The following is a 57,671-nucleotide window of genomic DNA, read 5'->3' as shown; positions in this document are numbered from 1 at the left end:
GTAGCAAGGATAAGAGCGATACCGTCGTGCTTCATAAGAGCGTTAGAAAGCTCTACAGATGGTTGGTCGATCCAACCGATGATGTCTTTTGGAGCACCTGCTGCTACTGCTGCATCTAGAACAAGTTTAGCTGCGTCGTTAGTAGAGTTTTTCGCACGTGGGTGTGGCGAGAAGATGATGCCGTTACGAGTCTTCAGAGAGATAAGAGATTTGAAGATCGCTGTAGAAGTTGGGTTAGTTGTTGGAACGATACCACAGATAATACCTACAGGTTCTGCGATAGTCATCGTGCCTAGGTTCTCGTCTTCTTCAAGAACACCACAAGTTTTCTCATCTTTGTATTTGTTGTAAATGAACTCAGATGCGAAGTGGTTTTTGATTACCTTATCTTCAACAATACCCATTCCAGACTCAGCAACCGCTTGTTGTGCTAGCGGGATACGAGCGTGGTTAGCTGCTAGAGATGCTGCGCGGAAGATTGCGTCTACTTTCTCTTGAGAGAACGTAGCGAATTCTTCTTGAGCCGCTTTAACGCGAGCTACTAGAGCATCTAGTTCAGCTAAATTAGTTACAGGCATAGGGATTCTCCTAAAATTAACAATATTAAAAACTTTTTATTAAGTTCATTGCTTGTGTACTTATCACGTTCTTTAGTGATTTAACTAACAACACGCTTAGTAAATTGCTTTCAGGGCTGAGTATAATATTTCAGAGTATGAAAAAAGTTGACCCAGATCAGTTCTCAAAAATTAATTACCACCTTAGAGGTAAACACTAGCTAAAAACAACAGTAACTAGCTGATTTTCAAAAATATAACCCTGAAAAAACCAGTGTTCAAAAAAAGAGCATACAAACAAAAAAAACTAAAAAACTTTCAACAGACTGTAAAAAAGTTTCATTTTTCAACAAAAACCACTCTTGTTCGCATGATTTTACGTGCTACTGAGAGTATATCTGAATCGCATTTTCTCTCTATAACCACTCATATTATTTGTTTAAAATGTGCGATTGTTAACATTTGTGAAAATCAACTTGGTGTAGCCCCCCTGTGGTTAGTAACAATTTGCTTCCACCATGATTACAATTTCATCAATAATAAGATTTTCTCACCAATAACGGCCTTTATACGTTAGTTTTTTTCATTCGTTCAGCTCGAAGTTTTGCCTTACATTAGGCGCGAATTCATACCTACAATTACTTTTCACCCTGTAAATATGTGAGTCGTCATTATGCAAACTTTTGAGCTTGCTATTTTCCTGCAGTTTTTCCTAGGTTTAGTGGCTGCAGTAAACCCAATCGGCATCATGCCGGTGTTTGTTTCTCTAACGGGTCATATGACCTTAGAAGAAAAACACAAGACTGCGGTAACCGCCAATGTTGCTGTTGCCATCATTTTGGTTGTCTCGTTATTAGCAGGTCAGTTACTGCTTGATATGTTCAGCATCTCGCTTGATTCGTTTCGAGTTGCAGGCGGTCTATTGCTATTGAGCATCGCGTTTTCGATGATGAGCGGTAAATTAGGTGAAGATAAGCAGAACAAACAAGAGAAGTCTGAATACGTTAGCCGTGAACAAATCGGTGTAGTGCCGCTTGCGATGCCGCTAATGGCAGGCCCTGGTGCAATCAGTTCGACCATCGTTTACGGTTCTCGCTACCCAACTATGTTCGATACTGCGGGTATCATGGTAACGATTATCGTATTTTGTTTGTGTACTTGGTTGTTGTTCCGATCAGCGCCTTTGATCGTGCGCTTTCTCGGCCAAACAGGCATTAACGTGATCACTCGTATCATGGGCCTGATTCTTGGTGCACTTGGTATCGAATTTATTGCCAACGGCTTACGCGCCCTATTCCCTGGTTTGGCGTAATCTCTGATAATATAGGGCTAATGTTGATCAACTTAGCCCTAACATGTCTAGACAACCTTTAAAACATCACCTCTACGTCATTATTTTTGGTACTCACACCTCTGGCGGTCGTGCGTTCGATATTAGCCTTATCGTTGCGATACTCGCTTCACTGGTCGTCTTGGTTTTGGAGTCGTTGCCTTCGGTCAGTCAAGTATGGGCACAGCAACTTCGCTATTTCGAATATGGCTTTACCGCTATTTTCACCTTAGAGTACCTATTACGTCTGTATTGCTCGCCCAAACCAAAATCTTATGCCACCAGCTTTTATGGCGTGATTGATCTATTGGCCATTTTGCCAACCTACTTGGCGTTTTTCTTCCCTTCAGTCGCCTTTATGGGTGTGATTCGACTGCTGCGCGTAATGCGGATCTTCCGTGTATTGAAGCTCGTGCGTTATTTGCAAGATTCCAACATTTTGCTGCGCTCACTTTTGATGGCAAAACGTAAGATCTTCATCTTCTTTAATACCGTTGCCATTTTAGTGACTATCTTTGGTGCGCTAATCTATGTGATTGAAGGGCCAGAAAATGGCTTCACCAGCATTCCTCAGAGTATCTACTGGGCAATTGTGACCATTACTACCGTTGGGTATGGCGACCTTGTTCCACAAACAGTATTAGGTAAAGCGGTCGCTTCATTAACGATGCTGCTGGGTTATTCTATTTTGGCTGTTCCTACCGGTATCATCACGGCTGAGCTCAACCAAGAGATGAAATCACACCGTGAGTTAGTGAAATGCCCGAACTGTTCAAAAGCCGGTCACGAGTCGGATGCGATGCACTGTAAATATTGCGGCAGTGAATTAGCAGAGCCCGATCAACGAATAGTAAGAGCGGATGAAAAGGATGAATAGCCAAACTCGCTATCCGTACTGAAAAGAAACAAATAGAAAACAAGGGTGCCAATTGGCACCCTTGTTTGTCATCACGCTGAGACGCAAATTACTTACAGCCATCAATGATGGTAACAAGCTTGTAATCATCGTCCGCCTGCATTGGCGCAACGTATTGTACGTAGCATTCCGTAGCCATAATCTTGCTATTAAAGTCACTGCCTGTGTAATCTTTTAGGTAACTTGAATGGGTAGCGATCCAGTAATCAGGGTCATTAACATTCCCGTTATTGTGTGCAGCCCACACCCACTCTTTGGTCAAATCATGGTAGCCGCCATCGAAGTTCATAAACTCCACCAGACCTTGCTTGTTTACTGCTGGATAACCATATTGAAGCGAACCATAACCATCAATGGTATAAGAAGGCTCATCTTGCTTACCTTCAATAACCGCTTTGTCATGAGCCAATTCAATTGCATCATGCACAGCCCCTGATAGCCCCTCTAATGTCGCGACGTTAGCCTCTTTGCTCATACTGATGAATCTTGGCATGGCAACCACAGCCAAGATCCCTAAGATCACAATCACGACGATTAGCTCGATTAAGGTAAAGCCACTACTTTTTGCTTTCATTGTTTTTCCCCGAGTTACAAACGGGGTCACGGTAAAGGGGAAAAGTCAGTTATCTGTCAGCGGTTTATAAAAAAAGCGCCAAAAAGGCGCTTTGTATTGATGTACTGAATTGATTCGTTTAAGACTGTTTTTCCGCCAGAATAATACGCAATGTACGACGAAGCGGTTCAGCAGCGCCCCATAGCAATTGGTCACCGACAGTGAATGCGTTAAGGAAGTCATCCCCCATCGCCATCTTACGTAGGCGACCTACTGGAATTGAAAGAGTGCCCGTTACTTTTGCAGGTGTCAGTTCTTGCGCAGTGATATCGCGATCGTTCGGAATCACTTTTACCCAATCGTTATGAGTCGCGATAATTTCTTCGATCTCATCCATAGGTACATTCTGTTTTAACTTAATGGTTAGCGCTTGAGAGTGGCTACGCATCGCACCGATACGGACACAAGTGCCATCAATTGGTACTGGCGCATCTTGGAAACCAAGAATCTTGTTTGCTTCAACGCCCGCTTTCCATTCTTCTTTGCTCTGACCATTTTCACGTTTCACATCAATCCAAGGGATAAGTGAACCCGCTAGAGGCACACCAAACTTATCGGTAGGGAAAGACGAAGCGCGCATGGTATCTGCCACTTTTTTATCGATATCTAGAATAGAGCTTGCTGGGTTAGCCAGCTCAGAGCTGACTGAATCGTTAATCACACCCATCTGTGAGATAAGCTCACGCATGTTTTGAGCGCCCGCACCCGATGCCGCTTGATACGTCATTGCACTAGTCCACTCAACTAGGCCTTTTTCAAACAGACCACCTAGCCCCATCAGCATTAGGCTCACGGTACAGTTACCACCAACAAAGGTGTTTGTGCCTGCGTGAATACCCTGTTGAATTTGGCTTAGGTTGACTGGATCTAGCGTGATGATCGAATCTTTTTCCATACGTAGAGTAGAAGCGGCATCAATCCAGTAACCTTTCCAACCTGCTTGACGCAGCGCAGGGTACACCTTCTCTGTGTAACCGCCGCCTTGACACGTTACAACTGCATCTAGTTGCTTCAAGCTTTCGATATCAAACGCATCTTGAAGAAGACCAGACTCTTTATTACCAAATACAGGTGCAGGAATACCAATTTGTGACGTGCTGTAAAATACCGGTTCGATTAGGTCGAAATCTTTCTCTTCAACCATGCGCTGCATTAGGACAGAACCCACCATACCGCGCCAACCAACTAAACCTACTCTCATCTCTCATACTCTCCGTGTAAAAATTAAAACTCGTTTTCTCAATATTTCAATTTTCACAGCAAAATCTCAAGCGAAAAATCATGCTTTGCTACATCTTTTCATCGCTTTTATCCAAAATCGGCGAAAAAAATCCATTTTGAACAGAAAAAAGCCAGTTGTTATTTTAAAAACCAAAACAACCAATTTTAGAAAAGATAACAAAACATCAGTAACACATAAAAATCACGTTACAAAACATAAAAAACACATCACATTAACCAGTTGCGATATTTTTAACCACAAAACGAGCAATAAACTCGAATAAATCACAACAAAATGACATTTTCTCGAAATAAAAGACTAGCTAAGGTAAAGTGCGCTGCATACTCAAGAAGAGTTAATTCTCGTATCATTCGCTGTTAAGCAATTCTTTGCGCATAGTTATTGAAACTATTACCCATGCCGACTTCACTCCTAATGTCGTCAATCTTTATATGGGTCAAAGAGTTAGTACAAGCTCACTAACAGAGTTAGGTGGATGGTCGGTTTAAAGCAGATAAGAGGCTCGCTATGACGCAACTTACCCCACGTTTACCGAACATGATTCAAGTAGTCGTGTCCCTTGGTATCTTCCTACTGTTGGCTTTCTCGTTTACAGCCCAGCTGGATTTACCTATTCAACTTGCCCTGTACATTGGCTGGTTCATTATTATTGTGCTCGGCTTACGTTTAGGTCACCAATACAAAGCACTTGAAAAAGCAGCACTGAATGGCATTTCTAATGGCCTAGGTGCAGTACTTATCCTTCTAGCTGTCGGCGCACTCGTCGGTACTTGGATCTCTGGCGGTATTGTTCCAACCATCATTTACTATGGTCTAAAAGCAATTCATCCTTCTATCTTCCTTCTTGCTACCATGATCATTTGTTCTCTAACCGCACTAGCGACAGGTACATCTTGGGGTGCGGCAGGTACAGCAGGTATTGCAATGATGGGTATTGGTCAGGGCCTTGGCGTTCCTGCTCCTATTACCGCTGGTGCAATTCTTTCTGGTTGTTACTTTGGCGATAAAATGTCTCCATTGTCTGACTCAGTGATCCTTGCTTCTTCTATGTCTAACGTAGAAGTAATGGAACACATCAAAGGCATGCTGCCAATCGCACTGATCAGCTACATCATCACTGGTATTCTGTTTACCCTATTTGGCTTCCACTACGCGGGTAACGTTGATATGTCTCAGGTGCAAGGCGTTATCGAAGCGATGGATAACCAGTTCTACATCACACCGCTATCCTTTATTCCAGTAGTTATCGTACTAGCGCTGCTTGCGATGCGTATGCCTTCTTTCCCAGTAATCAGCTTTGGTTCTCTACTGGGTATCGTTTGGGCTGTGATGGTTCAAGATGTGGACTTCCTAACCGCGTTTAACACCGCGTGGGCACCATTTGCGATTTCTTCAGGCGTAGACTTTATTGACTCGATTCTTAACCGTGGCGGTATGTCTTCGATGCTGGGTTCGGTTGCAGTAATTGTGTTTGGTCTTGGTTTTGGTGGTCTACTAGACAAAGTGGGCGTACTTGAGACTATCGCTAAACTGTTTGAACGCCGCGTTAAAAGCGCAGGTTCTCTAGCGACTTCTACCATTGGTACTGCGTTTATGGGTAACGTATTCGGCTCTGCGATGTACGTTTCACTGATTCTAACGCCAAAAATCTGTGCTAAGAACTACGACCGTTTAGGTTACCAACGTAAAAACCTATCTCGTAACGCAGAGTTTGGTGGCACGCTAACATCAGGTATGGTGCCGTGGAGTGATAACGGTATCTACATGGCGAGCATTTTAGGCGTGGCAACCCTGTCTTACGCACCGTTCATGTGGTTGAGCTTTGTTTGTATCATCGTAACGATTATTAGCTCATACATGGGTTGGTTTGTTGATAAATGCGAGCCGACAGCAACCGCAAGTGAAGAGAGCGTTGAGCTAGAAAAGCAAACGGCTTAACTTCCTGAACTCGATAAGCAAAGAGCGCCTAGTTGGCGCTCTTTTTGTTTGTATGACAAGAGTCACTAAGCCGCTTGTTCTTCATCTAAGAACTGCTGCGCTTCTTGTAACGCTTTAGATAAAAGTACGTCTAAGTCATTTAATAATGCAGGTACTTGAGTAACATCTTGATTGATAGCGGTTTCTATTTTGCCTGCCGCTTCACGTAAGTTCATTGCACCAAGGTTACCCCCAACACCTTTTAAGCTATGCGCTTTTCGCATTGCCTCATCAGGTGAATCACTCAGCAGTCGACTGATGTCTGCAACATCATTGGCATGATCTTCAATAAACACTTCCAGTAGCATACACATTGATTCTCGATCGTCACCCAGTGAATCCAGCATCGAGTCGAAGTCAATTTCACTGCCGGAGCTGGCAACATTATCGTTAACTTCCGGTGGCTCAGCAGTCACGGGCTCTTCTACAGGTTCAGGCTGGGGTTCTTCAATAATAGAGACCATTGCACTTTGTCTTTGCTCTGAATCTTCTACAACATTCACTGACGACGCTATCTGAGGCTCAGCGGCATCATGGCTATCGCTTCGTCGCTGAGACGATTGCCACAATAGCACCATCGCTATCATCAAGCCGCCGCTAAACAAAGCACCGATCATTAGATGGGTTTGTAATAATTGATGGTACTGACGTTCGACACCGACCACTTCATCGTGCACGGTATGGTCAATCAGTTTACCTACTAAAAATGCGCCTTGCGCATAGCCACCCATCACTAAAGACGTTTTGGCTAACGCCGATTGAAGTCGTTGTTTATCCGTCTCCGGCAGTTTCACCGACTCCGCATAAAGGGCATCAAGATGACGATAGGCGGTTGAAGTCGAGCTTTGCGAAGAGAACATGGCCTCAAACACGTTGGCACTGAGTTGGTAATACAACAACGCCATTTGTGGCTGTTCAATGTAATAATCTCGGCTCGTTTGGATCTGGCCAATTAAATCAATCAGCGCCAACTCGTTAGCAACAAAAGCTTGGCTATGTTCGACGAATCGGTCTGTGGTAAACAATAACTGTTGGACATCTGGCTCAAACCAACTTTTGCCTTGCTGCTGCTCTAACTCGCCTTTTAGTTGGATGATTTTTTCCAACTCTGCTTTTTGCTCGGTCGCAAAGTGGATTCGATATGGCGCATCAAAAAAGAGCCGGCTACGCAGCGCATCAATCTTGCTATCTAACTGCTCGACCTTATCCATCATCACAGAAGTAGAACGATAGTTAGTGACGATAACCGTAATGCCGATCATCCATACCAGCACCAATACCCAGCCAAGTTTTAGTTGTAGTTTATCCATCATGTACTCGCGAATGCTTAAATTCCCTTAAATACAAGCATATATGCAAAAGCGAAACTGTACAGTTTATGATACTCAAATTGTTGCAAATCTAACTTTGCTTACCTCTAGATAAACGAAACCCCGCACTAGGCGGGGTTTCACTTATTTACTCATAACAAGGCGTCTTTAGCGATTACGGCTAAGTTGGTCTCGCAAGTTTGGTGGCGTGCCTTTAATGGTTAACGTATCGGTTTCTGGATCGTAGAAAATACGCTCGCCCAACAACATGCTATCAAAGCTCACATTCAAGCCACCACCAGCGCCTACGTATTTAGTCAGCTTACGCACTGTCGCTCGATCAGCAGGGAAGCTTTCTTCCAATTCGTAGCCGTGATCTTGGGTGTAATCTAAAAAGCTCGTACCGTCTTGAGAAGCTGGCAGCTCACCAGATAGCTCTTTCACGTACACTTCGTCGCCCGATTTGATTTGCTCGTTGCAGTAATCGGCAACTTGCTTCTTGTAGCTCAGTGCTTCTTCTTTCTCTAATTTAGAGTCAGAGCAAAAATCTTCTACCGCTTGCATCAACACTTGGTTTTGCTGCTTAGTATCAAGGCCGACTTCCGCTTGTAAGAAATCCAAGAAGAAATCAGCAACCTTACGACCTACGCGGCCTTTAATGTAAGTAAGATAGCGGTTTGATTCTTTGTCATTTTCGTAACTCGACAAGTCGATACGTGCGGCAATATCCATTTTAGACAGGTCAAGATAATCAGTTGCACTAATATCTAAGCCTTCTGTCACTTTAAGACTCTGATTTGATGGAATAATTGCGACAAACAGGTAATCTGTAGCTAGAGATTGATACTCAGCAAACACTAAAATGCCTTCATCGGCAAATGGGTATTTTGCTAGCTCGTCTTTCAGACGATTCGCGCTAATTTGAGAGAAATCGTAAAAATCTCTCTTTTGCTGGCGAAGTTCTTGCAACCAGACTTGAAAATCGCTGTCTGATTTAAATGAACCAAAGCCTTTACCGGCTTTAGAATTGAATACACGATGCAGTTCAGCGACTAAGCTTTCACTAGAACTGTCGTTTGCTAAAGACTCTGAACGGAAATTAACCGTAAGCTCTTCAGAATCATTTTTTTGCAGTTGGTGTAGGATAACGTTAGAAAGGTGCAAACTCATGATGAAATTTATCGTCGTTCTCTGTTTCAGTTGCACCGCATTGTAGGTTATCATAAGCCGCTTTACTATTGTTCATTAGAGTCTTTATGCCGATTACATCTAAATACAGCGACGAAAAATTTGAAAACATTCTAACTGAAGTCGCAGCTGTGCTCGAAAAACATGGCGCAGGTCCAGACCTAAGCCTAATGATTGCTGGCAACATCGCTACCAATGTTATTAATAAGAATGTTGGTACAGGCCAAAGAAAAGCAATTGCAGAGAAATTTGCACAAGCGCTTATGTCTTCAATTGAAGACAAAGCTCACTAATATATAAAGCGGAAACAAGAACAGTACATGGTAGATAACGGAAATTCATACGGAGAGCGTGTTTCACGCCTAGTGGGTTGGGGCCACTGGTTTGCCTTTTTCAATATCATTGCAGCCATGCTTATTGGTACTCGCTATATTACCCAGTCTCCATGGCCAGAAACCCTACTCGGCCAAGTTTACTTAGCCGCCTCATGGGTGGGTCACTTTGGCTTTCTCGTCTTTGCCTTATATCTACTGGTCCTGTTTCCGTTAACCTTTGTGGTGCCATCACGTAAGCTGTTTCGCTTACTTTCTGTCTGTTTGGTGACCATAGGTCTTACCCTACTCCTTATCGATACCCAAGCGTATCAAAGCATTAACCTTCACCTCACGCCTGTGGTATGGGAAGTGCTCTTTGCTGAAAAAAGCAGTGCCATCAGCGCTGATTTACAGCACTTATTTGTTGTTCTGCCACTCATCTTTTTGATCGAGCTTGCGCTCTCAGAGTGGGTTTGGCGTAAACAACGTAAACTATCGCATAAACACATTGGCCGCCCTATCGCTGCTGTGTTCTTCGTCTGCTTTATTTCAAGCCATATGATTTACGTTTGGGCGGATGCGTACTTTTACAATCCGATTACCTCTCAGCGTGCTAACTTCCCGCTCTCTTACCCTATGACCGCGAAGTCATTCATGGAGAAACATGGCCTGTTAGACAGAGAAGAGTACCTAAAACGTCAAGCCGCCAACTTAGGCGAGGCAGAATTAGTTCGCTACCCACTTGAAACCATCGAGTTTAGCCGTCGCGCTAATCCTCTGAATGTGTTGGTAGTGAGCGTTAATAACTTACGTTCTGATGCACTTAACGCATCATCAATGCCTAACGCTTTCCAATTCTCAATTGATAACCTGAGCTTTAACAACCACTTCAGCTCAAGTAACGATAGCACGGGTGTATTTGGTCTGTTTTATGGCTTGCCAAGCAGCTATGCAAGCAGCATCAAAGAGCAAGAATCTCTACCAATTATGGTAGAAACACTACTAGACCAAAATTACAGCTTTGGCTTGTTCAGTGGCGACAATTTCAGTGACTCGGTGTTTAGTGACATCGTGTTCAATGGCTTAAGCATTAATAATGTGGAGCTTACTGATACTCAGTCTGCTGACAATGCAGCGATCAATGCGTGGTCCAATTGGGTCGCCGCGAACGCTAGCCAACCTTGGTTTAGCTTTATCGAACTCACCACACTCGATAATTTTTCAGATTACGCTCACAGCTCTGGTAACAGTACAGAAGCATTAATCAGCAGCTACCAACAATCGGTTTCTAACGCCGATACTGAGCTTGCGCACCTATTCGACAAAATTGAACAACTCGGCATCAGCGATTCCACTGTAATTGTGATTACATCGAATCACGGTACTGAGTTTAACGAGACCAAAACCAACAGCTGGGGTGCAAACAGCAACTACAGCCGTTACCAACTGCAAGTCCCAATGGTTATGCATTGGCCGGGTAAAGTGGCTGCACAATACAACCACCGCACGAGCCATCTCGATTTCTCTGTGACATTGATGCAAGACCTCTTGGGCGTTTCATCAAACCCGACCGACTTCAGTAGTGGCCGAAACTTGTTTGATGAAAAATCTCGCAAATGGGTACTGGCCGGTGATTATCATGAGCTAGCACTGATCACCAACAAAAACACCACAGTGATCGATAAGTTCGGTAACTACAAGCTGTATGACAGCAATTATCAACGTCTACGTGATGAAAACCCTGCACTACCTGTATTGATGCAAGGCTTAACTGAATTACAACGCTTTTACACTAAAAGTAACTAAATCATCACCTTAACAGAGACCATTAATTGACCTGTAAGGGCGAACTAGTAAAATTACTTTGTTCGGACTGTAGCGCAGCTTGGTAGCGCACCGTCATGGGGTGTCGGGGGTCGCAAGTTCAAATCTTGTCAGTCCGACCATACACCTTACTAAAGAGAGCTTCGGCTCTCTCTTTTATTACCTCGGTAAAACGAGTCCGAACAATAAACTTGATAAATATCAGGCCAATAGTTCAAAAAACACGCCATCAAACTAAAAAACACCATTAAGCGCTCACAAATAAAGCAAACAGTAAAAATAGGGGTTTACAAGGTTCGCTAACCCCTTTAATATTCGCCTCAACAACGGAGAGATGGCTGAGTGGTTGAAAGCACCGGTCTTGAAAACCGGCATACGTTAATAGCGTATCTAGGGTTCAAATCCCTATCTCTCCGCCACATTTAGAAAGCCCGCACTTGTGCGGGCTTTCGTCGTTTTAGAGGGTTGAAAGGGGCTTGTACCAATCCCTCCTTGAATCCAAGCTCAATCATATTTCTTCAACAACCATTCCCTGCACAGCGACATTAGATGACGCAAAAAAACACAATTGCCATGTTTTAGCCCTACCTCTCATTAATATGCATGTAGCTTGTTATCATCTTGAGTGAGTTTTATAAACTAAGCGAGATGGCTATGAAGTATTGTCATACATGTCAAAAAGATACAGTACATAAAGAGATCGTAAAGCAGAAACCTTCCAAGTTTGGTAAAAGTAAAAAAGAACAGTTCAAAGCGTTTCTATCCGGATTTTTCGGTGGCACGGCTAGCCCGTTTGGCGCATCTTTGGATTTGATTGACCGCTACGTAGTTTGCTCAGAGTGCGGCACAGAGACATTGGAAAATCACGGCGACGAGTTTCAATAACCTAAGCGTATGGTCCTTCCTTTAGGAGCACAAATATGAAGGCAACCACCCTGCTAGTAATGGTAATAGCCAGCTTGAGTATGTATTTCGTCTACAACCATTATGTTGTGCAACCTAAACAGCTAAATGCCGCTTCAGAAAACATGCTAACGCAGATGGCAATCAAAGAACGATGGTTTGACCCATTTGGACTGTTGAGTGCGACTTCAAGGGACAGTATCAATTTGAGTACCGAAGTTGACTCTGCGTTTAGAGACGGAGAAAACGTTTATGCCAATGGTAAAATCACCTACATCAGTGAAACCGCTCAAATTTGTAAGATAGTCGATTTTCGTCTCCAAGCAGGTTCGTTAAATGACTATGAAATTTTCACTCAATCTGACTGCGCGCTTTAAGCCACTCCAGCAACAGAGTTAACCCATACACAATAGACAAAGCCCGCCACACACAAGTGAAGCGGGCTTTGTACCTTTCAGGATTCAATTTATGCGCGTTTCTTTTTTTCTGAACCAACGTAGATGGCCACTAAAATAATGATGCCTTTAATCACGTTTTGTACATAAGGTGAAACGCCAGCGAGGTTGAGACCATTATTAAGTACTCCGAGCAACATAGCCCCAACAAGAGTCCCGAGTATCGCCCCTTTACCACCAGCCATTGAAGCACCACCCAGAACAACGGCTGCAATCGCATCTAGCTCAAAAGCAACGCCCGCATTTGGTTGGCCAGACATCAAACGCGACGTCAGTATTAGCCCTGCCAACGCCGCCGTTGTGCCACTAATTATATACACCAACATCACGGTTTTCGGTACTTTGATACCACTTAATCTTGAAGCTTCTTCATTACCACCAATAGCGTAGACATGACGCCCAAATGAGGTGTGGTTTAACGCAATATAAGCGATGATGTAGACAAAAATCATAATGAATATCGGAGTCTGAATCCCTAGCACTTCCCCACGGCCAAAAATCGAGAACCATTTAGGTAAGCCAGCGATTGGATAACCACCGGTATAAATCAGTGCTAGCCCCCTCGCGATACCTAAGGTCGCTAAAGTTACGATAAAGGCTGGCATTTTGGCATAAGCAATCAAAAAGCCATTAATACCACCAAAACTAGCACCAAGTAGAATACCCAAGAATATGGCAAACTCTGGCGGTATCCCCGCCACCATTAACCCTGCGGTTACCGTGCCAGAAAGTGCCATTACTGACCCCACAGAAAGATCGATGCCGCCGAGCAAAATTGCGCAAGTCATCCCTATCGCGATGATCGCATTTATCGACACTTGGCGCGCAATGTTAGTTAAGTTGTTGGCGGTAAGAAAATTATCATTGGAAAACATCATGATGATGAAAACGGTAATAAAACCAACCAACGGATAAAACACTGGATGCTTAGTCCAATTTTTGATCGTATCTAACCCTGTAGGTGCGCTCTGAGCGACTGAATGAGTGTCTACTTTAGTGTTCATTATGTTTATTCCCGGTTGCATGTAACATGATGGTATTCGGTTCTATATCATTTCCTTCTAATTGGGCGACTATCTCACCTTCTCGGAACACAGCGACTCGATCACACATCCCTATAATTTCTGGTAACTCTGATGAAATCACGATGATCGAAACCCCTTGTCGGGTTAACTCTCTCATCAACTCATAGATCTCTGACTTCGCGCCCACATCGATACCACGGGTTGGCTCATCAAAAATCAGCACTTTACAATCATTGTTAAGCCAACGCGCAATCACCACTTTTTGCTGATTACCTCCTGACAAATTGCCCACCTCGACACTTGAGGAAGGCGTTTTGATTCCTACGGTTTTAATTAGCTTATCTGCCTTGGCAATTTCGCCATTGCGACTGATTAATCCTTTTAAATAAATCTCGTCTTTGTGGTTATTGAGGGTGATGTTATCGGCAACAGAGAAAGATAAAATTAATCCCTCATGCTTGCGATCTTCTGGCAATATACCGATACCTTTGCTCAGAGACTCAGCCGGATTAGGAAGCTTTTCTTCTCGCCCCATAAATCTGATGACTTTTTTATAGGCTCGGTCTGCGCCAATAATCGCTCTCGCTGTCTCGGTACGCCCAGAGCCAACTAACCCCGCAAAACCAAAAATCTCCCCTGGATACAACGCAAAGCTATTCGATGGACCATGCTTGCCAAGTTGTAACTCTTGCACTTCTAACACTGGGCTATGTTGCTCGACTGGTGAGGGTTTAGAAGGGAAAGTCGATTCGACCTTTCGTCCAACCATCATTTCGACCAACTCATCGACTGTCGTCCCCTGCACTGATCGCGTACCAATATATTGACCATCTCGCAGCACTGAGATGGTGTCACAAATTTCATTTATCTCTTCTAGGTGATGAGAGATAAAAAACATCCCTACGCCTTGCGCTTTAAGATCCCGCATGACGGAAAATAGATGACTGGCTTCTTTCGGGGTTAAGGTTGCAGTTGGTTCGTCAAAAATTAGAATTTTCGCATTTAAAGAGAGTGCTTTACCGATTTCGACAAACTGCTGCTGTGCGATACTCAACTGCTCAACAGGAACATCCAAGTCAATATCAACCATCAATCGCGCTAGGATTTGCTGCGCTTTTTCACGCATCAACGATTTGTTTAGTAAACCAAATCGATTCTTTAGTTCGCGATTAAGGAAGATGTTTTCCACTGCATTAAGATAAGGAATCAAAGAAAACTCTTGGAATATAATGCCCACACCTTTTTCAATCGCATCTTTATAGCCATTGAAAGTTTGCGTAGCACCTTCGATACGAATGTCACCTTGGTCATGTTTGTAAATACCGCAAAGCACTTTCATTAAAGTCGATTTACCCGCCCCATTTTCACCTAACAATGCATGTACCTCACTCTTATGTAGCGAGATAGAAATATCGTCTAGCGCTTTTACTCCGGGAAATGACTTACAGATGCCATCCAGCTCTAGCAATGTATTCATCCTATACCTACCCTTGATAAGACATGGTAATAGCCCGTGAACACCACGGGCTAAATGGCTTAATTACCAGCTAAAGTCTTCTGCGTTTTTGCCATCGATTAGATCGATATTGATTGGCGTTTCAGAAGGAATGTTAGCGCCCCAAAGCTTCGCTAGGCCTAGGCCGACACCGATACGCACCATATCGCGAGGGTGTTGAGCGGAAGTCGCGACCAATTTAGAGCCGTTTTTAATCGCTTCAATCGCTTCTGGGTGACCATCAACAGAGGTAAATTTCACATCTCTTCCCGACGCTTCAACCGCCGCCAACGCGCCCATTGTGCCGTCGTCATTAACAGAGAAAATACCTTTTAGGTTTGGGTGTGCTTGCAGCATGTTCTCTGTAACGGTTAATGTCATTGAGCGTTGCTGCTTACCATTTTGCTTATCAACGATTTTGATATCCGGGTAGTTTTTCATCGCCGCTTCAAAGCCACGAACACGCTCTAAGATTGGCACTACAGGGATGCCATCAAGAATAGCAACTTCACCTTTCTTACCAATAGATTCAGCTAAGTACTCACCTGCTTTATAACCAGCATCGTAGTTTTTAGAGCCCACAAAACCATCAACACCGCCTTCTGCTTGAGCATCAATTGCAATCGTAACCACACCCGCTTCTTTAGCAGACATAACCGCTGATTGAATGCCGACTGAGTCGGTTGGGTTAATTAGCAAAATATCGACATTCTTTTGCAGCATGTCTTCTACGTCATTGATCTGCTTAGAGATATCATGACGAGCATCCGTGATGATGATTTTTGCGTTTAGATCTTTACCTATCTGTTCCAATGACTCTTTCATCACAATGAAGTATGAATTGTTCAAATCTTGGAAAGACATACCAATAGTGAGTGGCTGGGAGTCATCTTTCGCGTGTACGGCAGTCGTTAGCAATGCCGCACCCGCAACGCAGCCTGCGAGCGCAATGTTGCGTAATGTACGGGTTATCAGAGACATATAATTTCCTTTTACTATTATTTTATCGTTTGCTTTTCACGTTATTTCGTTGTCTTGGTTAAGCTAAGAAACCTGCCTTTCTTTACTTGAGTGTTTTTATTCCTCTCGACGGCAAACGTTTGCAAACCGAATGACAACGTTGTCATTATTAGACATATTTTGACTGAATTTATGAGATCAAAAACACATAAAGTTTTTAAACGACACAAATAAACGTTGAAGCGTGATTGTTGTCACGCAAATTTAACAACTTTAGCTAAATGACATCATTGACAAAACAAAAGACTGATAAATAAAACAAATAGCCCGATATGTATTCATTTGACACTGTAGTACAAGGCCAGAACGCAGCGAGTCATTTGTTTAAACTGGGATAAATGGAACAGAAATGCGCTGAATTCTGGCACCAAATTCCCAATTGTCATGATCTTTGTGAGCTAAATCTTCATTTACAAACAAATGTAGACGTCTACATTTGTTTGTGATCCACCCCAAACCAATTGCCGCTGTTTTGCTGTAAAAAAAGTAACCGTAATAGTTATTCGATATGTAGCTTGCTTAGGAGTAATAAGATGGACCAATACAATCTGATCAAAACCTCTCTAGAAGGAAAAGTCGCAGCCATTACCGGTGCTGCATCCGGCATAGGTTTAGAATGCGCTCGAACATTTCACCGAGCAGGGGCTAAAGTTGTCCTAATCGATAAAGATGCAGCCAAGCTGGATCAAGCCGTAACAGAGATGGGAGATAACGCGTTTGCGCTACAAATGAATTTGTTTGATAGCACGCAAGTAGACAACCTCGCACAACAAATCATTCAACTTGCAGGTGGCTTAGATATTTTCCACGCGAATGCTGGCGCTTACATCGGAGGCCCTATTGCAGAAGGCAATCCTGACGATTGGGATAAAGTATTAAATTTAAACGTCAATATCGCATTCCGCTGCGCAAAAGCGGTGCTGCCTCATTTTATTAGTCAAAAATCAGGTGACTTGCTGTTTACCAGTTCGATTGCCGGTGTTGTACCCGTGATTTGGGAACCTATCTACACAGCATCGAAATTTGCAGTACAAGCTTTTGTGCATACTACGCGCCGTCAAGTTGCTGAACATGGTGTTCGTGTTAGCGCTGTCTTACCCGGCCCAGTGGTAACCGCGCTACTCGACGATTGGCCAAAAGAAAAAATGGATGAAGCATTAGCCAACGGCAGCTTAATGCAACCAATCGAAGTCGCTGAATCTGCTCTATTTATGTTGACTCGTAACCCTGCGGTTACGATTCGTGATTTGGTTATTTTGCCAAACAGCGTCGATCTCTAATTCACTCGCGGACAACCCCAAACAATAAACGAGGTTTACTATGAGTTATGTTATTGGTGTCGATATCGGCACACAAAGCACCAAAGGTTTGATCATGGATGCACAGGGGCAGATCTTAGCCTCTGCATCTCAAAGTTATGGCGTGATTAACAAGAAACCACTTTGGGCCGAGCAACACGCTGAAGTCTGGCTCAATGCTACCTTTGCGGTAATTACAGAGTTAGTACAACAATCCAACATCGACAAATCGGAAATAAAAGCGCTCTGCGTAAGTTCACTTTATGGCGGAGCAGGCATTCCGGTAGATGAGAGTATTTCTCCTATTTACCCATGCCTTATCTGGATGGACAGACGCGCGGATGAGCAAGTTCAGTGGGTCAAAGACAACATTGATACCCAGAAGCTCTTTTCCATTACTGGCAACTCTCTTGACAGTTATTATGGTTACACCAAGATCTTATGGATCAAACAAAACGAACCAGACGTTTGGCAAAACACGCGTTATTTCTTGCCACCAAATAGCTATATTAACTACATGCTTACCGGAGAAGTTGCCGTAGACCACTCATCAGCAGGTAACATTGGTGGCGTGTACGATTTAGCCAATCGCAATTGGTCACAAGAAGCGATGGCGATGTTAGGTATCCCTCATCACTACATGCCCGAGAAGTTAGTCGGCTCAGGCGATATTGTTGGCGGACTCCTTCCTGATGTAGCGCAGCAACTCGGCCTAGCCCCGTCGACACCTGTCGTCGCTGGGGGTGTTGACGCAGCCGTCGCGACCTATGCCGCAGGGGTTTGTGAACCGGGTGACCACGTTGCGATGATCGGCACATCAATGTGCTGGGGCTTTGTTAACCATACAGCCAATGCTGAGCATGGCCTGATTTCAATGCCTCACGTTAACAACCCCGCCGAAGACATTTATATCTTTGGAGGAGCAATCACTGCTGGCGCTTCTATCTCTTGGTTCATTGATCAGTTCTGCCAAGCGGAAAAAATAGCAGCTGAGGGCGCTGGAAGTAACGTCCACCAGCTTTTAGAAAAAGAAGCCAAACTGCTGCCTCCCGGTGCAGATGGATTGCTCTTTTTACCTTATTTGATGGGAGAACGCTCCCCTGTTTGGGACTCAAAAGCCTCAGGGACTTTACTCGGTATGAGCTTATTCCATACTCGACATCATTTATATCGTGCAGTCATCGAAGGCGTGACTTTTGCACTGCGCGATAATATTGAGTGTGGTAAAGCCAGTGCAGAGAAACTCAACGATAAGTTGATTGTGGTCGGTGGCGCTGCGTATTCAGATATGTGGATGCAGATCATCGCCGATATTACAGGTTATCCAGTACTAACCATTAAAGAAGAAGTGGAAGCGCCACTGGGAGACTGCGCATTGGCCGCGGCCGCCGTTGGCCTTATCGACAATGGTGAGCAAATTAAACAGTGGTCAACCTTAGTGCCAAGAGCGACCCCTGATGCACAAAACCATGCTATCTACAGCAAACTGTTTGAGCAATATCGCGCGTTGTATCAGAGCTGTAAAGCTAACATGCATGCGTTAAATGACATCACCATGCACCTTAAAAACTAGTGGAAACCACCTCGCACCACCACCATTAACGACAGCGTCAGTTTGCAACTCGACGCTGTCGTTATCACTTTAATTAGACTGTAAAAATTTTAGCGCGTATTATTTCAACAAGTTAAGCGTTCGTACTGACGTAGACGAATTTGGTTTTTACCGTAACGATAGTCATCTGATAGTAGACAAAAATGATCAAAAAAAACGCCACTATCAAGGATGTAGCAAAAAGAGCGAACGTAACGAATGTTACTGTCTCGCGCGCTTTTACTACGCCTGAAAAGGTCAAAAAAGAAACCCGTGAGCTGATTCTGAAAATCGCAGAAGAGATGAATTACATACCCAATGTATACGCTCGAAATTTGAAGAATAAAACCAGCAATGTCGTGGGCTTTGTGACAGATAACGTATTTAACCCCGTCTATTCAGCGATCATCGATACCGCCTGTTCCGAGCTTGAGGCTAAAGGCTACTCGGTTATGATCTTCTCTACCCACGGTTCAGAGCAAGTAGAAGAACAAGCCATCAATACCCTTATTAGCTACAAAGCTTCCGGTATTTTTCTCTCTGTTATTGATGACTCGGCGCAAGCTACCCCGACTTATCTCAACAAAGTACTAAACTCAGACACTAAGTTAGTCTTGATGGACAGAGATATTCATCAACCGCTTTTACCCGGCGTGTTTATTGATAACGTCGATTCGGGAGAAAAAGTAGGCCAAATAATGGCTAACTTAAATTGCCAACGTGTATTGGTTATTGGTGGTGCGGAAACGTCATTGATTACTCAGCAACGCATTAAAGGCATTCAATCTTCTGCGCCTAAAGAGACTAGCCTAAGTTACCTCTATGCCGATTACGTATACGAAAAAGCGAAACCGACCATCATCAATTACCTTGCCGATCATGGCGACCAATACGATTGTATTGTCGGGTTAAATGGCATTATTACCCTCGCGTCGATTCGAGCTGCCAACAAGCTAAATCTAGGTAAGCTTAACTTTGTTTCTATCGATACCGTGCCTAACGCTGATGACTTTGGCGTGAAAATCCCATGTGTGGCTCACGACAGTGAACAATGGGGCAATAAGCTGGCCTCATTACTACTTGCCGAAATTAAAGGCGAGAAAGCCCCAAACCGTGTATTCCTCAAGGGTGAGTTCAACAACGTTCCAAACTGACTTTAACGTCTAAACTTGCTGAAAGACTTTTAGCGCCGCGCTGATTAAATTGAGGTGAAGCGGCGCTAAGTCTTGATGATTTTCTCGATAACCGCCACCCACTACACACGCCATTGGCAATTTAGCCGCATGAGCTAATCGGCACATGATGCCATCTCGCTGCAATATCCCCTGCTCAGAAACGTTGAAATAGCCCAACTCATCAAGACAATGGATATCAACACCTGCGTCATAAATGATCATATCCGGACGATGCAATTGCATCGCCGTCTGCACGACCGCTTCAAAATGCTCTAGGTATTCTTGATCTTCGGTTTCACGAGCAAAACCAATATCAATATCAGAATCAGGCTTACGAGCAGGAAAGTTCTTTTCACAATGAAATGACACCGTCACTATATCGGGCTCGTTCGCACACATGGTTGCCGTTCCATCACCATGATGCACGTCCGCATCGATAATCAATACCTTATCAATATTGTCATGTTGTAACGCGCGTTTCGCGGCAATCACTAAATCATTAATCAGACAAAAGCCTGAACCAAAATCAGCGTGAGCATGGTGATAACCACCGCTCAAATGAATGGCGATGCCATGATCAATGGCTAACTCAGCGGTCAAGCATGTACCTCCTGCAGAGGTCAGCGTGCGTTTGATTAATTGCTCGCTCCATGGAAAGCCAATTCGACGCATCTTAGCCGCTGGTAATTGGCCGTCAAACAGTGCCTGAACGTATTCAACATCATGACACAGCATTACCTCCGATAACTCGATTGGCACTGGCTTGACGAACTGCAACGATGTTTGCCAACTTGGTAGATGCTGTTGCTGCTCCACTACAGCCTGATAAATATAGCGATACTTATTAATTGGATAACGATGCCCTTTGGGTAATGGCAAATCGGAATAAATGGGATGGTAGACCAAAGGGATCATAGAGTGCTCAAATGTAATTTCGATGTAATTAGGGTATCAGCTTGAAAACACTGCGCAAAACCGATTTAATGCAAATAATTATCATTAACAAAAATTTATTATGATTCATTATCGACTCTCACTACTTCTGGGCGTCTTTGCTGGTACTTTGGGTGCTGCTACGTTCTTCGCATTCGCAATGTTTTCAGCTTGGTGGATGGTTGATTTTCTCTTAAGCCACTAACACAATACTGCAAAACTGAAAGGATTTTGCATGAAAACCGTTTTTATTACCGGGGCGAACAGGGGTATTGGCTTAGGGCTGGTGAAACACTATTTAGCTCAAGGCTGGCAGGTACACGCAACCTACCGCGACGCTAATCAAGCGCAACCGTTACTCAACTTAACCACAGAGAACCCCCTCACTTGTCACTTACTTGATGTCACCGATTACCCATCTGTTGCTCAACTAGCCAAGCAATTACCTGCCATCGATCTACTGATCAACAACGCCGGTTACTTTGGTCCTAAAGGTTATGGGTTTGGTCATACTGATGTTGAAGAGTGGCGTCGCGTGTTGGAAATCAACACCATCGCACCGTTGAAGCTAGTCGAAGCGCTCTACCCTAATTTAAGCCAAGGTAAACTCAAACATATCGCCTGCTTGTCTTCTAAGGTAGGCAGTATGACTGAAAACACGTCAGGCGGCGGCTATATTTACCGCTCGTCTAAAGCGGCGCTTAATTCGGTGGTTAAAAGTTTAAGCAACGACCTCTCAGAGCAAGGATTTGTCTGCGTCGCACTGCATCCCGGTTGGGTTCAGACCGAAATGGGCGGACCGAATGCACTCATTTCGGTTGAGCAAAGTGTCGAGGGATTGTCTTCTGTCATCTCAACATTGAAACCGCAAGATAGCGGAAAATTTCTAAACTACGATGGGCAGCCACTGCCTTGGTAAGTTATCTTTGCTCATTTTGCGCTCATTACCTTCGCCATCCCCATTTCGGTTCATACTAGGGAAGTACTCATGAACAACATTGTCATTAAAATCCTCCGAGAAACAATGCCTCAAGAGGCCATTCTGTACGACCCACAGGTCCATCACGGTTGGAACATTGCTATTCTAACCACTGAAAACGAAGAAATAGTTACCCTAAAAGGCGCCTATGCGGTCATCACCATGGAAGATGGAACCATCTACTATTCACCTTCCATCAACGAAAACCACTTCCCTATTCCAACTGAAGGTGTGGAACAGCTTGAAGTAAAACATATTCCAGCAGACCTATGGGAACAGGCTAAAGCGAAACAATCCCGAAAGATGAATATCATCAAAGGGGGGTTAATCACTATGCTCATCGTCGGCTTAATCGCGCCCTCTGTCATAAAATCTCATCGAGAAAAGCAGTGGCAAGAACACAAATTGATGGTCACCAACGCCATGATTGAAGAGCAAAACCAAAAGCGAGAGGCAGAGTTACAAAGACAAAAAGATGCTCATGAACTGATACAACGCCAGAACGAACTTCAACAAAGCGTCCAAGACGTTTTTGTTTTGACCAACGCAAAAGAACCGTTCAACGGCCAGTTAACACCTAATCATCCGGGAATTGGTTTGGGCATGGCGGAGTTAGCCGCAGATTCAATCTATCAAGGAAATCCCGCTCGTGATTTTTTAGACAATGAATCGAAATATGGCTACAACGTGTCATTGCACTTCAAAGGGGATCTGACCGCATTTTCACACAGCGATTACTACCCGAAGCAACAAGCAGAACAAGCTTCTGACGCAAACTCACCACTAATTTCAATAACCGTAGTCACCAAGATCACTGACGAAGAAATAGAAAAGTATGTTGAGAAAAGCATCGACGTCAAAACAAGAGAAGAACTCGAGCGTTGGGTTCCTTCCTATCGTGACAACTATTATCGCCGCAACTTTAGCCTAACGGAAAAAGAACTTAAAACGGGTAAATTGGAATTCAAAAACATCAATCTTGGTGGGATGACGTTCAAGGAAAAAAACCAGATCTATTTTATTTCAGCGAACAACTCTAGTTTAAGCATCGATGAGCAAAAAAAGTTGTTAAGTCAACTATCAGGTCAATTTGGCATCAAAAAGAACGCACTCAACAACTGTTGTCGCTGGCAACAAATCAGTTTCCAGTAAATGGGCAAGTGCTGCTAGGAAAGCCAACTATTCGCATGAGTACGAGGGGACACATCCCTTTAAGCTGACTTAGGCTTTCCTGCTGTTTTCTTGTAGGTGCGTTTTTTACGCTTAAAGGCCGGACGCTCAACTTTAGGCAAGTGTCGGAGCGACTCTGGCACTGGCCCTTGTTTCACTTGGGCCATGAGCGCGTCGATGCGTTGCTCTAAAGATGCCATAAACGGTTGGTAGGCTTGATTGCGCTCCGCCATGCCTTGCAACTGGTGCTCCCAGTGAGCGGTCATATCCGGGTAGGTGGAATCTTGTGGTAGAGCATGGATTAACCCGCGCCCCGCAGGTGAGCTTAATATGCTCTTTCCTTGGCGAGTGAGTAACTGACGCTTAAATAAGGTATCCAAAATACCCGCACGCGTCGCTTCAGTGCCGAGGCCATCAGTATCTCGTAAAATCTTTTTCAGCTCTTTATCTGCTACAAAACGGGCAATTCCCGTCATGGCTTGCAGCAAGGTAGCCTCGGTGAAATGTTTTGGTGGTTCGGTTTTTCGCTGATTGATCTCGCCTTCCCGACAAGTCAGTGTTGTTCCTTCATTAAGTGGTGGTACCGCATCAACGCCAGAGTCTTCCTCATCGGTTTTACCCATCAGAGACTTCCAACCAGCACTAACTAACTGACGTCCCTTAGCAACAAACTTACCTCCGGCAATATCAAACACTAATTTCGCTTCAGCATAAATCGCAGGCGGATAAAACTGCATCAGATATTGGCGCGCGATCTGCTGGTAAATTTTCATTTCATTACCTGATAACGCATTCACAGACGCATTTTTAGGGGTAGGAATGATCGCATGGTGCGCATCAACTTTACTGTCATTCCATGCTTTAGATTTCAGCGACAAATCTGCACCTTGTACGGCTGAAGTTAACTCTTTGGCATTGTTACTTATCGCCTGAGTCACAGAAGGCGCTTGGGCAAAATGCTCTTTCGGCAAATATCGACTGTCTGAACGCGGGTAAGTAATCAGCTTATGCTTTTCATACAGTGACTGACACGTATCCAACACTTGCTGAGCGCTCATACCAAATCGCTTAGCAGCATCAATTTGTAAAGAGGATAGAGAATAAGGTAATGGTGCGGCTTGTTTGGTTTGCTTTTGCTCTGACTCCACGACCTTAGCGGGTTGATTAGCGATGCGACTCGCGACATTCTCCACCAGTTTCTGGTTTAATACTCGCCCTTCTTCATCTTGATAAGGCTTGCACGCGTCGCTCGGTATCCATTTGGCGCGAATATCAAACGCTGCAATATCCGATTGATACGGAATCAAAGCGTGCAACGTGAAGTAATCTTTAGGCACAAAGTTTTCAATCTCTTCATCGCGCCTAACTACCAAGCCTAGTACGGGCGTTTGCACACGACCGACCGATAGCACGCCTTGATAACCTGCCTTTTGACCCAACAAGGTATAAGCGCGAGACATATTCATGCCATACAGCCAATCCGCCCTTGAGCGCGCTAACGCAGAAACCGACAACGGAATAAACTCACGGTTACTACGCATGGCATTCAATGCACGCTTCACTGCCGGTAAGTTTAAATCACTAATGAGTAAACGCTGCATCGCCTCTTTTTTGCTTTTGCTTACTTTGCAGTGATCAATCACCTCATCCACCAGCAGTTGCCCTTCTCTGTCCGGGTCTCCCGCATGGACAATTTGATCAGCCTGTTTTAATAGCTTACGGACTACCGTTAGCTGCTTGCTGGCAGATTTCCTCGCCCGTAATTGCCATTGCTGAGGCACGATAGGCAAATCTGCCAAGTTCCATTTTCTATATCGCTCGTCATAAACATCAGGCTCTACTTGCTCAAGCAGATGGCCAATACACCAAGTGACAACATCACCATTGCCACATTGAATGAAACCTTGATCTTTCTTTTGTGGGCCCGGTAGCGCAGCCGCTATTGCGCGGCCAAGGCTGGGTTTTTCTGCGATGAATAAACGAGTCATAAATAATGGAGGCAATAAAAAAGACCACGCTATTATCTAGCGTGGTCTTTATAATTCAAGAAAAACTGTAAATTTAAACAGTATCTGCAATCTTCTACTCAAAATACTTATGTAGAACACAAGTATTGTGGCGGTAGATTACTCAGCGTCGCCTTGTGCGCGTGCTGCCGCTTCTTTCACTAATGGCTGAAGCTCACCTTTTTGGAACATTTCCATGATGATGTCGCAACCACCAATCAGCTCACCTTCAATCCAAAGCTGTGGGAACGTTGGCCACTGTGCGTATGCAGGAAGCTCTGCACGAATGTCAGGGTTTTGCAGAATATCCACATATGCGAATTTTTCGCCACAAGCCATAATTGCTTGAGCAGCTTGAGAAGAGAAGCCGCAGCTAGGTAGTTTTGGTGAACCCTTCATGTAAAGAAGAATTGAGTTCTCTGCGATTTGCTGTTTGATTTTTTCAATAGTTTCCATTGCTTCCTCTTGATGGAGTTGCTGCAAGATATCCGCACATTCTAAACCATTAATCGAGAATAAAAAGCACAGATTCTATGGGGAATTAGACCTTTTCACACCAAGCTATATCAGAATGGCATCAACGCGCCTACTCTTTAGCGAGGTTCGGCGGTAAAACCTTGTTATCAATAAGTACATTTTTATTAACGCATGCAATATTTTGGCATGAGTTATTTCATCTATGTGCTTTAAATCACGTAAAAACTTGCTAAACTAGGCGCCAAGTCAGTCAAAATGACATTGAGTAGGTTTTAACCTATTCACAAAAAATAATAAACATTTGGAAGCAATCGAAAGAGGTGACTCTTTCAACATACAATGGAGAACCGAGCAATGGCATTCGAATTACCAGCTCTTCCTTACGCGAAAGACGCACTAGAACCACATATCTCAGCTGAAACTTTAGATTTCCACCACGGTAAGCACCACAACACTTACGTTGTTAAGCTTAACGGCCTAATCCCAGGTACTGAATTTGAAGGTAAAACACTAGAAGAAATCATCAAGACTTCTACTGGTGGCGTATTTAACAACGCAGCGCAAATCTGGAACCACACTTTCTACTGGCACTGTCTAGCACCAAACGCAGGCGGTCAACCAACAGGTGCGGTTGCTGATGCAATCAACGCTTCTTTCGGTTCTTTCGATGAGTTCAAAGCAAAGTTCACTGACTCTGCAATCAACAACTTCGGCTCTTCTTGGACTTGGCTAGTTAAGAACGCTGACGGCTCACTAGAGATCGTGAACACGTCTAACGCTGCAACTCCTCTAACAGAAGAAGGCGTAACTCCGCTTCTTACTGTTGACCTATGGGAACACGCGTACTACATCGATTTCCGTAACGTTCGTCCTGACTACATGGCTGCTTTCTGGGCTCTTGTAAACTGGGATTTCGTTGCTGAAAACCTAGCAAAATAAACGCTAATATCAGTTCCCCCTGATATCAATTGATTAAAAAGCTCGCATCTGCGGGCTTTTTTTCTACTTGCGATAAGTTTTCTTAAAGTTTCCTTACGTTTAGCCGTTAATAAAGGGGCAAGTGAGGAGCAATATGCAAGTCGAAACGATAAACAACATCAACACAATTAACGAACTTCAGTTCGGTAATGGTATTAACCATGCCGTACACGAAGGGCGTCGTGCTGACTTTGCTTTAATCCTTTCGATGTTTTCTGATGACGTTCGTGATAATACGCCTGTCGAACAAATAGACACGGTAGAAATCACCGCTCAGACACTAAGGCAACGCTTCGAGCTTCAACCGCCGCAAGGACTGAGATCGGATCAAAGCTCTTATGATATCTCCGCTCGCCAAGCTGAAATGTTCCACGCTGCTGGGCTTTCGAGCGCGAAACTGAGCCACTACCTCAACCCCGAGGTGCTTACCTATCTGCCCGAGCAAACTCACGATTTACCAGAAGAGGTTTATCATAACCTTTCACTGCATCAACAACGTCAGCTAGGCAGTAAAGAGCCGAAGAAGCTGATGCCATTTGATCTTTATAATCAATTAATTGAAGCACAAAGAACCTTCCAAATTCAGGCTCAAGCCTAACTCCCTGCGCATTTGTAACACGCTATTTCGCACCTACACATAATGTGAATGAACGCAAAAAACAAAAAGTTCGTACTACATATACACAGCTTATTTGAAGTTATTCACACATAAGACACAACTAATCTACCATGCTTAGTGAGCGTCTTATAACATCGCCAATGCGAGGAGGTTAAGTTCATGAATATCGACAGTGCCGTCGTTCTTGTTACGTCTGCTGGTTCTCAAACCGGTAGCACCCTCGCTACGCATTTTGCTTCACTCGGCGCATCGGTCGTATTGTGCGATACCGACAAAAGGCTACTAAGCGAAACATACCAACGCTGTCAAAGCCAATCTGACAGTGTCTATCAGTTCGCGTTACCCGATCACTCATTAGATTCCATCAACCAATTGTTTCGCTTCATCGAAACCTCACTTGATTGCTCGCCAGATGTCTTGATCAACACCTTTACTGCCCAAGCTATGCCTAACATTTTTGATTCCAGTGCAACGGATGTGTTCTCACAACATCTCACTTGCATGGCAAATACCCTTTTTGGCTTTGGACAAGCAACCGCTGAACGCATGCGTAAAGAAAAGAAGAATGGGGTCATCGTAAATGTGATTGGGCATAACACCCAACTCCACCAAGGAGGGTTCGATAATGCCTCCTCGATGGTGGCTGGTTTTACCCAGAGTTGGGCCAAAGAACTTACGCCATTTAATATTCGCGTCGGTGGCGTGGTGCCTTGCCATGAGCAAAATGGCCTTCATTGGGCAGAGATTCAGGATGAGGTGATCCGTAATACCGAATATATTGTATCGAATGATTACTTTAGCGGCCGGGTGGTGGCCGCTTAAGTTGATATGATCTGCTTGCGTTAAAGCTGTTTGAGCACTTGTTCTGCCGACTCTTCAAGTAAATCCAATACCAGCTCAAAACCTCGGTCACCGCCGTAGTATGGATCTGGGATTTCTTCATAGTCTGACTCACCAAAGCTGAGGTACAACTTCAATTTATGCAAATGTTCTTGAGGGCATATTGCTTTAAGATCTGTTAAATTGGCATTATCTGCGGCTAAGATCAGGTCAAAATAGTCGAAGTCTTTACTTTCTACTTGGCGTGAACGAATACCTTTAAAAGAATATCCTCTGCGCTCTCCCGCCGCTTGTGAGCGACTATCTGGTGGATTGCCTTGGTGGTAACCAATTGTGCCTGCTGAGTCTACTTCAACATCGATTCCCATCTGCTTCGCCTTAGCTCGCAATACCGCTTCTCCAGTTGGAGAGCGGCAAATGTTACCCATACACACAACCAAAACTTTTTTCATGCTAATCCCTCACTTAATGATGGTTTTTCTATCGCGATGCTTGCTCTATCATAACGATAATTCAATAAAAAAAGGAATGGCTATGTCTTCCCAAGACAACAATCAGCAACGCCACAAGGCACGCCAACAGAAAGTGAAGGAAAAAGTAGACGCAAAGATCGCCGCAGCCCAAGAAGAAAAAGGCTTACTTTTGATCATTACGGGTAATGGTAAAGGTAAATCGACGTCTGGTTTTGGTACTGTCGCACGCGCCGTCGGCCATGGCTTAAAATGCTCAGTCGCTCAATTTATTAAAGGCACATGGGATAACGGCGAACGTAATTTACTGGAGAAACTTGGCGTTGAGTTTCAAGTGATGGCGACCGGCTTTACTTGGGAGACACAAAACAAGCAAGCAGACACCGATGCTGCGCAGCAAGTATGGCAAGAGTGCAAACGCATGTTGCAAGATGACTCGATTGATGTGATCTTGTTTGACGAACTCACTTACATGGTGAGCTATGGCTACATCGACCTTGATGAAGTGGTCGAAGCACTCAACAACCGACCTCGCATGCAGTCAGTGGTGATTACAGGTCGCGCGGCTCATCGAACACTAATCGAAATGGCCGATACCGTTTCAGAAGTAAAGAATGTTAAGCATGCTTTTGAATCAGGTGTGAAAGCGTTAAAAGGCGTTGATTGGTAATTTATATACATCAGTCAGTTACATTACGCTTGGAAGCTACCTCTAACTTCCTGTTATATCTCGATGTTAAAATAAATATATGTGCTAGCGTGCATTAGCAACTTGTAACATATAGGAATATCGAAATATGAAACGTACCGTATTGACTGTTTGTATTAGCGCACTATTTGCTGGCACAGCCGCTGCTCAAGCAATGAACCTCGAATACTCAAACCAAACGTTAGTCCAAGACCTGCCATCAGCATCTGGCATTAACGTAGTAGAGAGCAAACTCTACGCGGTGGGTGATGATTCTCCTTGGCTATACCAGTTAAATAATGACTTTACCATTGCAGAAAAAGAGCTCATCAAAGAGTACCCTGTGGGTGACAACGGTCGTATCATCAAAAAGGTAAAACCTGATTTTGAAGCGCTTGATACTATTGAAGTAAGCGGTAAACCATCCTTCGTTATGCTTGGCTCAGGCAGTAAACTGGATGTGCGTGAATGGGCTTTCGTCATCAGCCATGACAGAACACTGAAAATTGAGCGTTCGCTTAAAGCGCTATACAAAGATTTACGCGTAGCAGCTGGCTACTCAGCAGACCAAGAAATCAATATCGAAGGTCTTGCGACATCAGATGACAGCGCTTTTGTACTTAACCGTGGTAATGGTGGTTCTAACGTAATTTTTGAAATTGACCTTGAAGAGTTCCAACAATACCTAAGCGGTGAAAAAGAGCACGTTGATGATGTTCACGCCTATCACGTAGAGCTACCTGTAGTAGAAGGTTTTGAAGCGGGTCTATCTGGTGCTGAGTACTGGAAAGATACCAATAGCTTAGTGGTTACCGCTTCAATTGAAGCAACAGGGGACGCTTACAATGATGGTGAAATTCTAGGTAGTTACGTTGGCGTTGTGCCACTTAAAAAGCTAGAAGATGACGTTAAGATTGACCTAACCAAAGATCTTATCCCTCTAATGGATGGTGAAAAACGTCTTATCACTAAAGTGGAATCCGTTGCCTTTACTACCCAAAGCGACAGTAAAGTTGAAGGCGTTCTCGCAAGCGACAATGACGACGGCACCAGTGAGTTCTTTAACTTCAAACTGACTAAATAATTGTTCAGTTAAGTAATAACAAAAAGCCCGCTCAATCAGCGGGCTTTCTTTTGGTCAGCAATACGTCTAGTTAAATAAGCCTTTAATCAAACTGTTTACCGCATCCTTAGTTTTTTCATCTTTGATTTTCTCGCCTAGCTTCTCGTCGAGTTTTTTCAATCCGCGATCGATTTCTTTCTTCGCTTTTTGCTTGAGTACATCATCAAAGACTAACTTAAACTTCGGCTTAGCCCAACTACCAGAGACATTGACTGGGATAGTGACATCTTTAAGTTCATCGATATCTTTACCACCCTGCCCTTCTAACGTGCCAACAATTGACGTACTAATGGTGAAATCAACCGTCTCTTTAAGGTAATTCGCTTGGCCTTTACCACGTACACGCAATAAAGGAGATTGAGCGTGAAGATTGTCTGTCGTGACTACGCCTTTGTTTAGCTTCAAGGTGGCCGTCATGTTACTAAAGTCGGTCTTCTTAACCGCTTCTTGGCCTTCAAGGCTTTGACCTTTGAACTTTGCGTAATTCTCACGAATAAGCTGTGCCACGTTAATACCGTTCACCGCACCATCTTCAAAGTTAATCGCGATCGTACCGGCGAGGTTCTGCTTGATACCTGTAGGCGTCAGGCTTGAGCCTTTTACGTTAACATCGATATTACCCGTGCCTTCTAACTTATCGTTTTGCGCCACATCCACCAGCATTGGCTGAACTTTCACTCCGCGGATTTTCTTCACTGCGCTGTATGTCGCCGGAGATTTACGCGCGTCAACCGTTGCTGAAGCATTGATCGAACCGCCATACAAGTTAGAGGTGAATGAGGTTAACTTCACTAAACCACGATTAATTGAGAACTTGGCTTTCACGTTTTGCATTTTCGCATTGTTCGCCTTGAACTTATCAATCGTGATCGCACCTGTCACATCCAATGTTTTCAATGCCGATAAATCTGGTTCTTGCTCTGCAGGCGCAGCGCTTGAACCTGAACTACCTTGAGTCGAAGGTTCGCTATTCGCTGGCTTAGACTCTTGCGCTGTCTCTGATTCTACAGAGGCAAGACCTAAAAACTCGTCTAGATCTATGTTTGGGCTGTGTAGGTTGAATGCAATTTTAGGGATATCACCTAAGGTCACATTGGCATTACCGTCAAACTGAAGGGCATTCAATGTGAGCTTTTCAAGCAATAGCGTCAGATGGCTCTTGTTCATATCGAACGTAATATCCGACGTCATATCCACTTTCATAGGAGATTGAGGCAAGGTCGCGCCTTCAAAGGTCGCATCAAGAACAAGACGGCTTAGCTCAGCTTTGGTCATGGCCTTATCAATCTTAACTGCGGCACTGCCTTTCGTGTCTAAGTTAAGTTCAGCCGCTTTGCCTTTTACCGCGTAAGTCAGCTGGTTCGGTACGTCAAACTCAAAAGTCTCAAGTTGGATCTTGGCACTATCAATGGTATTGGATGCATCTTTATAGTTGGCATCAAGGTTGATATTGCGCAGCGCATATTCAGCAAAGCCTTTGGCTAATTTAAACTCGGCGCTACCTTGAGCTGCGAAAGATTGCTGATTGGTTTCACCCTTGGCAGCAAAGTCAACTTTGCTCCATGCGTCTAACGCAAACTCAGACACATTCAATGAAACGTCATACAACTTAGTGTGACTGCCGGTTTGAGCATCTTGAATATCAAGCAGTGCGTTCGACACACTGATACCTGCAAGACTAATGGTCCATTCTGATGCCGGAGATGGCGAAGCTGGCTGTTGCTCCACTGATGTTGATTCACCTTGCGCCTCTTGTTCAGCAGGCTCTTTTGGAGCATTTGCTTGTTGGCTTAATGCATCTAAGTTAGTCACACCATCTTTGCGTGTCTCGATATAGAATTCAGCACCATCAAGGTTCACTGTACCGATTTCTAACTGTTTGCTAAATAACGGTGAAACTGAAACATCAACGCCTACCTTATCCACTTTAAATAAGTTGGGCTGATTGAAGCCTTGAGGGTTTTTGAGCTCGGTTTTACCTAGCTCAAAACCAATCGATGGGAAGAATGTCCAGCTAATATCACCTTCAATAACAAGCTCTAAACCGGTTTGGTTTTTCGCTTGTTCAACAATAAGGGGCTTAAACTGGTTTGGGTTAACCAACAATACCAACGCCAATACGGCGACAACGATGGCAAAGACTGGAATGGCAATGATTAAAGCGATTTTTTTCATCAGCAGTTTCCTTGCTTTAGAAATCAATTCAATGAAAGAAGTTGTTGTAAGTATAAACCGTTCCCTTGTGAGACAAGGAAATCTATTTCTTGCGCACAAAAAGAAAGTGGCACTTAAAGTGCCACTTATCTAACAAAAAATAAAGTCTCTCGGACGAGATAATTATTATGATTTCAGCAGTTTAGCAATATGCGCTTTTAACACATCAATCGCGATGCGGTTTTTACCGCCGCGAGGTACGATGATGTCTGCGTGTTGCTTAGAAGGTTCAATAAATTGCATGAACATTGGACGCACAGTCGCTTGGTACTGCTTTAGTACTGATTCCATTGTACGACCACGCTCTTCTACATCACGTTTAACACGACGTAGCAGGCAGATATCAAGCGGCGTATCCATAAAGATAGTCGCGTGCATCAGTTTACGTAGACGAGGATCAGTCAGTAGAAGGATACCTTCCAAAATGATCACTTTTTTCGGTGTCATTGTGGTGGTTTCTGTCATACGTGTGTGCTCTGAATAGCTGTACTCAGGCACTTCAACAGGTTGACCTTTAATCAATTGCTCTAGGTGCTCACACAGTAAATCATGATCCAGTGCGTTTGGGTGGTCATAGTTGGTTTTTACACGCTCTTCCATACTCAGATGAGTTTGGTCATTGTAGTAACAATCTTCGGTAATCACACCGATTTGATGATCGCCTACTTTTTCACGAAGTTCGTTGTAAATGGTACTTGCGATTAAGCTCTTTCCTGAAGCTGAAGCGCCAGCAATACCGACGATGACACATTGATTATTATCAGACATTCTTCTTGCACTCGATGAATTATTGGTGATCGGTGGCCTGCTAAAAGTTTGGCATGGAAAGGTTAGCAGAGCCAAATTAAACCGCCTGATTATAGGGAGATCACTGCTGATATACCAGTAAGGAATCAGTTTAATCTTACCTTGAGCGTGAAAAGGAATAACCACGCCTAAAGCAATCGTTTACATGGCATAAACAAATATGAAACCAAGACAAAAAAGGGAGCAAACCGCTCCCTTAATCCATCTCACCAAACTATTACACCAGCTTAATGGCGATGTTTTCCGGCTTGGTTTTACCTTGCCAGTACATTTTTGCACACACATGGTCGGCGAGTTCTAAATAACGTTGCGTATGCTCAGAGTCTGGTCTTGCCGCTACCGTTGGCTTTCCGTTGTCTATGTCTTCACGCACCGAAATATGCAACGGAATTTGCGCCAATAAATCTAAACCATACTCGCTCGACATTTGCAAAGCGCCGCCTTGGCCAAAGATGTGCTCTTTCTCACCACAGTGGCTACAAATGTGATAACTCATGTTTTCCACCACGCCAACCACTGGCACATCCACTTTGTCGAACATCGCAGCCCCTTTGCGGGCATCTGCTAGGGCTAAATCTTGTGGAGTGGTTACAATCACTGCTGCCGTCACTGGTATTTGCTGCGCTAGGGTCAACTGAATATCCCCCGTGCCCGGTGGCATATCAATAATCAAATAATCCAGCTCTGGCCATTCTGTTTCATTCAGCAGCTGCGCCAAAGCCTTTGAAGCCATTGGGCCACGCCAAATTGCCGCTTCATCTTTCGACACTAGGTATCCGATAGAATGAGTGAAAATGCCGTGGGCCTCCACTGGCTGCATCCACTTATTGTCTCTCACTTGTGGCTTAGCGTTCACTTGACCAATCATCATGGGTACAGAAGGGCCATAAATATCGGCATCCAGTAAGCCAACTTTTGCGCCGCTTTTAGCAATGGCCAATGCCAAGTTCACGGATGTGGTCGACTTGCCAACCCCACCTTTGGCTGACGTGACAGCAATAATGTTCTTTACCCCTTTGATTGAGGTATCGACTGTGGTCTCCAATGTCTTAGGCGCTTGATTCAACTGATAGTTAAACGCCGCCACTTCACCGCTCTCTTGCTGCGCTTTAATCCACTGATCAAGGTCGAGCAGTAATTGACTATTAGCAAAAGGAAGCTGAATGGCAAAATAGCCTTGCGCATCAACGCTAACAATATTGGCGGTAGATGCCCATTGTTCGACTAAATTTGGATGCTCAAACTGACTGAGCCAAACACAAAAATCTTGCTTGGAATTGAATTGACGCATAGGTCCTCCTTACCCCTCCATGCTAACACCGTGTAAACCGCTACAGAACCCTAAAAAAACTATGGTAATCCCCTGCTGACATCTTGGAGTCCCACTAGGGATAAGGTAGTATTACTGTCTATTTTTTTATACCTATCAAAAAGCGATTATTAAGTATGGCAAACGATCCACGTAAATTACTGGTAACTTGTGCCCTTCCGTACGCTAATGGTTCGATTCACCTTGGTCACATGCTTGAGCACATTCAAGCTGACATCTGGGTTCGCTACCAACGCCTACGCGGCAACACTGTAAACTTCATCTGTGCTGACGATGCTCACGGCACACCAATCATGCTTAAAGCGCAGCAGATGGGTATTACACCAGAAGAGATGATCGCAGCTGTTAGCGAAGAGCACCAAAAAGACTTCGCTGGCTTTGATATCAGCTTTGATAACTACCATAGCACTCATTCAGAAGAGAACCGCGAGCTAGCGTCTCACATCTACCTTCAACTTAAGAAGAATGGTTTTATTTCTAGCCGCACTATTTCTCAGCTATTTGACCCTGAGAAAGAGATGTTCCTACCAGATCGTTTCGTAAAAGGTACTTGCCCTAAGTGTAAGTCAGACGATCAATACGGTGACAACTGTGATAACTGTGGCGAAACTTACAGTCCAACAGAACTGATTGAACCTAAATCTGCAGTTTCTGGTGCGACACCAGTAATGAAAGATTCAGAGCACTTCTTCTTCGACCTACCTCAGTTTGAAAGCATGCTAAAAGAGTGGACTCGTTCTGGCTCTCTGCAAGCTGAAACAGCCAACAAGATGCAAGAGTGGTTTGAGTCTGGCCTGCAACAGTGGGATATCTCACGTGATGCGCCATACTTCGGTTTTGAAATCCCAGGCGAGAAAGACAAGTTCTTCTACGTTTGGCTAGACGCGCCTATCGGTTACATGGGGTCATTCAAAAACCTATGTGACAAGCGTGATGACCTAGACTTCGATGAGTACTGGAAAAAAGACAGCACAGCTGAGCTTTACCACTTCATCGGTAAAGACATTGTTTACTTCCACTCGCTATTCTGGCCAGCAATGCTAGAAGGTAGCGGTTTCCGTAAGCCAAACAACGTATTTGTACACGGTTACGTTACGGTTAACGGCGCGAAGATGTCTAAATCGAAAGGGACTTTCATCAAGGCCGCTACTTACCTTGACCACCTAGACCCAGAATGTCTGCGCTACTACTACGCAGCGAAGCTAAACAGTCGCATCGATGACTTAGACCTCAACCTTGAAGACTTCACTCAACGTGTAAACGCTGATGTAGTAAACAAGATTGTTAACCTAGCGTCTCGTAATGCTGGTTTCATCTCTAAGCGTTTTGAAGGCAAGCTATCAGCTAACTTTGCAGAACCTGAGCTATACAATGAGTTTGCAGCAGCGGCTGACCGCATCGCTGAGCTATTTGAAACTCGTGAGTTTGGCCGTGCTATCCGCGAGATCACAGCACTAGCAGACAAAGCAAACCAATACGTTGATGAGAAAGCACCGTGGGTTGTTGCGAAAGAAGAAGGTAAAGACCAAGAGCTACAAGACATCTGCTCTGTGGGTATCAACCTATTCCGCGTTCTGATGACTTACCTAAAACCAGTGATGCCTGAACTGGCGGCACGTACTGAAGCATTCCTAAACCAAGAACTGACTTGGGAAGGCGTTGCCACTCCACTGACTGATCACGAAATCACTAAATTCAAAGCGCTATTCAACCGCATTGATCCTAAGAAAGTTGAAGCCATGATCGAAGCATCGAAAGAAGATGCAGCCGCTGAAATGGCAGCGAAAGAAGCAGCAGAAGCTGAAAAGAACAAAGCAAGCCAAACTGAGCTTGATAAAGATCCAATCGCAGATGAGATCGAGTTCGACGCGTTTGCCGCAGTAGATATGCGTATTGCACGTATCATCTCTTGTGAAGAAGTGCCAAAGGCAAACAAACTGCTTAAGTTCCAACTGGATATCGGTGGCGAAACTCGTCAGGTATTCTCAGGCATTAAGTCTGCGTACAAACCAGAAGATCTGGAAGGTAAGCTGACCGTCATGGTTGCTAACCTTAAGCCACGTAAGATGAAGTTTGGCATGTCTGAAGGCATGATCCTAGCAGCAGGCCCTGGTGGTAGCGAGCTATGGATTCTTGAGCCGCACGAAGGTGCTCAACCTGGTATGCGTGTAATGTAACCTTTAGGTTTAACGCTTTAATTGAAAATCCCCGCTCATGCGGGGATTTTTGTTTTTGGGCTTAAATCAGTGCAATCTCATAATTTGCGCGAACAAATTCATCGAATTGCTATGCATCACATCACTTGTTTCTATAGAAGGTATTGATATATATAAATTAAACCTTTAGCGTGTCTGCGAAATACAAGGATTTAATCTCATGTCTGACACGACCATTACCAATGCAGAAAATCAGCCGTCATCTGCACCAATGACTAGCGAGCGACCTCGTATCACGCTCAACCAAACACGCTCATTCACTTGGGAGTTTTTACTCACCTTTTCAACCTTCAGTTTTTATTCGATTTTTTATCTTATTCGCGCTACCAGTGAACTGAATAAAATCGGTGGTAAACGCTTTACTCCTTGGCTTTGGATATTTTCGTTATCACCGCTGATTTCCGTTTTCAGCTTGCCAAAATTGCACTCGGCCTTAAAGCAGCTCGAAACTGAGCACCAATCGCCACATCATTCGAAATGGCACACCACTACCATTGTGGTGATGATACTCAGTAATATTTACCTGACAGTTTCAGCTAAGCTCTCAACTCCACTTTGGACTGACTTTATCGTACTGATAATTTGGTCAGCCAGCTTTGCTTCATTCGCACAACGTATAGCAACGTTAAAACATGCCGTAGATAATGTAGAGTGGAATCCTGAGAACATTGTAAAGAAAGTGTTTCGTTGGCTATTTAGCCTCACAATCATACCGTTGTACGTCTTTACAACGGGCTATGAGTTGGTCGAGTTCTATCAAATTAAAGACGTAACTCGTTTCGATGCAAACCAAACTTACACCATTTCAAATGACCAACGCGTTCAACTAACGTTTGTTGAAGAGGGTTGGTATAAAGCAGAAATCGGCACGTATTCAGATGGTACCGCAGATGCAGAATTTGGCGGCCCTAATTTATCGACTCACTTAATTCTGTTTAGCTATGACAAACTTGAGTCAATCGACGCTCATTTACATGAACGTCGCGCATGGCTAGAAGAGAACATATCCGTCACATCGTGTACTCAAGATAAACAGCTATTACCCAATAGCATGACGGTCAAATCTGAGCTTATCTGCAAAGGGCGCTCGATCAATGAAGAAGAAATTGGTGTCTCAATTTTGCTTGAAACCGAACAACGAGTGTATGAGCTAATCGGGATTTACAGCGCACCAGAATACGAATTCAAACTGCACAATGATGAGTTCTACCAGATGATTGAGGAGTTTAAGCCACTATGAAAACACTGATCATCACAGCGACCGCATTGCTAACGTTCAGCCATTTTAGTTTTGCAAACAACGTGACTTGGCAGCAAGACTTGTCTGCACCGCAAACCCTGATTAATCACGCCAACAAACTAAAAGCAGAGTTGGCTACTGATGCAGGGTTAACTCGGATCTCTTATCAGCAACAGTTTGAAATTCAACCTCATTCCGTTGAACGAACAACCACTGTCATTGATTACTACCCTAGCTTTATTGATATTGATGAACATGGCTCTAAGTCTGTCTATTTTGATCAACACCAGCAGCGGGTAGAGATTGTGTCAGCCATGACATTAAGCCCAGAGGGAGCGATTGCCACTGTCGATCCTAAACTCACTAAGTTACTGGATACACACAGCGAAAATACCTTCACTGATGAGCAGCAGCTCACCATCCCGCTGCCTTCTTTGACTGAAGGTAGCGTATCCATTGTTACCTATAAGACCATCACTGACCGCCCGAAAGACGACCGTCATTGGTCACATCAAAGCTATACTCGGCGCTCGTTCCCGATTCAAGAGTATTTGCTTTCGGCGCAATGGTCAGCCAGTGAAGCAATCCAATGGCGAGCCGACACAAAAGATGTCGTCTGCGAAGACCTTACTGATGGTTTCCGCTGCCAAGGCAACACCATTTCCGCCTATCAACACGACAATGCTACTCGCTGGCAAGATCATATTGGTCGAGTTGAAATCTCGGATTTTTCTGATTGGCAACAGGTGGTCGACAAAGCTCGACAAGCCATGAACCATGCTGAAGCAAAAACCTTGGGCATCGATGAGACTTATCAAACGCTGACAGACAACGTAACACTCCAAGAAGAAAAGATTGCTCGCTTACTGAATTTTGTCGCGCGCGATATTCGCTATGTCTCGATGTCTGAAGCAGAACACGCGCGAACACCGCACACTATCGGAGAAACGCTGCGTAACCGCTATGGGGACTGCAAAGATAAATCCACCTTACTCAAAGCGTTGTTAGCGAAAGCAGGTGTTGAGTCAGACTTAGTTCTGGTCGATACCGACCGCTTCAATCACAACTCGATGTTATTACCTGCAATGGGGCACTTTAATCATGTAGTCGTCTGTTTTGATCTATCGTCACAGCGCTACTGTCTCGATCCAACAGATAATTTAACCGATTGGAAAACCACGCCAACATGGATACAAGGCAAGGCTAATCTCGTGTTGAAAGATGGCCACCAGCCGAAACAAATGGCCTCTAATCACTATCGTTGGCGCTTTGATAGTCATGTTCATTTAACGTTCGATAACCAAGGTGGGCAGCACGAACGTCAATCTCGTACCTATCTTGGCGAGTACGCATCTTATTATCGCAACGAATTAGCCTCTCTGAATAAACAAGAACGCCAAAATCAATTGAGCTCAGAATACCAAGATCAAGTAAGTGGATTGGCCACACCAACGTTTACGATTCAGCACGCGGACGATATGAACCACTCGCTGAGTATAGAATCTCTCGCTGACTATGAGCCGTTTCTCGAGCCAGACGCCAAACTACTTGAGTATACGGAATACGACTCTTGGCTTATGTACGAGCTTAAATCAATGCGTCTTCGTAACAACTGGCATAGTGAATACTTTTCGGGGATTAAGGTGACAAGCGAGTATGAATTCGACTTGTCCAATAGCCCATGGAAACTAGACTATCTACCTTCAAGTATTGATTTTGAACATCGCTACGGCAGCATGCATCGCCAGATACAGAAAACCGATGAAGGTCACCTTAAAGTCATCACGCATCTCGACATTCCTGCGCAAACGGTCACGAGCCAAGAGCTAAATCACTTCAATCAATTTTTAACTCTATTGCGCAGCCATGCTGAAATTAAGTTTACAGGGACACAAGATTAAACCTAGCCAAGCGCGGGGTAATACCGCGCTTTATTCCCCATCATTGTGATGGCTTGCACCAAACTGGCGCATTTTTCTAACGTAAAAAACACAAAGCACTGATATATAAACAAATCTATGTTGGCACTCTTTCTGCTGAGTGAAACTATCACGGCTTAGCAACGTGATGGTCAGAAAGGAGTCTGCCATGTTCGTTATTATTTCATTGTTCATTTCGTTTTCGGTGCTGGGATGGGTCTATTTTCTTTCAACGCAGCGAACGACTTCCATCGAACGGAAGTTTGAAACTCTTATTACATTACGGGAGGTGCTACTGCTGTGTAGACAACATCGTGCGATGACCCATCACGCTATAACTCAAGCCAGCATCATTGCATGCGAAGCGAAAATCTCCGCTCAACAACTCAAGCTCACTCAACTTTCTAACCAACTTATTTCACTTGCCTCGTTTGACAACAAGGCCATGTATCGAGTGCTGCAACTAAAACTCAACGGACTCGAAACCGAGTGGTCCAAACGCAGCATTGCACGCAATCAGCGCATCCATGGCACTGCTATTCGCCACTGTATGTTTTTAATTGATGACCTCGCTCTCGAATGGTTGCTTGAATCTGGCCGCCACGACCTAAGTGATGAGTACCATATGAACTGGCAGCAAGTGCTCGACAGCATGGAAGTGCTAACCCAATTAAGGATTTGCATCCAAGAAAGTCACCAACCAAACGGCCATCTAAGAATAAAATACTACTGCGATAAAGTGTTGCACAAGCTCGACCATCTAAGCCTCATTAGTGCCTTACCGATTCGCTCACCGCAGGGACTAGAAGTACAAGGTTTACTGAAGCAAGTTATTCAAGATGAAACATTACCCATTAACAACCACCAGCTGTATCAACTGACCAGTAATGTCTCTTCGCTCATCGCTGCGGTGTACGACGATATGTTGAATGACTTGAGCAAAAGCCTTTATCAGCCTTTGCCTGAGCTTTTGACCAGCCAATAAAAAAGCCACCCGAAGGTGGCTTAAAGGAAAAGAATACGTTATTGGAGTCTTGGTTTAAGACTTAAAGCATTTTACGTGCAGCTTCTACAACCACTTTGATTGAACGCGCTTCAGTCTCTTTTAACGTTGCGTGATCTGGGATTTCTTTTTGAGTACGGTTGATGATAACGCCCGCAACACAACCCGCTTTAAGACCAGAACTTGCACACATGGTTAATAGCGTTGCTGATTCCATTTCAAAGTTCAGCACGCCCATGTCTTGCCACTCTTTCATAGAGCCTTGGAAACGCTTAACAACACGGCCAGAGAACGTATCGTAGCGCTCTTGACCTGGGTAGAATGTGTCACTTGAAGCCGTCACACCCATGTGAACTGGTGCGCCAGATTCTTCAACCGCGGCTTTCATTGCTGTTGCAACATCAAAGTCAGCAACTGCTGGGAATTCCATCGGAGCAAAGTGTAAGCTTGCGCCATCTAGACGAACAGAACCAGTCGATACGATCATGTCACCGACATTAACGTGTGGTTGGATAGCGCCTGTCGTACCAACACGTAGGAAAGTGCGAACACCAAGTTGTGCCAGCTCTTCAACTGCGATAGACGTTGATGGACCTCCAATACCAGTCGAACAAACCACAACAGGTTTGCCATCAAGCTCAGCGCGGTAAAGCGTGTATTCGCGATGACTTGCTAGGAAAACTGGGTTCTCCATTTCTTCTGCGATTTTTTGTACGCGTGCTGGGTCACCAGGGATAATTGCCAGTGTAGCACCTGCAAGATCAGCTTCAGTAACACCTAGGTGGAATACAGCTTGAGACATAGGAAACTCCTTATTGCGGCAAACTCTCTTTTAGGGTTCGCTCGATAGAATCATTGGGTACCAATTTACTCTAACCAACTCAATCGAGATAAAGAGTGATAGCAATCACATACAGTGGAGTAACATTTCTTTCATTTACACATAAAAACGTTTGGCATCACAGTTTATCTAGAGTCGAAAACAACTCATTGCATAAAAAAAGATAGCCACGTAGGGCTATCTTTTCACTAGATGAGAATATTACACCTGTTTCGATTTAAACTTGAGCAACCTCAGCGCATTCAGAGTCACCAAAGCTGTCGCGCCGCTGTCTGCCAATACAGCAACCCATAAGCCTGTTATTCCTAACAAACTGGTCACCAAAAACACCCCTTTCAAGCCCAGAGCCAAGAAGATGTTTTGGCGGATGTTGTTTAACGTAGCGCGGGACAACTCAATCATACCCGCTAATTCAGTAAGGCGATTATGAGTAATCGCTGCTTCAGCCGTCTCAAGAGCCACATCAGTACCACCACCCATAGCAATACCAATACTTGATGCCTTCATTGCAGGAGCATCGTTGATACCATCCCCCACCATGGCCACATTGGCTTGTGCTGACAAAGACTCAACATAATGAACTTTGTCTTGTGGTAATAAACCCGCTTTGTAATCAATATCGATCATCGAGCTAATTGCCGCGGCGCTGCGTGGGTTATCACCCGTAAGCATAATTGAGTGGATGCCTAGTTTGTTCAGTGCGCTCATCGCCTGTTTAGCGTCTTCGCGTAAGGTATCTTGCCATGCGATCAAACCCATGACTTTCTCTTGCTCTAAAGCAACGATGACCGTCTTACCTTGGCTTTCTAACTGCTCGACTTGCTGATTAATAGCATCCTCAAGTGGCAAAGCTAGTTTGCTTGGTGCTACCGCTCGGTAGAACACGCCATCGACCTTACCTTGAACTCCACTGCCTATCAGCGCCTGCTTATCGGTCGCTTCTGGTAGTTTAATGCCCTCATCTTTGGCTCGATTCACCAACGAAATCGCCAATGGATGGCTAGAGCCCACTTCAATCGCTGCAATTTTCTCAATTAAAAGGGCTTGGCTGTACTCACTAGCCGGCACGACATCAGTCACTTCAGGCTTGCCTTTGGTCAAGGTGCCGGTTTTATCAAATGCGATAGTTTCAACTCGGCCTAACTGCTCTAAAGCTGCACCACCTTTAATCAAAGCACCGCGACGAGCCCCTGCCGCTAGTCCAGACGTGATCGCCGCTGGCGTAGAGATAACCAAAGCGCAAGGACAAGCAATAAGCAGTAGCGCCAAACCACGGTAAACCCATGTTTCCCATGGCTGAGCAAACAAGAGTGGCGGCGTAATAATTACCAGTAAAGAAACCAACATCATCAAAGGCGTGTACCAACGACTAAAGCGGTCTAAGAAACGCTCCAATGGGGCTTTGCGAGATTCCGCTTCCTCGATGAGATGTAGAATTCGATCAATTGCATTTTCACCCTGCTTTGAAGTGATCGTCAGACGAACGACTTTATCGACCACCACAGCACCAGCCATGACAGATTCACCGCTATAGCGTTCTACAGGGATGGACTCACCTGTTAAAGCACTCTCATCAAAGCTTGCTGCGTCACCAATCAATTTACCGTCGGCAGGCAGGCGAGCACCGGGAGAAACTTCAATTTCATCACCAAGGGTAAGCTCGCTCGCGCTGACTTCAACACGCTCACCGTCCACGATCTTGGTTGCAGTTTCTGGGACTAACTCCATTAAAGCCTGTACACCGCTACGAGCACGAGAGGCGGCAAATGCTTCCAAGCGTTCACCAATAAGGAACAGCAATAACACCATGGCAGCTTCAACGCTTTCGCCAAGATACAGTGCACCTAATGCAGCCACACTCATCAGTGTTTCTATCGCAAATGGCGTACCCGATCTCGCTAGAGATATCGCTTTCTTACCAATAGGGTATAAGCCAGCAAGACAGGTGATGATGAACAACCATTCACTGACTTGAGGAAGAGCCGGTTTGATTAAACCCGCAATTGCCATTGCACTGGCAATCGCAATAATTTGTGCATTCTGTTTTAAAACATGTTGCCAACCTGAAGGCTTAGGCTGAGACGATTTTTGGTTAGGATCACTAAAAGTAAAGCCAGCATCCAATATGGCTTGCTCGACCATGGTGGCAGCGCCGATATCATTGGACTTGATCACTAACTTTTCGGTCGCAAAAAGAACTTTTGCTTCAATAATACCTGAGACTTTTTGCACGGCGGTTTCGACTTTACGCGCACATGCGGGGCAATCCATCCCTTCTATTTTCCAACTTTGGGTAAATCTGGCGGAGGTAGAAAGACCGGAGTCGCTTTCCTCATCAGTAGGGTCAGCATTACTGCTACAACTGTTTGAACTACAACAATCGCTCTCAACCGTAGCGACAGAAGCCATTTTGATTGATGTAATTTTAGGGCTAGCACAAGAGCCTGCTTGAGCTGGGTTAGCCGCGGCTTTTTCAGAGCGGCAACCATCATGTTTGGTGCACATAAGAGAATCTCCTTTCAAAGTACACCATTAGCTTAAACCTTGGATACGACTCCAAGGTCAAGTTTATTTTTCAGTGATTTCGTTGTTTACCGCGACTTCATCAATCAACACCGCATCATGGCTACAAAAAGGCTGCGAGTTAACACAGGTAATCGATGGGTCATCTTCAACAACAGGCAATTCACCACCTTCGGTCAGTTGAACAATATGGCGATGCAAAACCCAAGTGGCAATGATGCCAAATAGCGTACTACCTAAGGCTTGCCCATACAGCACGCCTTCAGCGCCAAACCATAAAGCGCCAAAATGCACAAAAGGCAGAGTACCGAGTGTGGCCTTACCCAAATTCAATGCGGTGGAATAAAGTGGCTTACCTAGGTTGTTAAATGAGGTGTTGGCAACAAACTGCGCACCATTGAAGACAAAACTGATCGCAACAAATGTACAGAAAGTCGCGACAATCAGGGCGGCGTCTCCAGTCAAACTAAAGCCAGACACAATCCAATCTTGAACGAAGTAAAGAATGATACACACCGTGATGGTATAGACCGTTGTAACGATCAACGAGTTGTACAGCGTATCTTTCACCCTGTCGTAACGCTCAGCACCAAAGTTTTGCCCGATGATAGGCCCCACCGCTCCTGACAAGGCAAAAATCACCGCGAAACAAACCGGAGTAACGCGACCAATCACCGCAAAACCTGCAACAAAGTTCTCACCAAATTGAGCGATAGAAGAAGTAACAATGGCATTACCAATTGGTGTGGCAATATTGGTAATAATCGCAGGAATAGCAATGGTCAAAATTGCTTTGAGGTTATTCGACCAAGCGGAGAACGCAAATGGCGCGACCAACTGATGCACCCGAATTAATGGATAAAGAGAGAAGCCCAATACCGTAAAACGTGCAATCACTGATGCAATCGCAGCGCCTTCTACGTTCCAATCAAAAACAAAAATGAAGATAGGGTCAAGGATGGCATTAACAATACCACCGGATAGGGTTGCCCACATTGAGCGCTTAGCGTCTCCCGCCGCACGAAGCCCAGCACCAGCAGCCATCGCTAGCGCGAGAACTGGGCCACTTGGTAATAATATTTGTAAGTAGGCCTGAGCACGCTCAGCCGCTACCCCTTTAGCACCGATCGCTGCTAACAGTTCAGGAATATGCCAATACATCAGCGCACACACTATGCTGCTAATGAAAAAAGCCGTAAACATGACAGAGGTGCTGAGCGAACGCGCGTGATTTGTCTGTTTCGCTCCGATAGCTTTAGAAACTAAAGCCCCCATCGCAATAGACGTACCAATCGAAATTGAGGTCGAGAAAAAGATCAGCGTACCTGCAAAGCCGACCGCTGCGGCCAACTCCACTTGTCCGAGCATACTAATAAACAGCATGTCGAGGAGATCAACCACGAACAAGGCCATTAAACCGATAGATCCCGCACCTGACATCACCAAGATATGACGCATGGTTGAACCTTCTAGAAATTTGGCACTTTGATCGCTCATCACTGTCTCTTTTTACTTCGTAGAAAACACAAAAGGCGCTTTGCGCGCCTTCTGTCCGTATGCCATTCTACACCGGATGCTTAAAACACGCATCGATGTTTTTCGCTATCGCTCTCAGCACATCTTTGCGAGTAATAATCCCCACTAATCGACCATTATCGATCACCGGGTACACTTTCGGTTTCCCTATCTTCATCATCTCTGCCAGTTCTATGATGTTCATCTCTGGCGAGACTGAAAGCACTTCAGGATGCATACAATCACTCACAATATGCGTATCCTGACAGAAGTAACTCACTTTAATCAACTTTTCTAACAAATCCTGACCTGATAGAAAACCAATGACTTCTTTTTTGTCGTTGATTACAGGCCCACCTAAATAATCTGACCCCATCACTTTATCGAGTGCTGCACTGAGTGACATTTCTGGTTTAAAAGTCACCGCTTGTAGCGTCATATAATCTTTTACTTTTAGTGATTCCATGTTTGTCTCCTTTTGTGCAACCGACATTGACCACTTGCTTGGTTATTCCAGTAAATTTGAATATTGAGAGATTTATCCCTTTCCTTAAGTGTCGTCTAATTTCTTGATTTTACTAAATGGAAAGCAACAATTTTTCTGATAGGTAAAACCAATCACCACAAACAAAAACGGCCATCAGATCACTCTGATGGCCGTTTATACCGATATTTTTTTGGGGATAGATTATTGCTGCCAGCGCTCCGCGGCTTTGGCATCAGACTCACGAGAATCTACCCAGCGTGTTGATTCTGTCGTGCGCTCTTTCTTCCAAAATGGCGCTTTGGTCTTCAAGTAATCCATCACAAATTCGCACGCCTCAAACGCAGCACCTCGGTGAGCACTTGCCACGCCGACGAAGACAATTTGATCACCGATGTCCAAATCGCCCACACGGTGGATCACACGCACACCCTGCAATGGCCAACGCTTTTCAGCTTCGTCACAAATTTCAGCTAAGGCTTTTTCAGTCATGCCCGGGTAGTGTTCCAATGACAAACCCGTGACATTATCGCCAAGGTTCATATCACGCACTTTACCAACAAACGTCACTACTGCGCCTGATGCACTGCCCTGAGCTAACTGTTGATACTCAGCGCCAACATCAAAGTCTTCCACCATTACAGCTACGCGAGAGTCCATATTAACCTCCGGTAACTGGCGGGAAGAATGCCACTTCATCACCCTGAGTCACAGGATGCTCTAGCGGGACAATTGACTGATTCACAGCGGCGAGTAGCTTACCCGGCTCTAATGCAAGATCCCACTTACCTTCTTGTTGAGATAAGTGAGCGCGAATCGCTTCTACCGTAGCAAACTCGCCATCAAGCTCTAGTTCATCAATACCAACCAATTCGCGAGTTTGAGCGAAGAATAAAACTTTAATCATGCATCCACCTTGAAGTGACCCGATTTACCACCGGTTTTCTCTAGCAAGCGTACTTGGCCAATCACCATATCTTTTTGCACGGCTTTACACATATCGTAAATCGTCAAAGCGGCAACAGATGCAGCTGTTAATGCTTCCATCTCGACACCCGTTTTACCGGCAAGTTTACAAACAGATTCAATACGAACCATGTTTTCAGCTTCGATCGCTTCTAACTGGACTTCGACTTTAGAAAGCAACAATGGATGGCACAGCGGAATCAGATCCCATGTTTTTTTCGCCGCTTGAATACCCGCAATGCGGGCTGTTGCGAACACATCACCTTTGTGGTGTTGCCCAGAGGTAATCAGATTGAGCGTTTCAGGCGCCATGTGCACGAAAGCTTCGGCACGTGCTTCACGCACGGTTTCAGCTTTAGCAGATACATCGACCATGTTCGCTTCGCCAGAGGCATTGATATGAGTAAATTGGCTCATGCGTCCCCCAGCTTAAACCGCTAGATGCGGCATGAAGTTACAAGGGCGGTGGCTCGCATCAAGTTGTTGCTTGATGATTTTTGTCCAACCCGTACGACAAGCACCCGTTGAACCCGGCATGGCGAAAATCACAGTGTGGTTAGCAAAACCCGCAATCGCACGAGATTGAATAGTTGAAGTGCCGATTTCTTCATAAGAAACCATACGGAACAGCTCACCAAAACCTTCCACTTCTTTATCAAACAATGGTTTTAGTGCTTCCGGAGTGCTGTCACGAGAAGTAAAACCAGTACCACCAGTAATCATCACCGCTTGAACATTTTCATCCGCGATCCATTGCGACACAATCGCACGAATTTTGTACATGTCATCAATAACGATTTGCTTATCAACAACGTTATGACCGGCCTCTTTAGCTTGTTCAACTAAGTAGCCACCTGACGTATCGTTTTCTTCAGTACGTGTATCTGAAACGGTTAGAACTGCGATGTTTGCTGGTTGGAACTTGCTCTCTGCATGACCCATGTACTCACCTACCTATTATGATATTTATTGTCTGCCATCTACCTGGCACAAGTTAACTGGAAAGTTGATTAGCCGCCAATCGACGCCAAATGTGGCGTCATGCCGGAGTTACCATCATGAAGGAAATGGCTCACCGATTTGGTTTGCAGCTGATCTTGGATTCGTTGAATCAATTGTGGCTCTTGGCTATCGTGCTCAAGCAAGTCTCGTAACTCGACACCATGGTCGCCAAACAAGCATAAATGCAGTTTACCCAATGCTGATACGCGCAGTCGGTTACAGCTTTCACAAAAGCCTTTCTCATACGGCATGATCAGGCCGATTTCGCCTTCATAATCCGGGTGGAAGAAGACTTGAGCCGGGCCGTCATTTTTTTCGCGCACTTTCAATAACCAACCTTGCGCCATTAACTGGTTACGAATCGCAACACCTGATACATGGTGTTCTTTAAATAAATCGTCCATCTCACCTGTTTGCATCAGCTCAATAAAACGCAGCTGAATTGGGCGATGTTTAATCCATTCTAAGAACTGCGGCAATTGATGCGCGTTGAAATGCTTCATCAATACCACATTTACTTTAATTTGCTTGTAGCCAACCTCAAATGCACGGTCGATGCCCGCCATCACTTGATTAAATTTGTTTTCACCCGTGATTTGGTGGAAAAGGCGTGGGTCGAGGCTATCGACACTGACATTGATGTGCGTAAGGCCAGCTTGTTTCCACTCGCTGACTTGTTTTTCCATGCGATAACCATTGGTGGTTGTCGCGACTTTTCGGATACCATCGGTATTGGCTACCGTGGCAATAATGTCAGTAAAGTCTTTACGTAAACTCGGTTCACCACCGGTGATACGAACTTTCGACGTACCACAATCAGCAAACGCTCTAACGACACGTTTGATTTCTGGTAGGGATAAAAAAGACGAGTTTTTCTGTCCCGAAGGCTTATAGCCATCAGGTAAACAATAGGTACATTTAAAGTTACAAACGTCTGTAACGGAGAGACGCAAGTAATAAAACTTGCGATGAAATTTATCTTCTAATTGTTGCGCCACGGAACACCTTTCCAAACACGGGAGGCATAATCATTTCCAATTATGCCCTTGTGACAACTTGTCACTGGCTTTATGCGCTTATTCATGGGAACTTAGCGAATAGAGCTCGGAGTTATGGCAACTGTTGCAATCAACGAATGGGATAAACCCTTCAGAATCAACAGTAGCTGACCGATAAAATACTTAATAATTGTAAGTGATTCCACCCTCTCGGCGAAAAAATCGTGCTTTGGGCGCAAATTACCTACTATTGAGTACAAGTAGTAAATGGAATAACTTAAATTGTAGATGGATATGACAAAATAAGAAAAAACTAATGAGTGTATATCGTAAAAACAAAGTGGTCGCGATTGGCGGCGGCCACGGCCTCGGACGCATGCTTGCTGCGCTGAATGATTTCTCTAGCAATGCTACCGGCATTGTGACGACCACCGACAACGGCGGTTCAACTGGTCGTATTCGTCATTGCCAAGGTGGCATCGCTTGGGGTGATATGCGCAACTGCGTTAATCAGCTCATCACTGAGCCTTCGATCAGTTCAATGATGTTCGAATACCGTTTCAAAGGCGCTGGCGAACTGGATGGCCACAACCTAGGTAACCTCATGCTTACCGCTTTGGATAACTTATCTGTTCGTCCATTAGATGCCATCAATCTGATCCGCAATATGCTTAAGGTCGATGTCAACATTGTCCCTATGTCTGAGCATCCATCTGATCTCAAAGCACTGTCGAAAGAAGGCAAATGGGTTACCGGCGAAACCAGCGTTGATGAAATGACGCAAGACTTGTTGCGTCTAGACCTTGAGCCAGAAGTCCCCGCGACGAAAGAAGGGGTGATGGCGATTGAGCAAGCCGATATGATCATTCTCGGCCCGGGTAGTTTCTTAACCAGCGTCATGCCACCACTGCTGTTACCAGAAGTCGGTCGAGCGATCTGCAACAATGCTACTGCACAGTTGGTGTTTGTTGAAAACTTATCGCCTGAATATGGACCTGCGGGTCGAATGACGTTGCAAGAAAAACTAGAGTGGTGCGAGCGAGCTTGTTATGGGCGAAAACTAGACGTGGTTCTTGGTGATACTCCACACCCTGAACTGCAAGAGTGGAATTGCATCACCACCGAGTTAGCGTCACCCAATCGCGATTGGCGACATGACCGCGACAAGCTCCATCAAGCCATTATTGATTTATTGGCTGAGTAAATCTTTATATCGCTGCTCTGTCTCATTGAGCAGCGATAGCATTTGTTGCTTATGCTGATCTGTATTCAGCAATTGACCCGCCTTCCCTACCGCATCATATTCATTGGCTAATGCGCATAATGCTTCTGCACCAAAACTCGCCGCACTACTTTTAAGCGCATGACTTATCTCACGTAAGTACTCATCTTGATTCGACGGGCATTGTTGCAAATTGGCAATGTATTGTGCCAATTCGCCCAAGAAAATCTCCAATAAAATAGGCACATTGTCCACGCCTATTTCACTGCCCAATTGTTCGACTTTAACTGAGTTTAATACTTCCATAGCAATTACTGAGTTTCCTTTGCATTCCATGCTTGTAACTTGCGATATAGAGTAGACGGACTCACATCTAAGTAGCCCGCGGCTTTGGGGATATTACCATCACACGCTTTAATCGCTTGTTCTATCGCGTTTTTTTCCGTCACCCAAAGAGGATAAATATCGTGCACAGACAGAATACCACTCTCTTGAATGGTGGCTGTGATCGGATTATCACTCGGTTGATTTAGTGGCGGTGGCAACATATCAATTTGAATTTCTTTGCCTTTATTCAGTACAACCACGTTACGCAACACGTTTTGCAATTGACGAACATTACCCGGCCACTCATAACGAGCGAATCGCTCCACAACCTCAGGGGCAAGCCTTACAAAGTCTTTGCCTTCCTCTTTGGACATAAATCCTAGCAAGGAGTATGCAATTTCAATGACATCTTCGCCGCGTTCACGTAAAGGTGGCAAATGAAGAGGGATAACATACAAGCGATAATACAAATCTTCACGGAATCGTCCTTCCTGAACTTCCTTCCATGGGTCACGGTTGGTTGCACAAACAAAGCGAACATCCACACTCTTCATCTTTGAAGAGCCTACCTTTTGAAAAGTACCAGTTTGGATGAAGCGTAATAACTTGGTTTGCAGATCCAAATCCATTTCACACAACTCATCGAGGAACAGCGTTCCCCCATCAGCAAGCTCTGCCGCACCTTGTCTATCCGTCGCTGCCCCAGTAAACGCACCTTTTACGTGGCCGAACAACTCACTCTCAATCAGGTCTTTCGGAATCGCAGCACAGTTAATAGCGATAAAAGGTTTATCTCCGCGCTTACTGGCCGCGTGAATCGCCTCAGCACACACTTCTTTACCGGTACCACTTTCACCCGTAATGAAGATACTCGCCTTACTCGCCGCAGCAGAGTCAATGGTGCGATAGACCGCCTGCATGGTATGGCTACTGCCGATAAAGCCTTGATAGCTTTGGTTACCCGGATTATCGGCTTCATTTTTTAGCTTGGTCGCTTTACGAATCGCGTTGTTCACCGTGACACGTAATCGGTCGGCTTCACAGGGCTTAATCAGAAAGTCTTGCGCACCATGGCGCATCGCTTCAACTGCGGTATCAATGGAGCCATGAGCGGTCATAAAGATGACAGGAACGTCCGGGCGCTGTTGCTTGACCGAATGCAGCACGTCCATGCCGGTCATATCAGGAAGTCGTAAATCAAGTAAGATCAGATCTGGAGTGCGATAATTTAAGCTTTCAATGGCCTCACGCCCAGTGCCAACGATGTTGATATCAATCCCTAAAGGCGTCAAATACGAGCGATACAGCGCCGCAACGGAGACGGTATCTTCCACCATTAATAGGTACTTGGACTTTTGAGTTTCATTATTATGTTGCATAACCTAGCCAATGATTAAACGTTTGCAATTTGTTTAAATCATTGCATTGCGCATTGCAATTTGCAAATAAAACTCTGTAAAAGGGGGGAATAGGCTGAAATTCGTCACCAAAACCGCTTCAAAAACTGGCACGAATGATGCTATATGTATAGTGACCCTCAAGGGTCACCTAGCCAACTGACGTTGTTAGTGAACTTAGTATTCACAAATATCAGCCAATAGAACAAATTTCTATTGGCTATTTTTTTGCCTAAAATTCACGCCTTACGCCGTCTAGCTGTTGGAAATAAACTGCGCTCGCAACTTCTCAATCTCATCACGCTTAGCCGCTGCCAATTCAAACTCAAGGTCTTGCGCATGTTGATACATCTGCGCTTCTAGCTTGCTGATCTCTTTCTCTAGCTGTTGAGGCGACATCACCGCATAGTCTTGTGAAGGTTCAGCGACTTTCGACAATGGTACTTGCTTGTTGTTACGCTGCTTTTTCGACTTGGTAATATCACCCAATTCCATAATATCTTTGATATTACGTTTAAGCGCTTGAGGGGTAATACCTTGCTCTTCGTTATAAGCTTGTTGTTTCTCACGACGACGATTCGTTTCATCCATCGCTTTCTTCATTGAGCCTGTAATTCGATCCGCATAGAGAATCGCTTTACCTTGAACGTTACGCGCAGCACGGCCGATAGTCTGAATCAATGAACGCTCCGAACGTAAGAAGCCTTCTTTGTCAGCGTCGAGAATGGCCACCAGCGACACTTCCGGCATATCCAAACCTTCACGCAGCAAGTTAATACCCACTAACACATCAAACTCACCTAAGCGAAGGTCGCGAATAATTTCTACACGTTCTACCGTATCAATATCCGAGTGCAGATAACGAACACGCACATCATGTTCCGTTAGGTATTCAGTCAAATCCTCTGCCATACGTTTGGTCAATGTCGTCACCAGAACACGCTCGTCTTTCGCCGCTCGAATGCGGATCTCAGATAGCAAATCATCAACTTGAGTCGCAACCGGACGTACTTCTAGCTGCGGGTCCAATAAGCCAGTTGGGCGAACAACTTGATCGGCAACATCGCCATCCGATTTTTCAAGCTCATAATTACCCGGAGTTGCCGAAACAAAGATGGTTTGCGGCGCAATAGATTCAAACTCTTCAAACTTCAGTGGACGGTTGTCCAGTGCCGAAGGAAGGCGGAAGCCAAACTCTACCAAGGTCTCTTTACGTGAGCGGTCGCCTTTAAACATCGCGCCAATTTGTGGCACGGTGACGTGAGATTCATCAATGATCAATAAGCCATCATTAGGTAAGTAATCAAATAGTGTCGGTGGCGGCTCACCCTCACTACGACCACTTAAGTAGCGGGAATAGTTTTCGATACCGGAGCAGAAGCCAAGTTCATTCATCATCTCAATATCAAATTGAGTGCGCTGACTGATTCGCTGCTCTTCAAGCAGCTTATTGTTATCAAGTAGATACTGTTTACGCTGTTCTAACTCTACTTTAATGTTCTCTACTGCATCGAGAATGCGTTCTCTAGGCGTAACATAGTGGGTCTTTGGATAAATCGTATAACGAGGTAAATCGCGCTGCTTAATGGCACCTGTTAATGGATCGAACACGCTAATGCAGTCGATCTCATCATCAAACATCTCGATACGAACTGCGTCTTGATCCGATTCTGCTGGGAAGATATCAATCACTTCTCCACGAACTCGAAACTGACCTCGCTCGAATGCCACATCATTACGACTGTATTGCAGCTCAGCTAAGCGACGTAAAATATCGCGCTGATCCATAATGTCGCCACGACGAATATGCAGCATCATCTGCAAATAGGCTTGTGGGTCGCCCAAACCATAAATCGCAGAAACCGACGCGACAATAATGGCGTCTTTACGCTCTAGCAGTGCTTTGGTCGCAGACAAACGCATCTGCTCAATATGCGCGTTAACGGAAGCGTCTTTTTCAATAAAGGTATCCGTGGTTGGCACATACGCTTCTGGCTGATAATAGTCATAGTACGAGACGAAATATTCCACTGCGTTGTTAGGAAAGAATGACTTCATTTCGCCATACAACTGCGCCGCCAAGGTTTTGTTCGGCGCGAGTAAGATGGCTGGACGCTGAGCAGTCGCTATCACGTTAGCCAAAGTAAATGTTTTACCTGACCCCGTAACCCCGAGTAACGTTTGATGGGCAAGGCCAGAGTCTAAACCATCAAGCAGCTTAGCGATTGCAGTAGGTTGATCACCCGATGGTTGATAATCAGAGACTAGCTCATACAGTTTGCTCATAGTGTCCTCAGAGTCATTAAGCAGCAGAAGCTCTATTTTGTCTGTATATATATACAGACTCAAGAGCTAGTTGAGAAATAATTAGCTGTTTTCTTCAAAACACATCAATAACGCTAGATCCCTGATGATGAACCTGATAATATTCTCCGCCCTACAGGAATTACCTTCCGAAAAATCCCATTTTTCAATACACAGCTTATACACAAAATCCGCAAATTGTGTACTATCTCGCAGAAGATCACTTTTCACCTTTTCGATTATTTTTTGATCTAATTGCGCCTTAATGCCTTATCCTACAACAGATTAGCCCTCGATCTTTTTGTCTAAACTTTGTTCGCCCAAAGCCCATTTTGTGAATAACTTTTTTTGCTAAGAATTCATTAACACACTTATCCACAAATTTAGTGGATAAGTAAACCTAGCCTATACACGACAAGGCTTAGCGAAAAGTAAAGCAATTTTAGTTAGCGAATTTCATCGAATTCTAGTCGAGAAGTATTGACACTGTTTCACCCTATCGTTACTATTCGCACCGCTTTACAGCAATTCCCCCTTAGTTCAGTTGGTAGAACGGCGGACTGTTAATCCGTATGTCGCAGGTTCGAGTCCCGCAGGGGGAGCCAAATTTAGGAAAAAGCTCAACCGAAAGGTTGAGCTTTTTTCGTTTCAGATGCGACTTAGTTGTTCCAAGTAAATATCACATCCGAGACGTCGGACCTTGCTAGCCACCCGCGTTGAACCTCTTCTAAAAAGAACCAATCAAGATAAAGCGCACCACTATATTCTTCTCATGAATATAAAACGCTTAATATTTACTTTTGTCAGTATCTATAAAAGTGGATTAGTTTCCTTATTACTGTCAATTCACTCATTTTATTGCAAGCCCATTGCCTACTGACTCTCGGCAGTAAACGATTGGCTAAACAATATCGCTTTAGTTCGCGTATAATTTTTAATCAAGAGTATAAAACCTTAGCTTTCCTTGGTTGTTAAATAGCAGCCAAAGCAGGATAATGGCGGGATCGGATTACTTAAATTATATAATTATGACCGAATATCTTTTGTTGTTGGTCGGCACTGTGCTCGTCAACAACTTTGTACTGGTGAAGTTTTTGGGCTTATGTCCATTTATGGGAGTTTCTAAGAAGCTAGAGACTGCCATTGGCATGGGGTTAGCAACGACTTTCGTTCTGACCTTGGCCTCAGTGTGTGCGTACCTTGTCGAAAGTTATATTTTGGCACCTTTAGGTCTGCAGTATTTGCGTACCATGAGCTTTATTCTGGTTATCGCAGTGGTGGTGCAATTTACTGAAATGGTGGTGCACAAAACCAGCCCTACCTTGTATCGCCTACTGGGTATTTTCTTACCGCTGATCACAACCAACTGCGCAGTTTTAGGCGTGGCACTCCTTAACATCAATGAGAACCACAATTTTATCGAATCTATTATCTATGGTTTCGGTGCGGCAGTCGGTTTCTCTTTGGTTCTGATCCTATTTGCATCTATGCGTGAACGAATTGCTGCGGCAGATGTGCCAGCTCCGTTCAAAGGTGCTTCTATTGCAATGATCACCGCAGGCCTAATGTCGCTTGCCTTCATGGGCTTTACTGGGTTGGTGAAGCTGTAATGAGTTCTATTGTAATTGCAATCATCGCCCTTGCCGCGCTTGCAGCCCTTTTTGGCGCAGTGCTCGGCTTTGCGTCGATCCGATTTAAAGTGGACGCCGATCCTATCGTCGACCAAATTGACGAAATTCTGCCACAAACCCAGTGCGGCCAATGTGGTTACCCTGGCTGTCGCCCATATGCCGAAGCAATTGCTAACGGTGATTCCATAAATAAATGCCCTCCAGGCGGTCAAGCGACAATTGAAAAGCTTGCGGATCTCATGGGTGTTGAAGCAACCGAATCCGCGCATGATCTTTCTGAATCGGTAAAAACAGTCGCATTTATTCATGAAGATATGTGCATTGGTTGCACGAAATGTATTCAAGCGTGTCCGGTTGATGCCATTGTTGGTGGCACAAAAGCACTTCACACCGTCATTAAGGATGAATGTACTGGTTGTGATCTCTGCGTCGCACCGTGCCCAACAGATTGTATTGAAATGATCCCTGTAGAAACCACTACAGCGAATTGGAAGTGGCAATTGAACGCCATTCCTGTTGTTGATATTACCGATTCTGCTGAGCAGCAGAATAGTGTGAATTAAGGACTGGTATGTTGTCATTAATCGAGAAAATTAAATCTGGCGCACTTTGGGATTTCCCCGGGGGCGTTCATCCACCAGAAAACAAAAAACAGTCTCTAAAAACGCCAATTGCTCGCGCTTCTATCCCTCAAGAAATAGTGCTACCTATTAAACAACATATAGGTAAACCGGGTAATTTAATCGTTAATGTGGGTGACAATGTCTTAAAAGGACAGCCACTGACTAAATACGATATGAGCTTTATGTTGCCAGTGCACGCTCCCACATCGGGCACGATTACGGCTATTGAACCTCGTACTACTGCTCACCCTTCTGGGCTCAGCGAGATGTGCGTGGTGATTAAGCCTGACAATCAAGAGCAGTGGATTGACCGTAACCCAATAGAAGACTTTACCGCTAACACGCCAGATGAGCTTATCGAAGTTATTCGCCAAGCTGGTGTGTCAGGTATGGGTGGCGCAGGCTTCCCAACGGCGAAGAAAATCCAATCAGGCCTGGCTCGTACTGAAATCTTCATCGTCAATGCTGCTGAATGTGAACCCTACATCACTGCTGACGATATCTTAATGCAAGAGCATGCGGATGCCCTGATTCAAGGTATCGAGATTGTTGAGCATATCCTCAAGCCCAAACTCACCATTATTGGTATTGA

Annotated in this window: 52 protein-coding genes, 3 tRNA genes and 1 riboswitch (2 of these 56 only partly in view); of the genes, 28 read left to right on the top strand and 27 right to left on the bottom strand. The window is 44.6% G+C overall.

The window, feature by feature from the left end:
- Nucleotides 1–578 carry the 5' portion of a bifunctional acetaldehyde-CoA/alcohol dehydrogenase gene (gene adhE, locus OH461_RS01460; RefSeq protein ID WP_270018873.1) on the bottom strand. The gene continues 2,107 nt to the left of window position 1, outside the view, so only the first 578 of its 2,685 coding nucleotides appear in the window; its start codon is at nucleotides 576–578; its stop codon lies off the left edge, out of view.
- A 652-nt stretch (nucleotides 579–1,230) separates the two neighbouring features.
- Here adhE and OH461_RS01455 point away from each other — a divergent pair.
- Both OH461_RS01455 and OH461_RS01450 read left to right on the top strand, forming a co-directional pair.
- Nucleotides 1,231–1,869, top strand: a complete 639-nt coding sequence (locus OH461_RS01455) for a YchE family NAAT transporter (protein ID WP_270018872.1) — start codon at nucleotides 1,231–1,233, stop codon at nucleotides 1,867–1,869.
- A 43-nt stretch (nucleotides 1,870–1,912) separates the two neighbouring features.
- The gene (locus tag OH461_RS01450) at nucleotides 1,913–2,764 is read left to right on the top strand and encodes an ion transporter (protein ID WP_270018871.1); all 852 of its coding nucleotides are present in this window, start codon (nucleotides 1,913–1,915) and stop codon (nucleotides 2,762–2,764) included.
- A gap of 88 nt (nucleotides 2,765–2,852) precedes the next feature.
- Here OH461_RS01450 and OH461_RS01445 read toward each other — a convergent pair whose 3' ends face one another.
- Together OH461_RS01445 and asd are read right to left on the bottom strand one after the other, a co-directional pair.
- Nucleotides 2,853–3,377, bottom strand: a complete 525-nt coding sequence (locus tag OH461_RS01445) for a type II secretion system protein (protein WP_270018870.1) — start codon at nucleotides 3,375–3,377, stop codon at nucleotides 2,853–2,855.
- A 118-nt stretch (nucleotides 3,378–3,495) separates the two neighbouring features.
- Nucleotides 3,496–4,617 (bottom strand): aspartate-semialdehyde dehydrogenase, encoded by a 1,122-nt coding sequence (asd, locus tag OH461_RS01440; protein WP_270018869.1) that lies wholly within the window; start codon nucleotides 4,615–4,617, stop codon nucleotides 3,496–3,498.
- Nucleotides 4,618–5,166: 549 nt separating this feature from the next.
- Here asd and nhaC point away from each other — a divergent pair.
- A complete protein-coding gene (nhaC, locus tag OH461_RS01435) occupies nucleotides 5,167–6,597 on the top strand; it encodes a Na+/H+ antiporter NhaC (RefSeq protein ID WP_270018868.1) in 1,431 nt (476 codons plus the stop codon).
- A 65-nt stretch (nucleotides 6,598–6,662) separates the two neighbouring features.
- Here the strand turns inward: nhaC and OH461_RS01430 are convergent, their stop codons facing one another.
- The gene (locus tag OH461_RS01430) at nucleotides 6,663–7,949 is read right to left on the bottom strand and encodes an Hpt domain-containing protein (RefSeq protein ID WP_270018867.1); all 1,287 of its coding nucleotides are present in this window, start codon (nucleotides 7,947–7,949) and stop codon (nucleotides 6,663–6,665) included.
- 165 nt (nucleotides 7,950–8,114) lie between these two features.
- Nucleotides 8,115–9,116, bottom strand: a complete 1,002-nt coding sequence (yejK, locus tag OH461_RS01425) for a nucleoid-associated protein YejK (protein ID WP_270019833.1) — start codon at nucleotides 9,114–9,116, stop codon at nucleotides 8,115–8,117.
- 86 nt (nucleotides 9,117–9,202) lie between these two features.
- On the opposite strand from yejK, the gene OH461_RS01420 reads away from it, so the two are divergent.
- The 6 genes from OH461_RS01420 (at nucleotide 9,203) to OH461_RS01395 (ending at nucleotide 12,552) form a co-directional block, all read left to right on the top strand.
- The gene (locus OH461_RS01420; protein WP_260258986.1) at nucleotides 9,203–9,427 is read left to right on the top strand and encodes a YejL family protein; all 225 of its coding nucleotides are present in this window, start codon (nucleotides 9,203–9,205) and stop codon (nucleotides 9,425–9,427) included.
- 27 nt (nucleotides 9,428–9,454) lie between these two features.
- On the top strand, nucleotides 9,455–11,254 hold the full coding sequence (locus OH461_RS01415; RefSeq protein ID WP_270018866.1) for a DUF3413 domain-containing protein: 1,800 nt from the start codon (nucleotides 9,455–9,457) through the stop codon (nucleotides 11,252–11,254).
- Between the two features lie 63 nt (nucleotides 11,255–11,317).
- A tRNA-Pro gene (locus OH461_RS01410) sits at nucleotides 11,318–11,394 on the top strand.
- A gap of 206 nt (nucleotides 11,395–11,600) precedes the next feature.
- Nucleotides 11,601–11,691, top strand: a tRNA-Ser gene (locus tag OH461_RS01405).
- A gap of 229 nt (nucleotides 11,692–11,920) precedes the next feature.
- A complete protein-coding gene (locus OH461_RS01400) occupies nucleotides 11,921–12,157 on the top strand; it encodes a hypothetical protein (RefSeq protein WP_270018865.1) in 237 nt (78 codons plus the stop codon).
- Nucleotides 12,158–12,192: 35 nt separating this feature from the next.
- Entirely contained in the window at nucleotides 12,193–12,552 is a 360-nt protein-coding gene (locus OH461_RS01395; protein WP_270018864.1) for a hypothetical protein, read from the top strand.
- A gap of 89 nt (nucleotides 12,553–12,641) precedes the next feature.
- Here OH461_RS01395 and OH461_RS01390 read toward each other — a convergent pair whose 3' ends face one another.
- The 3 genes from OH461_RS01390 to OH461_RS01380 form a co-directional block, all read right to left on the bottom strand.
- Nucleotides 12,642–13,634 (bottom strand): ABC transporter permease, encoded by a 993-nt coding sequence (locus tag OH461_RS01390; RefSeq protein ID WP_270018863.1) that lies wholly within the window; start codon nucleotides 13,632–13,634, stop codon nucleotides 12,642–12,644.
- On the bottom strand, nucleotides 13,624–15,132 hold the full coding sequence (locus OH461_RS01385; RefSeq protein WP_270018862.1) for a sugar ABC transporter ATP-binding protein: 1,509 nt from the start codon (nucleotides 15,130–15,132) through the stop codon (nucleotides 13,624–13,626). Before OH461_RS01385 ends, OH461_RS01390 begins: the two co-directional genes overlap by 11 nt.
- 63 nt (nucleotides 15,133–15,195) lie before the next feature.
- Nucleotides 15,196–16,131 (bottom strand): ABC transporter substrate-binding protein, encoded by a 936-nt coding sequence (locus tag OH461_RS01380; protein ID WP_270018861.1) that lies wholly within the window; start codon nucleotides 16,129–16,131, stop codon nucleotides 15,196–15,198.
- Nucleotides 16,132–16,703: 572 nt separating this feature from the next.
- Between OH461_RS01380 and OH461_RS01375 the strand changes: the two genes are divergently transcribed.
- The 3 genes from OH461_RS01375 to OH461_RS01365 all read left to right on the top strand — a co-directional run bounded on the left by OH461_RS01375 (nucleotide 16,704) and on the right by OH461_RS01365 (nucleotide 20,213).
- Nucleotides 16,704–17,450, top strand: a complete 747-nt coding sequence (locus OH461_RS01375; protein WP_443088429.1) for an SDR family oxidoreductase — start codon at nucleotides 16,704–16,706, stop codon at nucleotides 17,448–17,450.
- A gap of 40 nt (nucleotides 17,451–17,490) precedes the next feature.
- Nucleotides 17,491–19,041 (top strand): FGGY-family carbohydrate kinase, encoded by a 1,551-nt coding sequence (locus OH461_RS01370; protein WP_270018860.1) that lies wholly within the window; start codon nucleotides 17,491–17,493, stop codon nucleotides 19,039–19,041.
- Nucleotides 19,042–19,223: 182 nt separating this feature from the next.
- Nucleotides 19,224–20,213, top strand: a complete 990-nt coding sequence (locus OH461_RS01365) for a LacI family DNA-binding transcriptional regulator (protein ID WP_270018859.1) — start codon at nucleotides 19,224–19,226, stop codon at nucleotides 20,211–20,213.
- A gap of 9 nt (nucleotides 20,214–20,222) precedes the next feature.
- Here the strand turns inward: OH461_RS01365 and OH461_RS01360 are convergent, their stop codons facing one another.
- The gene (locus OH461_RS01360) at nucleotides 20,223–21,149 is read right to left on the bottom strand and encodes a histone deacetylase family protein (protein ID WP_270018858.1); all 927 of its coding nucleotides are present in this window, start codon (nucleotides 21,147–21,149) and stop codon (nucleotides 20,223–20,225) included.
- Nucleotides 21,150–21,402: 253 nt separating this feature from the next.
- Here OH461_RS01360 and OH461_RS01355 point away from each other — a divergent pair, with 253 nt between their 5' ends.
- Together OH461_RS01355 and OH461_RS01350 are read left to right on the top strand one after the other, a co-directional pair.
- Nucleotides 21,403–22,086 (top strand): SDR family oxidoreductase, encoded by a 684-nt coding sequence (locus OH461_RS01355; RefSeq protein ID WP_270018857.1) that lies wholly within the window; start codon nucleotides 21,403–21,405, stop codon nucleotides 22,084–22,086.
- 69 nt (nucleotides 22,087–22,155) lie between these two features.
- Entirely contained in the window at nucleotides 22,156–23,298 is a 1,143-nt protein-coding gene (locus tag OH461_RS01350; RefSeq protein ID WP_270018856.1) for a hypothetical protein, read from the top strand.
- A gap of 59 nt (nucleotides 23,299–23,357) precedes the next feature.
- Here the strand turns inward: OH461_RS01350 and OH461_RS01345 are convergent, their stop codons facing one another.
- Nucleotides 23,358–25,304 carry a DNA topoisomerase III gene (locus OH461_RS01345; protein WP_270018855.1) on the bottom strand — a complete coding sequence of 649 codons (1,947 nt, stop codon included), beginning with the start codon at nucleotides 25,302–25,304 and terminating at the stop codon, nucleotides 23,358–23,360.
- A gap of 138 nt (nucleotides 25,305–25,442) precedes the next feature.
- Nucleotides 25,443–25,778: a Grx4 family monothiol glutaredoxin gene (locus OH461_RS01340; RefSeq protein WP_260259003.1), complete on the bottom strand. Its 336-nt coding sequence runs from the start codon at nucleotides 25,776–25,778 to the stop codon at nucleotides 25,443–25,445.
- A 375-nt stretch (nucleotides 25,779–26,153) separates the two neighbouring features.
- Here OH461_RS01340 and sodB point away from each other — a divergent pair, with 375 nt between their 5' ends.
- The 3 genes from sodB (at nucleotide 26,154) to OH461_RS01325 (ending at nucleotide 28,218) form a co-directional block, all read left to right on the top strand.
- Entirely contained in the window at nucleotides 26,154–26,738 is a 585-nt protein-coding gene (sodB, locus tag OH461_RS01335) for a superoxide dismutase [Fe] (protein ID WP_270018854.1), read from the top strand.
- A 133-nt stretch (nucleotides 26,739–26,871) separates the two neighbouring features.
- Nucleotides 26,872–27,375: a VC2046/SO_2500 family protein gene (locus tag OH461_RS01330; RefSeq protein WP_270018853.1), complete on the top strand. Its 504-nt coding sequence runs from the start codon at nucleotides 26,872–26,874 to the stop codon at nucleotides 27,373–27,375.
- Nucleotides 27,376–27,555: 180 nt separating this feature from the next.
- Nucleotides 27,556–28,218 (top strand): SDR family oxidoreductase, encoded by a 663-nt coding sequence (locus tag OH461_RS01325; protein ID WP_270018852.1) that lies wholly within the window; start codon nucleotides 27,556–27,558, stop codon nucleotides 28,216–28,218.
- Between the two features lie 20 nt (nucleotides 28,219–28,238).
- Here the strand turns inward: OH461_RS01325 and OH461_RS01320 are convergent, their stop codons facing one another.
- Nucleotides 28,239–28,688, bottom strand: coding sequence for a low molecular weight protein-tyrosine-phosphatase (locus OH461_RS01320; RefSeq protein ID WP_270018851.1), 450 nt, complete (start codon nucleotides 28,686–28,688; stop codon nucleotides 28,239–28,241).
- Nucleotides 28,689–28,764: 76 nt separating this feature from the next.
- Here OH461_RS01320 and cobO point away from each other — a divergent pair, with 76 nt between their 5' ends.
- Together cobO and OH461_RS01310 are read left to right on the top strand one after the other, a co-directional pair.
- The gene (gene cobO, locus OH461_RS01315; RefSeq protein WP_443088428.1) at nucleotides 28,765–29,376 is read left to right on the top strand and encodes a cob(I)yrinic acid a,c-diamide adenosyltransferase; all 612 of its coding nucleotides are present in this window, start codon (nucleotides 28,765–28,767) and stop codon (nucleotides 29,374–29,376) included.
- Nucleotides 29,377–29,503: 127 nt separating this feature from the next.
- A complete protein-coding gene (locus tag OH461_RS01310; RefSeq protein ID WP_270018849.1) occupies nucleotides 29,504–30,478 on the top strand; it encodes a DUF6929 family protein in 975 nt (324 codons plus the stop codon).
- Nucleotides 30,479–30,544: 66 nt separating this feature from the next.
- On the opposite strand, the gene OH461_RS01305 is transcribed toward OH461_RS01310, so the two are convergent.
- The 3 genes from OH461_RS01305 to apbC all read right to left on the bottom strand — a co-directional run bounded on the left by OH461_RS01305 (nucleotide 30,545) and on the right by apbC (nucleotide 34,829).
- The gene (locus tag OH461_RS01305) at nucleotides 30,545–32,692 is read right to left on the bottom strand and encodes an AsmA family protein (protein ID WP_270018848.1); all 2,148 of its coding nucleotides are present in this window, start codon (nucleotides 32,690–32,692) and stop codon (nucleotides 30,545–30,547) included.
- A gap of 165 nt (nucleotides 32,693–32,857) precedes the next feature.
- Nucleotides 32,858–33,499: a uridine kinase gene (gene udk / locus OH461_RS01300; RefSeq protein WP_260259011.1), complete on the bottom strand. Its 642-nt coding sequence runs from the start codon at nucleotides 33,497–33,499 to the stop codon at nucleotides 32,858–32,860.
- 256 nt (nucleotides 33,500–33,755) lie between these two features.
- The gene (apbC, locus tag OH461_RS01295; protein ID WP_270018847.1) at nucleotides 33,756–34,829 is read right to left on the bottom strand and encodes an iron-sulfur cluster carrier protein ApbC; all 1,074 of its coding nucleotides are present in this window, start codon (nucleotides 34,827–34,829) and stop codon (nucleotides 33,756–33,758) included.
- A 155-nt stretch (nucleotides 34,830–34,984) separates the two neighbouring features.
- Between apbC and metG the strand changes: the two genes are divergently transcribed.
- The 4 genes from metG to OH461_RS01275 all read left to right on the top strand — a co-directional run bounded on the left by metG (nucleotide 34,985) and on the right by OH461_RS01275 (nucleotide 41,228).
- Entirely contained in the window at nucleotides 34,985–37,045 is a 2,061-nt protein-coding gene (gene metG, locus OH461_RS01290; RefSeq protein ID WP_270018846.1) for a methionine--tRNA ligase, read from the top strand.
- A 199-nt stretch (nucleotides 37,046–37,244) separates the two neighbouring features.
- Nucleotides 37,245–38,324 carry a hypothetical protein gene (locus tag OH461_RS01285; protein ID WP_270018845.1) on the top strand — a complete coding sequence of 360 codons (1,080 nt, stop codon included), beginning with the start codon at nucleotides 37,245–37,247 and terminating at the stop codon, nucleotides 38,322–38,324.
- Nucleotides 38,321–40,225, top strand: a complete 1,905-nt coding sequence (locus OH461_RS01280; protein ID WP_270018844.1) for a DUF3857 domain-containing protein — start codon at nucleotides 38,321–38,323, stop codon at nucleotides 40,223–40,225. Before OH461_RS01285 ends, OH461_RS01280 begins: the two co-directional genes overlap by 4 nt.
- A 187-nt stretch (nucleotides 40,226–40,412) precedes the next feature.
- A complete protein-coding gene (locus OH461_RS01275) occupies nucleotides 40,413–41,228 on the top strand; it encodes a hypothetical protein (RefSeq protein WP_270018843.1) in 816 nt (271 codons plus the stop codon).
- A gap of 61 nt (nucleotides 41,229–41,289) precedes the next feature.
- Here the strand turns inward: OH461_RS01275 and udp are convergent, their stop codons facing one another.
- From udp to moaA, 9 genes are all read right to left on the bottom strand, one after another.
- A complete protein-coding gene (udp, locus tag OH461_RS01270) occupies nucleotides 41,290–42,048 on the bottom strand; it encodes a uridine phosphorylase (RefSeq protein ID WP_260259018.1) in 759 nt (252 codons plus the stop codon).
- 240 nt (nucleotides 42,049–42,288) lie between these two features.
- Nucleotides 42,289–44,592 carry a zinc/cadmium/mercury/lead-transporting ATPase gene (locus tag OH461_RS01265; protein WP_270018842.1) on the bottom strand — a complete coding sequence of 768 codons (2,304 nt, stop codon included), beginning with the start codon at nucleotides 44,590–44,592 and terminating at the stop codon, nucleotides 42,289–42,291.
- A 63-nt stretch (nucleotides 44,593–44,655) separates the two neighbouring features.
- A complete protein-coding gene (locus OH461_RS01260; RefSeq protein WP_270018841.1) occupies nucleotides 44,656–46,107 on the bottom strand; it encodes an MATE family efflux transporter in 1,452 nt (483 codons plus the stop codon).
- A gap of 67 nt (nucleotides 46,108–46,174) precedes the next feature.
- Nucleotides 46,175–46,591 carry a CBS domain-containing protein gene (locus OH461_RS01255; protein WP_270018840.1) on the bottom strand — a complete coding sequence of 139 codons (417 nt, stop codon included), beginning with the start codon at nucleotides 46,589–46,591 and terminating at the stop codon, nucleotides 46,175–46,177.
- Nucleotides 46,592–46,813: 222 nt separating this feature from the next.
- Nucleotides 46,814–47,269, bottom strand: coding sequence for a molybdopterin synthase catalytic subunit MoaE (moaE, locus tag OH461_RS01250; protein WP_270018839.1), 456 nt, complete (start codon nucleotides 47,267–47,269; stop codon nucleotides 46,814–46,816).
- Nucleotide 47,270: 1 nt separating this feature from the next.
- Nucleotides 47,271–47,516 carry a molybdopterin synthase sulfur carrier subunit gene (moaD, locus tag OH461_RS01245; protein ID WP_270018838.1) on the bottom strand — a complete coding sequence of 82 codons (246 nt, stop codon included), beginning with the start codon at nucleotides 47,514–47,516 and terminating at the stop codon, nucleotides 47,271–47,273.
- Nucleotides 47,513–47,992, bottom strand: a complete 480-nt coding sequence (gene moaC, locus OH461_RS01240) for a cyclic pyranopterin monophosphate synthase MoaC (protein ID WP_270018837.1) — start codon at nucleotides 47,990–47,992, stop codon at nucleotides 47,513–47,515. The genes moaD and moaC overlap by 4 nt, the downstream gene beginning before the upstream one ends.
- Before the next feature lie 12 nt (nucleotides 47,993–48,004).
- Nucleotides 48,005–48,517, bottom strand: a complete 513-nt coding sequence (moaB, locus tag OH461_RS01235; RefSeq protein WP_270018836.1) for a molybdenum cofactor biosynthesis protein B — start codon at nucleotides 48,515–48,517, stop codon at nucleotides 48,005–48,007.
- 68 nt (nucleotides 48,518–48,585) lie between these two features.
- The gene (moaA, locus tag OH461_RS01230; RefSeq protein ID WP_270018835.1) at nucleotides 48,586–49,575 is read right to left on the bottom strand and encodes a GTP 3',8-cyclase MoaA; all 990 of its coding nucleotides are present in this window, start codon (nucleotides 49,573–49,575) and stop codon (nucleotides 48,586–48,588) included.
- A riboswitch (molybdenum cofactor riboswitch) is annotated at nucleotides 49,564–49,699 on the bottom strand. (Overlaps the previous gene by 12 nt.)
- 192 nt (nucleotides 49,700–49,891) lie before the next feature.
- Between moaA and OH461_RS01225 the strand changes: the two genes are divergently transcribed.
- Nucleotides 49,892–50,779, top strand: a complete 888-nt coding sequence (locus OH461_RS01225) for a YvcK family protein (protein ID WP_270018834.1) — start codon at nucleotides 49,892–49,894, stop codon at nucleotides 50,777–50,779.
- Here OH461_RS01225 and luxU read toward each other — a convergent pair.
- From luxU to uvrB, 3 genes are all read right to left on the bottom strand, one after another.
- The gene (luxU, locus tag OH461_RS01220) at nucleotides 50,765–51,103 is read right to left on the bottom strand and encodes a quorum-sensing phosphorelay protein LuxU (protein WP_270018833.1); all 339 of its coding nucleotides are present in this window, start codon (nucleotides 51,101–51,103) and stop codon (nucleotides 50,765–50,767) included. The two genes, OH461_RS01225 and luxU, sit on opposite strands and share 15 nt — an antisense overlap.
- A gap of 5 nt (nucleotides 51,104–51,108) precedes the next feature.
- Nucleotides 51,109–52,503 carry a quorum-sensing sigma-54 dependent transcriptional regulator LuxO gene (gene luxO, locus OH461_RS01215; protein WP_270018832.1) on the bottom strand — a complete coding sequence of 465 codons (1,395 nt, stop codon included), beginning with the start codon at nucleotides 52,501–52,503 and terminating at the stop codon, nucleotides 51,109–51,111.
- A 273-nt stretch (nucleotides 52,504–52,776) separates the two neighbouring features.
- A complete protein-coding gene (gene uvrB / locus OH461_RS01210; protein WP_270018831.1) occupies nucleotides 52,777–54,807 on the bottom strand; it encodes an excinuclease ABC subunit UvrB in 2,031 nt (676 codons plus the stop codon).
- A gap of 547 nt (nucleotides 54,808–55,354) precedes the next feature.
- Between uvrB and OH461_RS01205 the strand changes: the two genes are divergently transcribed.
- The 4 genes from OH461_RS01205 to rsxC all read left to right on the top strand — a co-directional run.
- A tRNA-Asn gene (locus tag OH461_RS01205) sits at nucleotides 55,355–55,430 on the top strand.
- A 423-nt stretch (nucleotides 55,431–55,853) separates the two neighbouring features.
- Nucleotides 55,854–56,435: an electron transport complex subunit RsxA gene (rsxA, locus tag OH461_RS01200; protein ID WP_270018830.1), complete on the top strand. Its 582-nt coding sequence runs from the start codon at nucleotides 55,854–55,856 to the stop codon at nucleotides 56,433–56,435.
- Nucleotides 56,435–57,019: an electron transport complex subunit RsxB gene (gene rsxB, locus OH461_RS01195; protein ID WP_270018829.1), complete on the top strand. Its 585-nt coding sequence runs from the start codon at nucleotides 56,435–56,437 to the stop codon at nucleotides 57,017–57,019. The genes rsxA and rsxB overlap by 1 nt, the downstream gene beginning before the upstream one ends.
- Nucleotides 57,020–57,027: 8 nt before the next feature.
- Nucleotides 57,028–57,671, top strand: partial view of an electron transport complex subunit RsxC gene (gene rsxC / locus OH461_RS01190; protein ID WP_270018828.1) — the 5' portion only. It continues 2,080 nt past the right edge of the window; 644 of the gene's 2,724 nt are visible here — the first part of the coding sequence; its start codon is at nucleotides 57,028–57,030; its stop codon lies off the right edge, out of view.

The sequence above is a fragment of the Vibrio sp. LaRot3 genome, assembly GCF_027587025.1.
Taxonomy (GTDB): Bacteria; Pseudomonadota; Gammaproteobacteria; order Enterobacterales; family Vibrionaceae; genus Vibrio.
The sequence above is the reverse complement of the archived record's forward strand: the minus strand, read 5'-3'. Positions and strand labels throughout refer to the sequence as shown.

Bases quoted from the DNA above. Each gene is read 5' to 3' on its own strand.
- udk (WP_260259011.1), bottom strand. From the start codon at position 33,499: ATGTCTGATAATAATCAATGTGTCATCGTCGGTATTGCTGGCGCTTCA.
- OH461_RS01375 (WP_443088429.1), top strand. From the start codon at position 16,704: ATGGACCAATACAATCTGATCAAAACCTCTCTAGAAGGAAAAGTCGCA.
- OH461_RS01365 (WP_270018859.1), top strand. From the start codon at position 19,224: ATGATCAAAAAAAACGCCACTATCAAGGATGTAGCAAAAAGAGCGAAC.
- moaB (WP_270018836.1), bottom strand. From the start codon at position 48,517: ATGGGTCATGCAGAGAGCAAGTTCCAACCAGCAAACATCGCAGTTCTA.
- OH461_RS01310 (WP_270018849.1), top strand. From the start codon at position 29,504: ATGAAACGTACCGTATTGACTGTTTGTATTAGCGCACTATTTGCTGGC.
- OH461_RS01370 (WP_270018860.1), top strand. From the start codon at position 17,491: ATGAGTTATGTTATTGGTGTCGATATCGGCACACAAAGCACCAAAGGT.
- OH461_RS01255 (WP_270018840.1), bottom strand. From the start codon at position 46,591: ATGGAATCACTAAAAGTAAAAGATTATATGACGCTACAAGCGGTGACT.
- rsxB (WP_270018829.1), top strand. From the start codon at position 56,435: ATGAGTTCTATTGTAATTGCAATCATCGCCCTTGCCGCGCTTGCAGCC.
- OH461_RS01455 (WP_270018872.1), top strand. From the start codon at position 1,231: ATGCAAACTTTTGAGCTTGCTATTTTCCTGCAGTTTTTCCTAGGTTTA.
- luxO (WP_270018832.1), bottom strand. From the start codon at position 52,503: ATGCAACATAATAATGAAACTCAAAAGTCCAAGTACCTATTAATGGTG.
- OH461_RS01345 (WP_270018855.1), bottom strand. From the start codon at position 25,304: ATGACTCGTTTATTCATCGCAGAAAAACCCAGCCTTGGCCGCGCAATA.
- OH461_RS01385 (WP_270018862.1), bottom strand. From the start codon at position 15,132: ATGAATACATTGCTAGAGCTGGATGGCATCTGTAAGTCATTTCCCGGA.
- OH461_RS01355 (WP_270018857.1), top strand. From the start codon at position 21,403: ATGAAAACCGTTTTTATTACCGGGGCGAACAGGGGTATTGGCTTAGGG.
- OH461_RS01450 (WP_270018871.1), top strand. From the start codon at position 1,913: ATGTCTAGACAACCTTTAAAACATCACCTCTACGTCATTATTTTTGGT.
- metG (WP_270018846.1), top strand. From the start codon at position 34,985: ATGGCAAACGATCCACGTAAATTACTGGTAACTTGTGCCCTTCCGTAC.
- apbC (WP_270018847.1), bottom strand. From the start codon at position 34,829: ATGCGTCAATTCAATTCCAAGCAAGATTTTTGTGTTTGGCTCAGTCAG.
- OH461_RS01350 (WP_270018856.1), top strand. From the start codon at position 22,156: ATGAACAACATTGTCATTAAAATCCTCCGAGAAACAATGCCTCAAGAG.
- OH461_RS01275 (WP_270018843.1), top strand. From the start codon at position 40,413: ATGTTCGTTATTATTTCATTGTTCATTTCGTTTTCGGTGCTGGGATGG.
- cobO (WP_443088428.1), top strand. From the start codon at position 28,765: ATGGCTATGTCTTCCCAAGACAACAATCAGCAACGCCACAAGGCACGC.
- OH461_RS01395 (WP_270018864.1), top strand. From the start codon at position 12,193: ATGAAGGCAACCACCCTGCTAGTAATGGTAATAGCCAGCTTGAGTATG.
- asd (WP_270018869.1), bottom strand. From the start codon at position 4,617: ATGAGAGTAGGTTTAGTTGGTTGGCGCGGTATGGTGGGTTCTGTCCTA.
- OH461_RS01305 (WP_270018848.1), bottom strand. From the start codon at position 32,692: ATGAAAAAAATCGCTTTAATCATTGCCATTCCAGTCTTTGCCATCGTT.
- OH461_RS01340 (WP_260259003.1), bottom strand. From the start codon at position 25,778: ATGGAAACTATTGAAAAAATCAAACAGCAAATCGCAGAGAACTCAATT.
- moaD (WP_270018838.1), bottom strand. From the start codon at position 47,516: ATGATTAAAGTTTTATTCTTCGCTCAAACTCGCGAATTGGTTGGTATT.
- rsxA (WP_270018830.1), top strand. From the start codon at position 55,854: ATGACCGAATATCTTTTGTTGTTGGTCGGCACTGTGCTCGTCAACAAC.
- moaC (WP_270018837.1), bottom strand. From the start codon at position 47,992: ATGAGCCAATTTACTCATATCAATGCCTCTGGCGAAGCGAACATGGTC.
- luxU (WP_270018833.1), bottom strand. From the start codon at position 51,103: ATGGAAGTATTAAACTCAGTTAAAGTCGAACAATTGGGCAGTGAAATA.
- yejK (WP_270019833.1), bottom strand. From the start codon at position 9,116: ATGAGTTTGCACCTTTCTAACGTTATCCTACACCAACTGCAAAAAAAT.
- OH461_RS01280 (WP_270018844.1), top strand. From the start codon at position 38,321: ATGAAAACACTGATCATCACAGCGACCGCATTGCTAACGTTCAGCCAT.
- OH461_RS01380 (WP_270018861.1), bottom strand. From the start codon at position 16,131: ATGTCTCTGATAACCCGTACATTACGCAACATTGCGCTCGCAGGCTGC.
- OH461_RS01320 (WP_270018851.1), bottom strand. From the start codon at position 28,688: ATGAAAAAAGTTTTGGTTGTGTGTATGGGTAACATTTGCCGCTCTCCA.
- OH461_RS01285 (WP_270018845.1), top strand. From the start codon at position 37,245: ATGTCTGACACGACCATTACCAATGCAGAAAATCAGCCGTCATCTGCA.
- OH461_RS01260 (WP_270018841.1), bottom strand. From the start codon at position 46,107: ATGAGCGATCAAAGTGCCAAATTTCTAGAAGGTTCAACCATGCGTCAT.
- OH461_RS01330 (WP_270018853.1), top strand. From the start codon at position 26,872: ATGCAAGTCGAAACGATAAACAACATCAACACAATTAACGAACTTCAG.
- OH461_RS01360 (WP_270018858.1), bottom strand. From the start codon at position 21,149: ATGATCCCTTTGGTCTACCATCCCATTTATTCCGATTTGCCATTACCC.
- OH461_RS01430 (WP_270018867.1), bottom strand. From the start codon at position 7,949: ATGATGGATAAACTACAACTAAAACTTGGCTGGGTATTGGTGCTGGTA.
- OH461_RS01225 (WP_270018834.1), top strand. From the start codon at position 49,892: ATGAGTGTATATCGTAAAAACAAAGTGGTCGCGATTGGCGGCGGCCAC.
- OH461_RS01415 (WP_270018866.1), top strand. From the start codon at position 9,455: ATGGTAGATAACGGAAATTCATACGGAGAGCGTGTTTCACGCCTAGTG.
- OH461_RS01265 (WP_270018842.1), bottom strand. From the start codon at position 44,592: ATGTGCACCAAACATGATGGTTGCCGCTCTGAAAAAGCCGCGGCTAAC.
- OH461_RS01420 (WP_260258986.1), top strand. From the start codon at position 9,203: ATGCCGATTACATCTAAATACAGCGACGAAAAATTTGAAAACATTCTA.
- OH461_RS01445 (WP_270018870.1), bottom strand. From the start codon at position 3,377: ATGAAAGCAAAAAGTAGTGGCTTTACCTTAATCGAGCTAATCGTCGTG.
- udp (WP_260259018.1), bottom strand. From the start codon at position 42,048: ATGTCTCAAGCTGTATTCCACCTAGGTGTTACTGAAGCTGATCTTGCA.
- moaE (WP_270018839.1), bottom strand. From the start codon at position 47,269: ATGGACTCTCGCGTAGCTGTAATGGTGGAAGACTTTGATGTTGGCGCT.
- sodB (WP_270018854.1), top strand. From the start codon at position 26,154: ATGGCATTCGAATTACCAGCTCTTCCTTACGCGAAAGACGCACTAGAA.
- uvrB (WP_270018831.1), bottom strand. From the start codon at position 54,807: ATGAGCAAACTGTATGAGCTAGTCTCTGATTATCAACCATCGGGTGAT.
- nhaC (WP_270018868.1), top strand. From the start codon at position 5,167: ATGACGCAACTTACCCCACGTTTACCGAACATGATTCAAGTAGTCGTG.
- OH461_RS01400 (WP_270018865.1), top strand. From the start codon at position 11,921: ATGGCTATGAAGTATTGTCATACATGTCAAAAAGATACAGTACATAAA.
- OH461_RS01325 (WP_270018852.1), top strand. From the start codon at position 27,556: ATGAATATCGACAGTGCCGTCGTTCTTGTTACGTCTGCTGGTTCTCAA.
- OH461_RS01390 (WP_270018863.1), bottom strand. From the start codon at position 13,634: ATGAACACTAAAGTAGACACTCATTCAGTCGCTCAGAGCGCACCTACA.